The following is a 46386-nucleotide window of genomic DNA, read 5'->3' on the forward strand; positions in this document are numbered from 1 at the left end:
TTGTAAAAACGCAGGTTGGGCGGGTTTGCTGTTTCTAAGAATAAACTTCATAGATTTTGCTTCTACTTTGATGTCCAGATCAATCCATGATTTTCCAAAGCTTGTTTTAGTTCCATGTTTAAAAGCATTTTCAAGGAAATTGATCAGCAGTAATGGAGCTATCTTTTTTTGAGTGGGATTACCCTGTACATTGACTGTTACTTGACAGCGGTCGCTGCGGTGTCTTAATTTTTCGAGTTCAATATAGCTATTGGTGAAGAGAAATTCATTTTCTAAAGGAACCTGATCTTCTTTACATTCATAAAGCATATAATGCAGCAAGGATTCCAGTCTTTCTATAATCACCGCAGTTTGTTCTGACTTCTTTAAACTTAGTGCATAAATATTGTTTAAAGTATTGAATAAGAAATGCGGGTTGACTTGTGACTTTAAAAAAGTACTTTCCAATCTTATTTTTTCGGTCTTAAACTTTTCCAGATTTTGAAGCTCTTTCTGGCGATCATTAATATCTACGAAATAACAGAATGCGATGAAAAAGCCGAATAAAAAAAAGAAGTAATAGAATTGACCCAGGATAAGATGTAACCAGGTATTTTCCGGTCGGAACGCCAATTGCGGGAAATGATTGGTTTCAATCTTGAGCAGGATAATGAAGATGGTATACCAACAGGAAAGAAGAACCAGCAGACTAATCCAGAATGTCTTCTTTTGTTTGCCCAGTGGCATGATAAAATATAAAAATGAATACGATAATCCAAACCCAATACCTAATCTAAGGATGTAAAAAAACCGCAGATAAGCAATGGGGTGGATGTTTGTACTAGAGGTGGACTTTGCTGTGTAAAGATAATAAAAAGCCCAGGCGGCAATCCCCCAAAAAAGTACATGAAGCAAGCCTCTGTAATTTCTAAAATGATTGTAAAATTGTTCGCTTCGGCCAGGTACTTCTTTTATCATTAAAATGGAGATCGTATATTCGTGAATGGCCATAAAGATATTGAAATAGGAAATACTATTCTAATTTTTATGACCATTCCGAAGGCCGGCTGAAAGCAAGGAGTGCTAACTGATCAGTGATCTTAACTGAGGCTCCGCTTCCTGATATCTTTTTAGCAAAGTAATTTGATTCTCAGCACGTATAAAATTATGACCTTCATATTTAGCTCCGTAATAAACATCGTTTTCCAGATAATCGGCAAGAAAACGGATGGCCTGCATATAAATAAGGAATTTACCTGAATAAATGAAATAGCTCTTTTCTGTTTCTGTGAGTACACTGCCCATTTCCAGCATATAACCGTCGTAAATAGCCTTAAAAAAGTCTGTTCGGATGTTGATCTTGGAGAAATCAGTTTCTTCTTCGTTTGCTGCAGAAAGATAAGTCCTCATCATATCCCCAACATCACTAATAAAATATCCTGGCATCACGGTATCCAGATCAATTACGCATATACCTTTGCCGTCCCGATCAAAAAGGACGTTATTGATCTTTGTGTCGTGATGGATGACTCTTAAAGGAATTTCTTGATTTGAAATGATCTGGTTGTAGGTTTCAACGATACTGTAATTGTCTTCTATGAATGAAATCAATTCTTTAGAACGTTCTTTTCTTTCCGGAGATGCGTGTAAAACCGCATTTTTGAATTGGGCATACCGCAAAGTCAAATTATGAAAATCTGGAAGTGTAATGTAGAGTTGATCAACATCAAATTCATTCAGGAGCATAGAAAATCTTCCAAACTGTCTGGCGGCTTCATAGGCCTCTTCCTTTTTGCTAAGTACATTTAGAGAATGTGAATCCTCTACAAAAGGAAAGAGCCTGAAATATCCTTCTGAAGTTTCCATCAGTGATTTTCCTGTTGTGCCAGTAATAGGGCTTACAAATAAATATTCCGGATGTTTCTGATTTAAAAAGGCTTTGAGCCTGGATATATTTTGGTCGATGTCCTGCGGTTTTTTAAATACAGCCTGGTTCACCTTCTGGAGGATGTATCCAGCGTTTTCTGTGGTGATTTTCCAGGTATGATTGATTAAACCATCTCCAAATAATTGTATGTTGCTTTTAACAGGCAGGATTCCGTATAATGGTAAAATCTGATTGAGCATAGCACTAGGCGAGTTTTTTTAGTTTTGGTAGATTCAAACCTAAACAATTTCGCCTTGAGTTTATTGCGCAAACGGTTGTGTTTATTTATTTGTCAGTGCCTATGATCAATTCAGATTCTACAACAATATTAAAATAAGCTTGTTCTGCAGCAGATTCGCTTTTAGGCTTACTCAACAGGTCTAGTAAAATATTGGCTGCTTTCTTACCTTGCTTATAAGGGAATTGTTCTACGGAAGCAATTGGGGTATGGTCCATGTAGTTAATGATGGGCAGGTTTGCATAACTTACAAAATCAAGGTCTTCGTTTATCTTTAATCCTAAATTACGTGCGTAACGCATTGCAAATAAGGCTACATAGTCATTAAATGTCACAATTGCCGTTGGCTTGCGCTTATGGTTAAGTAAAGTTTCCATAGCCTCTATTGTTCCGGATTCAGAAAGATCACAGCTCATCACCAGTGAGGGATCAAACTTAAGGCGTTGGGAAGTCATTGCCCTGACATAACCATTTTTTCTTTCTGCACAGGCTATAAGTGTTGTCGGACCATTAATCATACCAATGGTGCGATGACCTTTTTTGAGTAAAAAGTTTACGGCCTCAAATGTACCGGTCTCCAGATTAGAACCTACAAAATGTATGTTTTTAATAGGAGGGATGCGATCAAAAAAAACAATAGGAATATTCAGCTTTCTTAGCGCTTCAAAATGCTCATATGTACTGGTGGTTTTAGCTACCGAAATGAGTAAACCATCCACACGCTGGGTTTTCATTTTTTCTACAAGTAACTTTTCCCGTTCCGCGTCATCGTGAGACTGGGCGAGAAGTACCGTGTAATTTCTTTTGTAGGCGATGTCTTCAATTCCAGTAATTGCTGCTGAAAAAAAGGATTCGGAAAGTTCAGGTAAAATAACACCTATAGTATGTGATTTTCCCTGAAGAAATTGAATAGCTCTTTGATTAGGTTCGTAATTGAGTTCCTGGGCAAGTTTTTTTACCCGCATTTTAGTGATCAGACCAATGCTGGAATGGTCGTTTAAAGCTCTCGAAACGGTAGAAACCGAGATGTTGAGAAGCTTCGCTATTTCTTTTATAGTAGTTGGTTTATCAGACATCGGGATCAAAGATTATAATTATCTTTTAATATTAGGCAATTATTGTGATTATATATAAAAAAAGCCCCGATTATATTATCGAGGCCTTTAAAATAGATCCTTAAACTAAGGAAGGGCATTAAAATCTACCACGGGTGCTTTATTCTGGTTCGCCGGCCGGCTAAAGGAGGTTCGCAAAGGTGTGAATTCATTAAAAAAACCTCCGTTTTTAAGAAAGAAACCAGTGTTTTTAACGCCGCCACTAAAATCTTTTCTATAGTTTCTGTTGGCTATATCATCTCCTGTAAATTTCATTTCTGTGATTTCAGTCCAGCTGCCTTTGGCATTGGCCACCCATTGATTTCCGTAATTCGCAGTACGGGATAAATTACCCATCTCCGGTTGGAAGTTTTCCAGAAAAGAGTGCAGGTGTTTAAGGTTCGAATTGGTATTAGGTCGTTCAAAACTGGCAATAAGCATCCAATTGCCGTGTTCAGGTTTAAACCACGACGTGAAAATAGTTTTATTACTTGTGGAATTAGGCTGGGCACGAGTTAAAAAAGCATATGTTTTTCCAGCCGTCCAGGGGTAGATCAGATAACTTTGGCCACCTGATCCCTCAGATCCAAATTCTCCCGTTTTTACACCATTACCTTTTTTCAGAAGTCTGATCTTTTGGTCCTCAGGAATGCTGGCAGGGTTGTCTGTTTGAAAAGGGCTCCAGACAGAGAATAAGATGCGGCGTTCTTTTGGACCGTTTACCTGCATTCCAAAATACCCCTGTTCAAATCCATTTGACATAAAATAGGAACCTATGGGATCCATATCTGTTGGAACTGTAACTTCATTGTAAAACCATTCTACCTGATCTTTTATGTTCTCCGGAACTGTATATGCCAGATGGACAGAGGGGCCTCGTCGACCCCAGTAATACCGGTTGTCCTGATTGTCTTTAACATAGCTTAAAGTGGCTGCAGGAGTACCTTCAACAATTAGACTGTTCACTTTTCCAAAATCATATCCTGTTTTAGATAAGCCCTGGATCTTTACCTGCTGGTAGCCCTTTTCAGTAACTTTGAAATCACCGATCAAAAGTGTATCTGTTGTTGTTCCGGTGGTTGTTTTGGTAACAGATTGATTTCCGAGTATAACTTTAAAAGTGCTCTTTTCTGATGGCGGTGTCATCACCAGTGAAAGTTTTAATATGCCGGGTTGTTCAACACGAAAGTAAATACTGGTCACCGTCTGGGAATCTTTCCAGTCCGTTAAACCATTCTTTGAGATTTTTTCTGAATTTTCTGCTGACCTGTGCGTTATCCAGGCGTTACCAGCCAGTGCTACAGAGGCCTGTTGTGCAGAGGTTTCAAAGGTTGCGAACAACAGGAGCAAAGCGGGAAATAGGGTCTTCGTCATGAATTATTAGGTTTAGATTGGTTAAAATATTCGTTTGATGTTAAGCTTCATTGAATGTAGGGCTCAAATGATATCTGAAGTGGGCAAGTTTGGCATTAAAACCACACAAACGTTTGATCTCTTTTGTTAAGATTGTATTGATTAATGGCTGAAATACATCAAAAAAAGTTCATTTGGATAGGATTTTAATGTGATCGAAGCGTATACCTTAATCGAGGCAGATAAATGCCTCTTCTTTTTTCTTGAATACCTGTTTTCCTGGAGAAAACCGTACAAAACCAGATATACTAAAAATAAAACAAACGTTTGCTTTTATAATTATCAAACGTTTGCGTGATTATTCTTGAATCTGGCTTCCCATCTTGCCTGTGTATTGCCTAATTTGGAATCACTAAATCCAAGCGAACCAAAACTTCATGCAAAGAAGAGACATCTTTAATATTCTTTTTAAAGGCAGTCCGCCCAGCGAACTGGATACTTCAGAATCGGAGCCGGTTATCGAAACACCAGCCTATTTGATTAACGAAGGTACACTTCCGTTTTTCAAGGCCTGGAAATCACTGCCTGAAGTTGTTGAGGCAGGTATATTACCTCAATTGACCAAATATGAGTTTTCCCTTAAATTCGGTGCAGGTAATTTGGAAACACCAGAGGGATTGAGCGGAATCAGTTTCCGTCTTGGTGTTAAAGATGCCGGATTACCCGTATTAAATGAAATTACCTTAGGCGTAAACGCAGCAGGTTACCTGTTTATTGGTGATCTGCAATCAAAGAGTAAAATCCATTATGATAAGCTGATTGCGAACCTTCAGTTTATTCTTGAAGTTAAACCTCAGCCTTATGGAAAAAGTTACGCTAAGCTCAAATTGGTTGATCAGAGTGGACTCACCCTTGCTGTTTTGAAATCAGAACAATTTTCGCAAGAAAATTGGGTAGGGGTGTTCAGTTTAGATCTAGGTCAATTTCACTTTTTGCAACTTGAAGGAAGGTTTGCTTCGGAAGGAAACCAATTGCTAACCACAAATATATCTGAATATTAAAACAACCAGAACACAATTATGAACAGACGTGAATTTGTAAGAACGACCAGTTTGACGGCAGCTGCCCTGACCGTCCTTCCGGAAAAAACTCTTTTTGCCAATTATGCTGGCGAAAAACTTAAAATAGCCATGATGGGTGTTGGCTTGCGTGGCCAGAATCATCTTGCGCTTATCTTAAAAAGAGATGATGTCGAACTGGTCGCCATTTGTGATGTCGAACCTAGGATGCTGGAGATGGCAAAAGCCATGATTACCAAAAGTGGCAAACCTATGCCAAAGATATATACAGGCGATAACTATGCCTGGAAGAAAATGCTTCAGCAAACCAAAGATCTTAAATCTGTATTGATCGCAACCCCATGGGAGTGGCATAAACCAATGATCATTGGTTCACTTGAAGCTGGCGTTAAATATGTGGCCACAGAGGTGATGCTGGGTATTACCCTTCAGGATCATTGGGATGTGGTTCAGGCTGCCGAAAAACACGATGCGCAAGTCATGATGCTGGAGAATGTTTGTTACAGGAGAGACGTTCTTGCTGTTTTGAATATGGTAAGACAAGGTCTTTTTGGCGAAATCACGCACCTTCAGGGTGGATATCAGCACGATCTGCGGGAAGTAAAATTCAATGATGGTGTAAAACCTTATGGTGGGGGTGTTGAATTCAATGAAAAAGGATTTTCTGAAGCGAAATGGAGAACAAATCATTCCGTACATCGTAATGGTGATCTTTATCCTACCCATGGTATTGGTCCTGTAGCTCAATGTGTCAATATCAACCGCGGTAACAGATTCTTGAAATTGAGTTCATTTGCTACACAATCTCGTGGTCTGCATAAATATATCGTAGATCATGGTGGTGAAAACCATCCAAATGCGAAAGTTAAATTCAGACTTGGAGATATTGTTACCACTACTATTCAATGTGCTAATGGAGAGACCATTATCCTTCAGCATGATACGAATTCACCAAGACCTTATTCCCTGGGCTTCAGAGTACAAGGAACAGATGGCCTTTGGATGGACGTAAATAACAGTATTTATGTAGAGGGTAAGAGCAAGCCACATCAGTGGGATGATGCAAAAGAATGGCTGGATAAATATGATCACCCACTTTGGAAGAAATATGGCAATGACGCAACAGGAGCAGGGCATGGCGGTATGGATTTCTTTGTGATCCATGCTTTTATCGAATCTGCAAAACGCGGCACACCAACGCCGCTTGATGTTTATGATGCCGCCGCCTGGAGTGCAATTACTCCGTTGAGTGAGCAGTCTATTGAACTGGGCAATGAGACTATTGATTTTCCAGATTTCACCAGTGGAAAATGGATGAACAGAAATGCAGTTTTTGCCTTGAATGACGATTATTAAAAATTAATACTATACTGTTTCCTTTTAAAGCCTCCGATTATTGGAGGCTTTTTTGTTTCAAAACAAAATTACTTCGTTAATTTAGGACTTTATCTAAAACAAGAATATATGAGTTATATCCCTGCAGAAGACCGGTATGAGAAAATGCAGTACCGTCGCTGTGGCCATAGCGGGTTAAAGCTCCCGGCTTTATCCCTTGGTTTATGGCATAATTTCGGACATGTAGATGTCCTGGAGAATTCCAGAAGTATATTGAAACTTGCCTTTGATCATGGAATTACACATTTTGACCTGGCGAATAATTACGGCCCGCCTCCGGGATCTGCAGAAGAAAATTTTGGCAAGATCTTAAAGGAAGATTTTAAAGGTTTCAGGGATGAGATGGTGATCTCGACCAAAGCCGGTTATACCATGTGGGCAGGCCCCTACGGAGACTGGGGATCGAAGAAATACCTGGTATCGAGTCTTGACCAGAGCCTCAAAAGAATGGATCTGGATTATGTAGATATTTTTTATCACCATCGCCCGGATCCGGAAACGCCTTTAGAGGAAACGATGATGGCTCTGGATCTTCTGGTGCGCCAGGGGAAAGCTTTGTATGTCGGGATCTCCAATTATAAAGCCGAAGAAGCCGAAAAAGCGATCCGGATTCTAAAGCAGCTGGGTACACCCTGTGTAATCCATCAGCCTAAATACTCAATGTTTGAACGCTGGGTGGAAGGTGGTCTCCTGGATGTACTTCAAAAAGAAGGCGTAGGTTGTATTCCTTTTTCTCCTTTGGCTCAAGGCATGTTGACAGATAAATACCTTGGCGGAATTCCGGCAGATTCCAGAGCGGCCAAGTCACATGGATTTCTTCAAAGCAGCCAGATTACCGAAGGTAAATTGCAGCAAATAAATGAACTGAATGCAATTGCTGCAGAACGTGGACAAAAGTTGGCGCATATGGCGTTATCCTGGCTTCTAAAAGATCCAAGGGTTACCTCTGTACTTGTGGGTGCGAGTAAACCTGAACAATTGGCTGATTCTCTGAAATGCCTGGACAATATTCTTTTTACGGAAGATGAACTTCAGCGCATAGAGAAAATTTTAAACCGGGTGGATTAATTCCCGGTTTAAGTGATACGGAGTACTGTCCTTTCCAATGTTCTTGTATGGAGCAGGATAAACTGATCTTTAAATTCAAAACGGCCCAGAACCACATCAATGGTCATCTGGGCCATTATTGTGCCTATGATACCTGGTACGGTGCCTAAAACACCATTTTCGGAACAGGAGGGAACATCTTCGGGGTTTGGGGGTTCAGGAAATAAATCTCTCAGGTTTTTTGAACCTTCTATATTAAAACCTGCCAATTGCCCCATATAGCCTAATATACTTCCATAAACCAATGGTTTGCCAAGGGAAACGCAAGCATCATTTACTGCATAACGGGTCGCGAAATTGTCACAACCGTCCACAACAAAATCATAATTTTCCAGCAATTGCAAAGCATTGTCTTCAGTAACCACATGGTCATGGGTGGTAAAAATGGTATTGGGGTTCTGTTCCGATAGTCTTTTATAAGCAGCCTGAACTTTTTTAAAGCCAATGTCCGCTTGTCCGTATAAAATCTGCCGGTGCAGATTCGATTCCTCTACCACGTCAAAATCAATGATGCCCAAATGCCCAATGCCCGCGGCGCAAAGGTACTGTAAAACCGGACAGCCTAATCCACCAGCTCCAATTACCGCTACTTTAGCTTCCTTTAATTTGTTTTGGCCATAAAGGCCGATATCGTCCAGCAGGATTTGCTTGAGATATCTTTGAAATTCTTCTTTAGCCAGCATATTAATGTCCAAAAGTTTTATCCCAGTCTTTCCATACGGGTTCGTAACCCTGCGCTCTGATCATAGAGGCAATTTCGGCTGAACTTCTCTCGTCAGAGATTTCGAATTGCTCCAGAGATTCTGGTTCTACAATATAACCTCCCGGGTTCGTTTTAGAACCTGCACTGATACTGGTGATGCCCAACTGGATTAAATGGTTCCTAAAATGTTCTTCTTCGCGCGTGGAAATGGAAATCTCCAGTTCCGTGTTGAACAATCGCCAGGCGCAGATCAGTTGTACCAGTTCCCGGTCGCTCATGTAGTTGTTGTATTCTTTGAGTACAGTCTCTTCGGATCCTGCAAGTTCTATGGGTCTTAGCCTGGGAAAAGAAACAGAGTATTTTGTTTGCCAATAGGTTTTCTCCAGGTAATCTAAATGGAGGGCTGTAAAGAAACAATCTGTCCGCCAATCTTCCAGGCCAATGAGTGTGCCCAAACCAATTTTATGGATGTTGGCCTGGCCAAGCCGGTCTGGTGTTTCCAGCCGGTAATTGAAATTGGACTTTTTCCCTTTTGGGTGGTACAGTTTGTAGTTTTCCTTGTGATAGGTTTCCTGATACACCAGAACCGTGCTTAGGCCTTCTTCAATAAGTTCTTGATAGTCATTGGTGTCAAGTGGCTGTACTTCCAGTGATACATGAGTGAAATGAGGCTTGATGAGCCGGATGGCATTTTGGAGATAGGGCACACCAACGGTCAGATTGGCTTCGCCAGTCACCAGCAGTACATGGTCGTAACCCATCTTTTTGAGTACAGCTATTTCCTGTAATATCTCCGCGTCACTCAGTGTTTTTCGTCTGATCTTATTGTCCAGACTAAAGGCGCAGTACGTACAGATGTTTTGACACTCATTGCTAAGGTAAAGCGGAATATACATCTGAATGGTTTTTCCAAAACGTTTTCTGGTGAGCTCCTGGCTAATTAAAGCCATCTGTTCGAGGTAAGGTGAGGCTGCGGGGGAGATCAGTGCTTTAAAGTCCTCTAAATTGCGTCTGTTTTTGTTTAAGGCTTCGGTAACATCCTGTTCCGTCTTGGAAAGTATACTTTGTTTAACCTCTTCCCAATCAAATTCGTCAAATAGTTGTGTAAACATGATCTAAAAATTTAAAAAGGAGGTAAGTGGACTACTGGCCTGTGCCTGTTGCCGGGTTGTTGCCAGCTGTGCCTCAAAGGCAGTTCTTCCAGCTTCTACAGCCAGCTTGAAAGCATGGGCCATTGCTACCGGATTTCTGGAGCTGGCAATGGCCGTATTTACCAATACCGCATCTGCACCAAGTTCCATCGCTTTTGCTGCATCTGAGGGTGCTCCAATGCCTGCATCGATCACGACTGGTACTTTGCTTTGTTCTATAATAATCTCCAGAAAATCCTGTGTCCTTAACCCCTTGTTTGTGCCTATTGGAGAGCCTAATGGCATTACAGCAGCTGTGCCCGCGTCCTCCAGTTGCTTGCAAAGTACCGGATCTGCGTGGATGTAAGGAAGTACAATGAATCCGAGCTTGGCAAGCTCTTCCGTCGCCTTTAAGGTTTCAACTGCGTCTGGGAGCAGATATTTAGGATCTGGATGAATCTCCAGTTTAAGCCAGTTGGTTTCCAGTGCTTCCCGGGCCAGCTGTGCAGCAAATATAGCCTCTTTTGCATTTCTTGCTCCAGATGTATTTGGTAATATATTGATATGTTTATGTTTAAGTGAGTTAATTAAAGTGTCTGTTTCGGTGTTGAGGTCTACTCTTTTTAACGCTACTGTAACCAATTCACTTTGAGAAGCCAGTACTGCCGCTTCCATTTCTTCAGTTGAACCAAATTTCCCTGTTCCAAGAAATAACCTGGATTTGAATTCTTTACCTGCTATATTCAAGTGTTTCATTTGTTTTTTTTCTAAGGATGTTCATTAATTCTATTGGTTTTGGATGATGGTTGAGCAGGCCTGAAAATGCGATTCCATAGACGCCAGTGTGCATTAGGTCTTCGATGTCTTCCGGCTGGATGCCACCAATGGCGTAAACGGGAGGGTGCTCGACATTCAGCTCTTTGAGCCGGATGAACAGCTTCTGATAGCCAGTCAGTCCGAGAATAGGACTGAGTTTTTCTTTAGTGGATGTATATCTGTACGGGCCCAGACCTATATAGTCGCAGCCTTCAGCAATGCGCTGCAGTAAGTCATCAACTGTGTTTGCTGTGCCACCAATAATTTTATGCGCTCCTAACAAAGCCCGGGCTTCTTTAACAGGGCTGTCCGTTAGTCCAAGGTGTACGCCATGGGCATCGGTAAGGAGGGCAACTCTGGGGTGGTCGTTAATGATCAGTGTTACTTCCGGATAGCTGGAAATTATTTTCCTGGTCTGTTCAGCGAGTTGCAATACTTCTGATTCCGTTCTGTTTTTATACCTGATCTGTATCCAGTTGCAGCCAGAATCTAAAGCTTTACTGACGTTGAGTAATTGTGTCTCCTGATTTTCTCCATCGGAAATGTACATGAGTTTTTTAAGCATGGTAGGCTAGTAAATTAAGGTTGCTGTTTAGTGCTTTTTCAATGTAATTTTTTGCTTCAGAACATGCCTGGTAAAGATCTAATTTACAGGATGTATTAGCAGCTATTGCTGAAGATAGTATACAGCCTGATCCATGTTTCTGAGGTAAGTCTTGCTTTGCTGAATAAAGCGGGATAATATCTTTTAAAGTATACAGCAGGTCAGTCCCCCGGTGGATCATGGAGTGTCCGCCTTTAAGCAGGACATTACAGTGCTTGCTCAATTGGACCGCAGCTTTCTGTTCATCGGTAATTCCGGTTAGAAACCGTGCTTCAGTTGTATTTGGGCATAGTAGGTATATTTGACTAAGAACCTCTTGGAGCAGAACGTCATTAGGGCTGTCCATAAAAGAAAATCCGCTGGATGCTGATGCAACGGGATCCCAGATCAGTTTAACGTTTGGTAACTGTAATCTCAGCCAGTTAACCAGGTTACGAAGAAGTATGAGGTCTTTTATGATTCCGATTTTGATCACTTCGATCTTATACTGCTCCAGTAGTGGCATGATTTGTTCTTGTATCTGAACCAGGGGTATCCAATTCATTCCGACAAACCTGTTCTCCGTCTGATAGGTCAGGGCAGAAGCTACCCCAAAGCCAAGGCACTTGTGCTGTTCAAAGGTCTTTATATCTGCCAGGATTCCCGCTCCTCCGGAAGGGTCGAGGCCCGCAATGCTCATGACTATTGGTCTGCTGTATTCCATTCTTTTTTTAATAATTGATAAGCGGCTAGCGGATCCTCCTGCTGCCATAAATAACCCATTATTGCGGCCCCGTAAAAGCCATATTCCTGTGTTTTTAACCCATTACCTGGAGTTATACCGCCGATTCCGTATATTTTAATTACATTATTATTCAGTTGTTTAGGGTGGTTTCTGTGATTCATTGCTTTATATTCGGTTTTGCTGATGCTATCGAATACAGGTCCCATCAATAGATAGTCGAAACAAGATAGATCCTGGGCAAAATCTTTAAGGTAATGAACGGAAGTGGAGTAGATCTGTCCTTTTAATTTAGGCTGGATAACACTTTCTGTTCTCTGTTTTTCCGGGTAGTGAAACCTGTAGATTCCAAACTCATCAGCAACTGAATGATGCTGGTGCAAGGCAATTTTTTGATGGTGTTCCGGTTTGATTTCTTTTAGCAATTTTCTGTATTCTATTTCTGTGTATTCTGGTTTTCGTAAATGAAGTACCAGAAGCCCCTCATCAAAAAGCTCATTTAAAATTTCCGGTTCCCTTTTAAAAGGAACCGGATTGGAAACCACAATCATTTCCATTAGGAATAGATTTGGCTGCCTTGCATTTTAAACTCCTCGGCTTTTTCAAACAGTCCGCTGGCCGCAGAATCCCTGATTTCCTGGGTAATCTTCATCGAACAGAATTTGGGCCCGCACATGGAGCAAAAGTGTGCAATCTTTGCACCTTCAGCGGGTAGTGTTTCATCATGAAACTCACGTGCAGTATCCGGATCCAGGGAAAGATTAAACTGGTCTTCCCAGCGGAACTCAAATCTGGCCTTACTTAAGGCATTGTCTCTGTACTGGGCACCTGGATGGCCTTTTGCGAGGTCTGCGGCATGTGCAGCCAGTTTATAGGTGATCACCCCATCTTTAACATCCTTTTTATTGGGTAAACCCAGGTGTTCTTTTGGTGTTACATAACACAACATGGCTGTACCAAACCAGCCAATCATTGCTGCCCCGATTGCTGAAGTGATGTGGTCATATCCGGGTGCGATATCTGTAGTTAGAGGGCCTAAAGTATAGAATGGTGCTTCATGACATTCTTTGAGTTGTTTGTCCATGTTTTCTTTGATCAGGTGCATTGGTACATGCCCTGGACCTTCTACCATCACCTGTACATCATACTTCCAGGCTATTTTTGTCAATTCGCCAAGGGTTTCCAATTCTGCAAACTGAGCAGCATCATTAGCATCCGCTATAGAGCCCGGACGAAGACCATCACCTAATGAAAAGGCAACATCATATTGCTGCATGATCTTGCAGATGTCTTCAAAGTGTGTATACAAGAAATTTTCTTTGTGGTGTGCCAGGCACCATTTGGCCATAATACTTCCTCCACGGGAAACAATACCTGTAACGCGTTTGGCGGTCAATGGAATGTATCTGAGGAGTACACCTGCGTGGATGGTGAAATAGGATACCCCTTGTTCTGCTTGTTCAATCAAGGTATCTCTGAAGAGTTCCCAGGTCAGATCTTCGGCTTTACCATTTACCTTTTCCAGCGCCTGATAGATAGGTACGGTGCCAATTGGGACAGGAGAGTTTCGGATGATCCACTCGCGGGTTTCATGGATGTTTTTACCTGTGGAAAGGTCCATGATGGTATCTGCACCCCATCTGCAGGCCCAAACTGCTTTATCTACTTCCTCATCAATAGTAGAGGTTACGGCACTGTTTCCAATGTTAGCATTGATTTTTACCAGGAAGTTGCGGCCAATAATCATAGGTTCGCTTTCCGGGTGGTTGATATTGTTTGGAATGATGGCCCGTCCGGCTGCAACTTCGTCCCTTACAAATTCAGGTGTTATGAAGCCTTTGGGTGTATTGGCACCGAAACTGTGTCCTGGATGTTGGGTGCTGAGCATTTCGGTGCTTTCTGCAAACTGTCCTTCCATTTCGTTGATCAGCTGATTCTCCCTGATGGCAATGTATTCCATTTCCGGGGTAATAATACCCTGCTTTGCATAATGAAGTTGTGTAACATTACAGCCTTCTTTAGCACGCATGGGTTTTTGTATATGCTCAAATCTCAGATGGTCAAGCTCTGGGTTTTCTTTTCTTTCTTTCCCATAAACCGAACTTACAGCGCCAAGTTGTTCTACATCATTTCTTTGCAGGATCCATGCTTCTCTTAAACGGGGAAGCCCTTTTTTGATGTCAATCTCGATTTCATCATCAGTATAGGCACCGCTCGTATCGTAAACAGTAACCGGTGCATTTAATTCTATACCGCCGTTGTGAAGTTTTGTTTCCGAAAGGGAAATCTGGCGCATGGCCACTTTAATGTCGTGGTGCTGCCCACTAACATAGATTTTCTTAGAATTGTTCATCTTTTAACCTCCTTGTGTTGCTTTAATGATCAGAATGTCGTCGTTTGCTTTGAGCTGATAGCTTTCGTACAGCGATTTTTGGATCACGGAGTTGTTCACCGCGACGGCTGTACCGTTTTGTTTATCGCCGAGATGGCTGAAAACAATGTTTTGCAAAGTAGTATGCTCTGCAATTTCTTTTTCCTGGTTGTTGATTTTTATTTTCATTCCTGTTCAGATTACTACTTTAGGAATGAAATAGATGTGTTTGATTAAACACATGCAGATCCATTTTACTTTTCCCTTCGGCGGTACTAACCGCATCAGGTTCAAAGGGTATTTCTCAGCACTAAGGCACCCCTAAAGTTTCGGGGGCCAATATAAGAAAAAATGTTAAGCTTGTTGGAAAAAATCAAATTACTCGTCGAGGACTGGACTCCTTGCCTCGCTGCGCTCTTGTGGCAAGGCGCCCTGAGGTCCTCTCGGAGTAATATTGATTTTTTATATGGCGCTTAGCAAAGGGGGGCAGTCCGGGCATGGCGCAGATGAGTTTATTGGATAGTGTTTATTTTTTACTCGATAGGAGATGAGTGAGAATTATAAACCTAGATCTGCACTATGTATGGACTTAACTCTTTGCTCGGATCACCTCTTTCCTCTGCAATTTGCTACGAAAAATTCTCGTACGCTGCGGAAAGACCTCAGAGATCTGCGGCTTCTTCAGCCGCCTGATATCGTTAGTCTTGAAGCAGCTGTACAGAATTTTTCGAACAATTCACCCACCTTCCTTTATTTATAAAAAAGGCCAGATCACGATTAGTGATCCAGCCTTTTACAGATTGTTATTAAACTTCTATTTATTGATGTTAGGATTGGTATTCAATTCAGATTGAGGGATATTAAATAAATAGTAAGGGCTATTTGGTTTAAATGCTGTTCCATCCGGGAATTTAAGTGTCGTGTGCTGTTTAGCTGCTACGGTTTTGGTACTGCCGTCTGGAGTAGTCACTACAACCTGTATAGGATTACCACTGGCATCGTTGTAAGGAAGTCTTACCAATGCAGATTGAGTCCTTAAGATATCAGACAAGGCAAAGCCTTCGCCCCACAATTCCTTTCTTCTTTCCACCAGGATCGCTGCAATCACATCTTCCTTGGTTTTTGTGCCCAAAACAAATAAATCGGCATTTCTTGCACTTCTAAGCTCATTCAAGTACTGTACAGCACCTTGCAAATCGGAATTCCTGGCCAGGCCCTCTGCCTGAATAAGGGTCATTTCAGAAGAGCGCATCAGCACAATATCCCCAGTTTGATCAGCACGGAACTTAAATTTAGCATAACGGAGATAGCCCTCCCGGCTTGGCAAACCATCCCACGAAAATAATTTAGTTCTAATGTCATTTTGATCAAACAAAGATTTGAAGTTAGGATCAGCCATAAAACTATAATAATAAGAAGAAGAGGAGCTTACATCTAAAAAGTTAAAAGTGTAGCTCTCTGTGCTCTGGTCGGGTTTTTGACCATGCCCCCAAATCCATTCGTCATTTGTTAAGTCGTTAAAGCCATTGTAATACGCCGCTGCCGTCATATAGGAATAGTTTTTTCTCGCAGCAGCCGCTTTTTCAGCAGCCAGCGCCCAATTACCCATGTTCAAATAAGTCCGGGCCTGCAATCCATGCACTACATCAATATTGATTTTGTATTTTACCGGTCTGGAATAGTTGGCCAGTAAAGTTTCTGCCTGGTTCAGGTCTGCGGTGATCAATTTATAAACCTCTTCTAAAGTAGATTTAGGTTTACCTTGGGTATTGGCTTCTGTTGGCGTAGTATAAATCGGTACAGCTTTTGCCTGAGGGTCTTTAAGATAGGAGAACTGGTAATAGGTAGCCAGGTTTAAATAGCTGTTTGCTCTGAGTGCCAGCGCCTGTCCTTTTACCTGTGCCTTTTTCTCTGCTGATCCACTTGCTGCATCTATTTTAGTAATGATGTTGTTGCAATTGTCAATAACCTTGTACATAATGGTCCAGATCGCATTTAAACGGGTCTGGTTTGTAGACAATGTAAACTGATAGGCGTCTCTGTAGCCGTATTTATTGGTAATGATCGCCACGTCCCCGCCCATCGCATCACTGGTTCTCAGAATGGTACTGTAACCAGGATTGGCATAGGTGAAATAGGTATCGTTCATATAGGCCCAGGTACCGTTCAAAACCGTTTCAATATTGTCTACATCACCGTAGATCAAGCTTGCAGAAACAGCATTGGTAGGTGTAGTGGTGAGTTCCTTCTTGCAACTGCTAACGCCGACTAGAAGAGCGGAGAGCAATAAAGGGGTAAGTATGTTGAGTTTCATTTTATAAAAATTAAGATCCATTAAAAAGTTAAGTTCACACCGGCAGAGTAGGTACGAATGGCTGGGTAGCGGTAATAAGTAGCGCCCTGAATGGTCTGTTCCGGATCCATGCCTTTATGCCCGTAGAAAGTAAGCAGGTTCTCTCCGGTCAGGAAAAATTTTAGGTTGTCGATACCGATTTTATTGGAAACCGATTTAGGTAGCTTATAACTCAGGTTTACATTTTTTAAACGCGCGTAAGTGGCACTGTATAGGAAACGTGTGGATGCCTGTGTCCATCCAAGATTATCTGTGGTTAAGCGGGGCACGTTCGTGTTGGGGTTTTCAGGCGTCCAGTGATTGAGCATTTCTACAGACCATGCTGCTCCAGGATTGCTTCCGTTTTGCATTAGAGAAACATAATCATTGTCTAGGATCTTGCCGCCAATACTGTAAGACAATAAGGCCGAAAGTTCAAATTGCTTGTAGGTAAATGTATTTGTAAAACCACCGGTAAGTGTTGGCAGTGAGCTGTCCTGTATATATTGGGTCGCTTTACTGTAATCATTGGTGGTTACTTTCTGGCCATTACTATTTGTCGTGTACCAGAGTGGATTTCCATTGGCCGGATCAACGCCAGCCCATTCCCGAAGATAAAAATCATATATTGAACCTCCGATACGCAGCATTTTGTTTCCGGAAATAATGTTGTTTTGTGGAAGATCGGTAATGGTATTTTTATAATGTGTAGCGTTTAAACTCACTGCCCATCTGAAATTTGGTGTAATTACTGGGATGGCATTGATCTGTACTTCGATACCTGTGTTTTTTAAGGCTCCAATATTGGCATCTATAGAGGTGAAACCTGTTGAGGTCGCCATAGGTTTGCTAAACAGTAAATCCTTAGACCTTCTGTTAAAATATTCTACAGTACCACTAATGCGATCTCTAAAGATCCCAAAATCCAGACCTACATTTAGATTCAAATTGGTTTCCCATTTCAAATCCGGGGTAGCCAGACGTTTGGTTACCAATCCGTTTTCGCCAAGGTTGTTCCTGATGTCATATAAAGGATCATAGGCGTAATAAACACCAATATTGTCATTACCCTGTGCACCATAACTGGTTCTTAAAGTTAAGTTACTCAACCACGGTGTGTCTTTAAGAAAATCTTCTTTAGAAGCTCTCCATGAACCACCAAAAGACCAAAATGTACCCCATCTGCTTTGTGGTGAGAACCTGGAAGAACCGTCGCTTCTGATAGATGCAGACAACAGGTATTTGTTTTGATAATCGTATTCAGCCCTTCCAAGGAAACTCAGTAGGGTATAATCCAGTGCATAGCCACCAAAGCTGTTCAGTTGGGAGGCTGCATCTGGTTCATATAAGCCTGGCAGTACGAAACCTTGTCTGCTGCCGGACATTATTTTTGAGTTGTACTTATAAATCTCCTGGCCAGCCAGCAAGCTCAAATGGTGATCCTGATCAAAGGTTTTTTCATAGGTCAGGATGTTGTTCCAGGTATAAGAGTAGGTCCTGGTAACCGTTCTGTCTACAGAACCCTTGATCTCTGCGCTCTCACCCAGCAATGGGTTAGCATAATAGTTCTCATTTGTATTGGTATAATCTCCGCTGTAGGTGGTTTTGAATTTCAGCTCAGGGAGAATAGTGGCTTCAAGAAAAGTTCTGGCAGACACATTGTCTTTGAAGATCTGATTCTTGTCCAAATCTACGGTTGCGGCCAGATTGCTTCTTGGAATGGCTGCATTTGGGCGGTAAGCACCAAAATCAAAGACTTTATTACCTGCACCATCTAATTTGTAAGATCCGTCGTCATTGCGCTGATATACGGGGTAGAAACTTGGAATTGACCTGGCAAAATTGATCACATTGGCCGTATTGCTGTCTTCAGACATTGGATAGTCTTGCTTGGAATTTGAAGCAGAAATGTTCAAACCTGCTTTAAGCCATTTTTTTGCCTGTGTAGTCAGGTTGACTCTTGCATTGTAACGCTTGAATCCTGATCCTAATGCAATTCCTTTATCATTTAAGTACCCACCAGAGATGTAATATTGGCTTTTTTCATTCCCACCACTAAAGCTCAGGTCGCCCTGCGTTCTCAAAGCGGTTTGCTGCATGGCTTTTTGCCAGCTGTCATTCCATAAAGGAACAGCACCCGGTACTATTTTGCCATCAAGACCTACTGGATTAGGATAATTTGAACCGTAAGGATTAATACCAAGATCCGTTAGGATATTTTTACTGGCTGTTGTACGTGCCTGAGCATCTGTTAAGCCATTGGTGATTTGTTTGTTTTTAAGTGCCAGCCAATAACTTTCAAAATATTGGTCTGTGTTCATTTGCTCATAATCCTTGACCGCTCTGTTGGATAGTCCCTCGGTGAAATTTGCGCTGATCTGTGGCTCTGCAGAATTCTTTCCGGATTTAGTGGTGATGATGATTACACCGTTTGCACCTCTTGATCCATATAAAGCACTGGAAGCTGCATCTTTAAGAATACTGACCGAAGAGATGTCATTCACATTGATAGAGCCAATGTCGCCTGAAAACGGATTACCATCTACAACATATAGCGGATCGCTGGAAGCATTAATAGATCCGATACCCCTGATCCTGATGGTGGCAGTTGTGCCAGGCTGCCCACTTTGAGAGGTGGCCTGCACACCCGGAGCGATTCCCTGAAGGGCGCTGCTGATGTTGCTGACCTGACGGTTTTCCAGTTGTTCACTTTTAATTTGTGATACTGAACCGACATAATTGGCCCGTTTAGCAGTTCCGTAAGCCACCACCACCACTTCATTCAAGGAGTTAGGAGAATTGGCCAGGCTCACGTTCAGCGCGTTTCCTTCGGCCAGAAGTTCTTTGGTTTCGTAGCCCAGATATGAGAATACCAGAGTTTTCTGACCTTCAGGAAGATTCAGATGATAGGCCCCAGACTGGTCTGTCGTTGTTCCTTGTTTAGTTCCTTTAATATAAATGCTAACACCGGGCAGGGGAAGGCCGGTTCCGTTTTCAGTTACTTTTCCGGATATGCCAGTACTTTGCTGAGCATAACTGAACTGAAAACTAAGCAGTAATAAGAATACTGATAAGCTGATTTTCATTGTGATAATTGTTTTTAATGTTGATGAAGCGATCATGTGTTATCCATGATGGGTCCATTGAATTGAATGTTAAAAATTTGGACAATAGAATTCCTTTGGCATATCAATATGCTGTAAGGCAATAATTAAGAAATACTTAGTTGAAGAATTATGTTAGCTATAACAGCTTTGCATACAACAATTCGAATTGGTCTTCTTGTTGGCCAGAGGAGAAACAGTGTTCGGCATCATAGAAAGTAGAATCAAATACATAAAGTCAGTTTTAATAAAATAATAAGCCATGAAAGGTTTAACACTTCCATGGCGCAAAGGTAATTAAATACTACTAAATCTATAGATTATTATAGTTTATGTTTAAAATCTGACAAAAGGAAGAGATTTGGGCTAGTGCCATTCCATTTCTCCGGTATTAACTTTAGCACCCAATTCCAAAGACATGATGGATTTGGCAGCGGGATATAATTTTTTCATAGCAGAAATTAGTCCGGCAGAAGTTTTTTCTTTAGCCAGTTCTTTTTCATACGCCAGGATGTAATTTTTGGTATAGGTAACCGAAGTTGAGTTGAGTGCCGCCCCAGGGCCAAAATGTGAAGGAATTACGATGTTGGGTTTCAGACTGCTGATTTTATCCAGAACAGCCACCCATGCTGCTCTTTTTGCTGCAGTAGCATCATCCGCCAGCCAAACATGAATATTATTTCCAAACACATTGATTCCACCTGCAACGGTCCTTATTGAGGGTATCCACACAAAAGAACGTTCAGGAGATGCTGTTGTATGTAGAATTTCCAGTTTTTTACCCTCAAGTTCTAAATAGTTTGTTTTAAGTGCTTCCGGAAATATAATGGTTGTTGGTGCGGCTGATTTTAACTGAGGTCCCCAAACAGCAAGTTTACCTTTAGCTGTGGCTTTAATGTGTGCTAAGGTTTGTGCAGTCGCATATACAGGAACTTTTGGATAATATTTTCTAAAAACTTCTAAACCAAAGTAGAAATCGGGATCTCCATGACTGATAAAGATAGCTTTGAGTTTTTTGCCGGTTTTCTTCAGTTCAGCAGCAACTTTTTCCGCATCGGGAAGGGTAAACTGTGCGTCGATCAGAATAGCATCCTTCTGGCCACTTACGATAACAGAGCTAAAATCCATGCTGTTTTCAGGTCCATTATATACGGTCAGTCTTAAGGGCTTGGAGTCAATAACCTGGATGTTTTGTGCCTGGCTTTTTCCAAATAAAGCAGTAACAATAGTTAATGCAAATAGAATTGATTTTAATTTCATGGCTTATTGTTTTTTAAAGATTATGAATTTGTTTTGTGGTTTGAAATCAGGGAATTTATCTTTTCCTTCACCTCATTCAGCTCGGAATATCCTTGTTCTATTAAATGGAGATGATTGTCGTCATTTACCAGCAGTGATGGATAGGAGGAGGCATACTGAATGGCGTTATGAAAAGATTCCTGAGTTTTTAAATGCATTTTTTCACTATGGAAAACCTCAAGAAACGCTTGCCGGTCTATTTTAAGCTGGTCGCAAATATTAAGGTAGGTCTCTTCCAGGTTCAGGTCTTTTCCATATAAATACCTGGCTTGTTGCACTGCATACATGAAAGGCACATTATAAGCTTTCCAGCTTTCCTGGACAGTGATGATGGCCCGGGAAGGAATTTCACTGTCGAGCTTAATTTCCTGATGGCCTATGAAGTCAAAGTAGGCCTCTCCAAATGTGGTTCCGGTTAGGCGGGCAATCTGGAGGTCATGTTTCTGGAAATAACTGGCCATTTGCGGAGATTGGATTCTGGAATTCTGTCCGGCCCACATTCCTGCGGGGATAATTTCAAAATCAAACTGGGGGTATGTTTCAAATAAAGCCATTGTGTTGTTGCCGTTTCCGTAACACCAGCCACAGAGTGGATCCATAATATATAAGAGTTTCATACGCTTTGTATTAAATTATAGATACAAAGGTAGATGTCGGATCATTTGGAAAACTTGAACTAGTTCAAGAAATGAAAATCATCTTTTTTTGGCAATCTTTTTCTTGATTTTGCTCATGAATTCCGGAGAGATGCCCAGATAGCCAGCCAGATTTTGCTGAGAAAGCCTTTGTTCCATAAAAGGATATTTACCTATAAATTCCAGGTAGCGTTCATCTGCTGTTTTGCTGATGCTGGAAATCATGCGCCGTTGCAATGCGGTATGGGTTTTCTGAGTCATGATGCGATAGAGTTTTTCAACTTTGGGCAACTCCTCATAAAGCGCATTTTTATAAGGATAGGTAATCAACAGGACTTCACTGTCTTCGAGTGCCTCAATATTCAGTATAGAAGCTGTCTGGTTGGTAAAACTGTCAATGTCTGTGATCCACCATCCTTCGATGGCAAAGTATAATACACTCTCCAGTCCTTTTTCATCAAGATAGTAAATGCGGAAACAACCTTTATTTACGAAACCTTCAAATTTGCAGACCTCACCTGCACGAAGCAGCATTTGTTTCTTCTTTACTTGTTGGAGGTAAAAAGGTGCGCAGAACTGCTCAAATTCGGCATCTGTAAGATGAATATGCTTTTCAATACTTTCCCGAAACAAACTGTACATATGCAGCGCAGATAGATGAAAACAAATATAGCTAAACCGTGTCTAAAACATTCGTTTTTTGTACGGAATTGCTGGCCAGTACAGCCGCTGCATGTTCGTCAAGGTATTTAGACGTATACCGCTGATCGTTTACATTGACAAAGAGTACGGTTTTACCTTCTATAGCATGAATGATAGCAGGAGCAAGATCTGCAGGAACGGCAGGGCATCCCTGGCTTCGTCCAAGTCTTCCAAGGGCATCAATTGTTTCCTGACTAACATAGTCTGCACCGTGGACAACAATGTCTCTTTTGCGTGCATTAGAATTAAAACCTTCATCCATGCCATCAAGTTTTAAAGAAATACCATGTTTGCCATGATACATTTCTCCTGTGACATAAAACCCAATGCTACTTTCCAGAGATTCGCTGCGGTTAGAAAAATGTATGGCCTGGTCAGCTCCGCTACGCTCACCATGTGCTACCCAGGTGTTTAACAGAAGTGTCTTTTTGTTCAGGTCTACAATCCATAGTCTCTTTTTTGTAGAGCTCTGGTCAAAATCAGCGATGCTTAAAATAGATTTTTCACCAGATAGCTTACCTGCGTTTTTAAGATTATAGAAACCTGTGACGGCTTTTTCAAAGACACTCAGTGGTAAGCCGCTTTGTGCCAGTTGTGCGGTCTGGTAAAGATCCTGAATATAAGTACTATATAAAGTGTCGTTTGGTTCACTGTTTGCAGTATAGTGCTTTTTGGTGGTTGCTGGTGTCCAGCTGATCAAAATAAACGCGAATAAAATTAAGATGAATCCGGCTTGTTCTAAAAAGTATTTTCTCATAGGTATCCTCACATTTTCTGCTATGAATCTAAATGTTATTTTTTAAGTAAGCGTGTCTTCAGATGGTCGTGTTTTAAGTTTGTTTAATTTAAGCTATTCTGCAATGGTACAAAAAAAATCTTTTAGAAGTAATTAGTATTTAATGTATTACCTTTCTGTGACTTGGTGGTTCCGGATCAAATTGGCCACTAATGCGGTCCAGCCGGTTTGATGGGAAGCCCCCAATCCTTTGCCGCAGTCTCCGTGAAAATATTCATTAAACAATAGATAATCTTTAAAATAAGGGTCAGTCTGGAATTTTTCATTATCTCCAAAGCAAGCACGCCTGCCTTGATCATCCGATTTAAAAATATGGATTAATCTTTCGCCAAGTTTCATGGCGATCTCCTGCAGGGAAAGTGAATTGCCCGAGCCCGTTGGGTATTCTATTTTAAAATCGTCACTGTAATAATCATGAAAGCGGAGTAAGCTCTGGATGATGAGGTAATTGACTGGCATCCATATTGGACCTCGCCAATTGCTGTTGCCGCCAAACATGCCGCTGTCACTTTCGCCCGGAACATATTTTACAATGAATTGTTCCTTGCCGGCCTGAAAGACATAAGGATTTTCTTCGTAACTTTTAGACAAACTGCGAATCCCAAATTCACTTAGAAATTCAGTTTCATTCAGCATCCGGTACAGGATTCGCTTCATTCTGTGCCCTCTGAGTAAGCTTAACAAGTGTTTGTCGTCGGTACCTTTTTCTGTCCACCGGGAAACCAGGGAAGCCAGTTCAGGCCGATGTTCGAGGAACCACTGCATCCTGGCAGCAAAACCAGGTAGCTTTTTTAAGGTATCGTCTTTGATCACTTCTACAGCAAACAATGGGATCAGGCCAACCATACTCCTCAGTTTCAATTTTACAGATCTTTGGCTGTCCAGAGATAATTCATCATAGAAAAATTCATCTTCCTGATCCCATAAACCCGTATCATCCGGTCCCATGATGTTCATAATGGCTCCAGCGATGTAAAGAAAATGCTCAAAGAACTTGGTCGCCATATCTTCATATACCCGGTTATACAGCGCCAGCTCAAGCGAGATATGCATCATATTCAGAGCATACATGGCCATCCAGCTGGTACCATCTGCCTGTTCAATCTGCATTCCCGAAGGTAGTTTCATACTGCGGTCAAAAATGCCGATGTTGTCCAGCCCAAGAAATCCTCCGGAAAAGATATTGCTTCCATTATGATCCTTGCGGTTAACCCACCAGGTAAAATTGATCAGGAGCTTTTGGAAAACAGCTTCCAGAAAGGGAATATCGGCTTTGCCCTCATTTTTTTGCTGGTCTATTTTATATACCTCCCAGGTAGCCCAGGCATGTACAGGAGGGTTAGTGTCATCAAAATTCCATTCATAGGCTGGTAGCTGCCCGTTAGGATGCATATACCATTCCTTGGTCAGCATCAACAATTGTTGCTTGGCAAAATCTGTATCAACCAGCGCAATGCTTACACAGTGAAAAGCCAGGTCCCAGGAGGCATACCATGGAAATTCCCATTTGTCTGGCATGGAAATCACATCGGCATTGTTCACATGTTTCCAGTTCAGATTACGCGAAGTACTGTGTCCGGAAGGGGGTGCAGGTTCTGCCGGATCTCCTTTGAGCCACTTATTGACGTTATAATCGTAGAACTGTTTGTTCCAGAGCAGCCCGGCAAAAGCCTGTCGTTGAATCAGTTTTTCATCAGCTGAAGGAACCTTGCTTTGAAGAGATTGGTAAAATTGGTCAGTTTCTTGAATGCGCTGTTCGAAAATCTCCTGGAAATCTTGAAAGGGCTTTGCATTTGAATCTTTGCAAAACCGCAGTTGTATTGTTGCAGATCCACCTGCTTCAATTTCAAACTTATAGCAAGCTGCCGCCTTTGTACCTTTGTTCTGCGGATTGACGCAATCTATTTGTCCATTAACAATATATTCATTGATGGCGTCTTTATAGTATTTTTTTCCATCATCGAAATCATACAATCTTACCGTATTGTTCTCGTTTTCTGTAAACAACCATTCAGCTGTACTTTCTGTGTAGAGTGTATACCGGCCCAGAGTTTCCTCCTGAATCTGTAATGCAGAATCATTTACTTTAGAAATAGAGGCCTGTTTGTCGTGGTAACCCCATGACCAGCGGTTTCTGAACCAAAGGGTAGGAAGGATGGACAGAGGGGCGGAAAGCTGGCCTCTGTTATGTGCAGTAATCCTAATCAATATATCCTCTTCCGAAGATTTAGCGTACTCGATAAAAATATCGAAATAATCATTGTTATCGAAAACACCGGTATCTATTAATTCATACTCAACGTCAAATTTGGTTCTGCGGGCATTCTCTTCCAGCAACTCTTCATAAGGAAAAGCCTGTTGCGGATATTTGTACAGCATCTTCATGTATGAATGCGTAGGAGAGGAATCCAAATAGTAAAAAAGTTCCTTTACGTCTTCTCCATGATTGCCCTGGGTGTTGGTTAATCCAAAGAATATCTCTTTAAGGATTTTATCCTTTCCGTTCCAGAAGGCAGGGGCAAAGCATAAAAACTGTTTATTGTCCGAAATCCCTCCAATGCCTTCTTCTCCCCAGCGCCAGGCTTTGCTTCTGGCCATGTCGAAAGTTGTAGCTTGCCAGGCTTCTCCATCTTCGCTATAGTCTTCCCTTACAGTTCCCCATTGTCGATTGGATACATACGGTCCCCATTTTTTCCAGTCTGGCTGGGTTAAGCGTTTTGCTTCCTCCTTCATTGATAGATTAGATTGATGGCTTAAAGGTAAAAAATACTGGGTCAAAGTAAATGAATTGTTATCGTGACAATTATAAAAAAAACAATTAACTTGCATGCTTAATAGATCAAACATAAACCCCTGATATCCTAAATTCAATGAAACATAGTTTTTTTACTTTACTTTTATTTTTATTTTTTGCTTCCGGTGCTCATGCACAAACCAAGCATTCCTTTAAAATTGCAGATGGCCACTTCATTTTAGATGGCAAGCCTGTTCAGATTCACAGCGGTGAAATGCATTATGCCCGTATTCCAAAGCCTTATTGGCGCCATCGTCTAAAAATGATGAAAGCTATGGGCTTAAACGCAGTAGCAACCTATGTGTTTTGGAACTACCATGAAACTGCACCAGGTATATGGGATTTTAAAACCGGGAACCGGGATGTTGCTGAATATATTAAAATTGCACAGGAAGAAGGGCTTTTTGTCATTCTTCGCCCTGGACCATATGTGTGTGCAGAATGGGAATTTGGAGGTTATCCCTGGTTTTTAGAGAAGACACCAGGGATGGTGATCAGGGGAAATAATCCGCAATACCTTGCGGCAACAAAAGCTTATTTTACGGCGCTTTATGGACAGCTAAAGAATCTTTTGGTCACCAATGGCGGTCCGATTGTTATGGTGCAGGGTGAAAATGAATTTGGATCCTATGTATCACAGCGCAAGGATATCTCTTTGGAGGATCATAAAAAATACAGTGCAGCCGTATTTCAGCAGTTAAAAGATGTTGGATTTAATGTGCCTTTCTTTACATCAGACGGTAGCTGGTTGTTTGAAGGCGGTGCTTTGTCAGGTGCTCTTCCAATGGCTAACGGGGAAGATGATGTAGCGAAATTGAAAGAGGTTGTGAATAAATACCATGACGGTAAGGGGCCTTATATGGTAGCAGAATTTTATCCGGGATGGCTAGACCATTGGGCAGAGCCTTTTCCAAAGGTAAAAACTGAAAGTGTGGTAAAACAAACCCAAAAATACCTGGATGGAGAGGTGTCGTTTAACTATTATATGGTTCATGGAGGTACTAATTTTGGCTTTACCTCAGGTGCAAATTATGATAATAAGCACGATATCCAACCCGATCTGACCAGTTATGACTATGATGCTCCAATTAGTGAGGCGGGTTGGGCAACAGATAAATACAATGCATTGAGGGCTTTGCTGAAGAAACCAGAAACACCTGCGGTTCCTGCTCAGATCCCTGTTATTTCCATCCCCGAGATCCGCTTAAGCAAAGCTACAGACCTGGAGGATTTTAAAAATAAGATCAGCCCGGTGAATAACGATACACCTTTAACTTTTGAAGAGCTAAATCAGGGACACGGTTATGTTTTGTACAGCAGAAAGTTTAATCAGCCCATTAGCGGTAAGCTGGAATTGGCCGGACTCAGAGATTATGCATTGGTTTATGTAAATGGTGTTAAAGTAGCAGAACTGAACAGTTATTATAAAAAATATGATTGTGATATAGAGATTCCATTTAATGCAACATTAGATATCCTGGTGGAGAATATGGGTAGGATTAATTATGGTGCAAAGATTATTAACAGTACAAAAGGTATTATTTCTCCAGTTGTGATCAACGGACAAAATATTACAGGTAACTGGGATATGTATAAATTACCTATGGATGTGGCACCAGACCTGGCTAAGTTTAAAAATAGTGCTTCCGCTGGTAAACCTGCCATTTACCAGGGAACTTTTGACCTCAATAAAACAGGAGATACTTTTCTTGATATGCGGGAGTGGGGCAAAGGAATTGTATTTGTGAACGGTATTAATCTGGGCAGATACTGGAGTGTTGGACCACAACAAACCTTATATCTACCAGGATGCTGGCTCAAACAGGGAAAAAATGAAGTCGTGATCTTCGAACAGAAAAATGACGTGATGCATACTGTTTTAAAATCTACTGAAACACCCATTCTGGAAGAGTTAAAGCCAGAGAATGGTTTACCTAAATAAGGTATAAGAATTTCATATGAAAAGATTTTTGTACATCTTTTTGTTCATGTTATGTTATAAATCTGCTTTTTCACAGCATGTATTCCTTTTGGAGAAACCTGCTGATGAAAAAGCAGATTTGTCTTTTAAGAGACCCGAGCCTAGCTTGGTTTTCTTTGGAGAAGATGATGGCAGTCCCGGATTTAAAAAACACAACCAGAATGCCATGAAAATAAATGCATATTTTGGGAGTGCATTTTCAGATTTTACCATATTTAATATAAATACGGGTAAACTTGTCGAATATCACAATACCAGCGGGTGGTTCTTTTTCTATAAACCCCATATAAAAAAAGCTTATGGAATGATTCTCTCTAATGGAAAAGAAGAACCCATTATCATTAGTGATCCTGATTTGTACCTAAAAATAGTAACAGATTATTTGAACATCGGTAACACAGATGCTAAAGTTGGCAAAGCTTCAGATACGGAGAATAATGTAACTGTAAGGGAGGAAATGGCACAGATCATGAAATCGACATTTGTGCCAGATCAGAATTATGCGAAACGACTGATAACAAATGTCAATATTATTCAATATAAGAAGGATTATAAAAGAGAAGAAGAATTTCAGTGTTCCTGCCGAGAAAGACAAATCACAATGTTTAGAGACAGCTTATTAAAGGAAAAGCTACCCGAAAGCACTCAAAACGTATATGATAACCAGCACCAACTCCTGGAAACGAAGAATTTTAAAAACGGGGAAGTTGCTTCGAGTCATAAATACATTCGAAACAAGAACGGTCTGATTGAAAAAATACAGAATGATCTTGGAAACTCCATCAGCTTAACCCAGTTTTTTTATGAGAAAGACAGGTTCCATACTGTTAATATTGAAAATGCAGAAGCCATAAGTTTTGAAACTTTTTATCTAAATGGCCAAATGCAGTGCATACGCAGGCTTTCCAAAAAATCAGATGGTACTGTCGTTTGGGATATTTACTATATCTATGACCAATTTGGGCGGTTGATTCGGGAAAGTCAGGCAGATTGTGAGTCTTTTTATCAATATGATAACAATCAGGATGATGCATATTCCAGTTTTAAGTTTTATACACTTGAGCCAAAAATGCTGAAGTTCAGTGCCAAGATGAGTTGGGATGGGAACAAACAGACCATTGTTGGATTAAACGGGTTTTCAGAGCAAACTTACAGGAGTGTTTCTATAAGAGAAAAGAACTGTAACATCAGAACGTATCAATACGATGGAGATAATAAATTGACCTCTGTTAGTATAACTTCCTGCAAGAACTAATTTCCTAATAATAAATATATCTGGTACTTGTTACCTTTATTTCCTTGCGACCGGGCGTAAAGCCATCCATTCTGGGGATTTCTTTAAAAGGATAGCTGAAGTTTGCAGAACTCGGTTCTGGATCAGGCTTTTCGTCATCGTCGCAATGGTCATAAGTGGTAGATACTTTTACTGTTTTTGTAGAGAAATTGATGTCACACTCGTGATCCGGGCCGCAGTTCATCGAATCATTATAAGTGGAACCAATCAGGAACCAGTCTTCGTTCTGATACCGAAAAATATTCTTCCATATACTGAAATGCTTAGCATTGTGATTAAAAGTCTGTTTAATCCTTAAGGTATTGTTTCTGATCTCCATTTCTAAGGGAACGCCTTCATTTGCAAAGAAACCACAGTCTTCACTATTCCAAAGGACAGAGGAATTCACCTTCCATAGTTTGAGTTTCCCCTGTATGTTTTTGCAAATGTATAATACTCTTTGATAACCCGAATCTTTGGTTTTATGTGTGGTATTGTAAGCATAAACCACTTCCTCTGTGCCGTCCTTGTCCAGATCTCCGTGGGTTTCTGCGATATGGGTATAGCCCTTTCCTGGATGAAAGTCAGGTAGCTCTTGTGCATAGCTCCTAAAGCCTGAAAGAGTTAAAGAAAAAGAACATGCAAGTGTAAGAAATATATATATCTTTGTTTTTATGATAGCAATCATTTTAAGAGGGGTTAATTAGCTTGGATCTGTCCTGTTAACAACCGCAATGGCCATTCCATCATGTTCCTTTACACCAACAGTTTGTATAATGGTGGCTGTTACCTTCTTGTTGGACTGGAGTAATTTATTGAAGCGCTGAACGCCTTTCACTTTTTCATCACTGGTGTTTTCATCTAATATCTTTCCTTCACGGATCACATTGTCGCAGATAATGACAGTTCCAGGTCTGGAGAGACTTAAAGCGTATTCAAAATATTCTGCATAGGGTGGTTTATCCGCATCTATAAAAATAAGATCAAATGGACCTTCTCCGTTTTCGATCAATTGCGGTAAAATCTCCATTGCCTTTCCAACACGGAAATCTACTTTGTCGGATAACCCGGCTTTTTCAATGTTTTTCTTCGCCAGATCTGAATGACGTTGTTCAACTTCCAATGTGATTAATTTTCCATGAGCAGGCAAAGCCCTGGCCAACCAAATGGTGCTATAACCAGCCAATGTACCCAATTCTAATATTTTCTTCGCGTTGGAGAGAACAGCCATTACCTGTAAAAATTTCCCAAGGTTTGCCGTTACGCTAATTTGCGGAAATCCTTCTTCATCAAGGGATTTGATTGTGTCTTTTAGGGCCTGGTCTTCTGGGGCAAGTAAATTGCTGATGTACTGGTCAACTTTTCCAAATATCTGTTCGTTCATTTTCTAAGGCTTAATTTTATCCCAATAAAGTTAGAAATAAATAGAATTGTTTTGATGGTAACGTCTATGTTGTGTTTCCAGCTGGGCCATGCTTTCCAGATTCAGTCTTTTTAGATATTATTTTTACCTTTGTGAAAAATCACAGAAAAAAGCAATGTAGGATTCCCTTCTTTCAGATAAAATAAATCGTCCCGCTGCTTCAAGGCGGACAACAATTATTTACACTTAAAAGAAGGAAAATGCTTAATCTTCATAATATAACCTATACCCATCCTGATGGGGATGTATTATTTTCAGGTTTAAATTTTATTGTTAATAAACAGGATAAGGTTGCTTTAATTGGTAGCAATGGCACGGGAAAATCTACTCTTTTAAACATTCTTGCCAGAAACCTTCAGCCGGCATCTGGTTTAGTAAAGGCAGAAGGAGGTATTTATCATGTACCACAGCTTTTCGGTCAGTTTAACAATTTAAGCATTGCTCAGGCATTGCAGGTACAGGATAAATTGTACGCGTTTAAAGAAATTCTTGATGGTCGGGCAACAGAAGAGCACATGGCTTTGTTGGACGACGATTGGGGTATAGAAGACCGCTGTAAACAGGCACTTGCCCACTGGAATCTTGAAAATCTGGAGCTCAGCCAAAAAATGGCGGCGCTCAGTGGTGGTCAAAAAGCGAAGATATTTCTTGCTGGAATCGATATATGTAAACCTGAAATTGTCCTTTTGGACGAGCCAAGTAATCACTTGGACCTGGTCAGCAGAACTATGCTGTACGACTATATTATGCTGGCGAAGCAGACTCTAATTGTAGTTAGCCACGACAGGATCTTGTTAAACCTTTTAAACAAGATGTATGAATTGAGCCATTCCGGTGTACGGATTTATGGCGGAAATTACGATTTCTACACAGCCCAGAAAAAGATAGAGAATGAAGCGCTGGCTCATGATCTGCACAGCAAAGAAAAAGCCCTTAGAAAAGCCAAAGAAACAGAACGTGCTTCTTTGGAACGGCAGCAAAAACTGGATGCACGGGGGAAAAAGAAACAGGAAAAGGCCGGTATGCCTAAAATTTTGTTAAATACATTTAAAAATAAGGCGGAGAAAAGTACTTCACAGATGAAAGAAATCCACGCGGAAAAAACTGGTTTGATTTCGAGAGAGATTGTTCAGCTGCGGGAAGCTTTACCTGATACTGGCCGAATGAAAATAGATTTAGACCATTCTGCTCTTCATAAGGGGAAAGTACTGGTGGATGCAAAATCTGTTAATTTTACTTATCATGAAAGCCCGCTCTGGAAACAGGTATTGAACTTTCAGGTGGTGAGTGGCGACAGGATCGCGCTAAAAGGGGCCAATGGATCGGGGAAAACGAGCCTTATAAAATTGATTCTTGGTGATCTCCAGCCTCATACCGGGGTGATGAGTACGGTAGTAACGAGAACAGTTTACATCGATCAGGAGTATTCTCTTATTGACGCAGGCCTCAGTGTTTATGAGCAGGCACAATGGTATAATTCCGATAGACTTCAAGAGCATGAAGTGAAAATTCGTTTAAACCGGTTCCTGTTTTCCAGAGACGATTGGGATAAAAAATGTGGTACATTGAGCGGAGGCGAGAAGATGCGTCTGATGCTTTGCATACTGGTACTAAACCATAGGGCACCTGATATGATTATATTAGACGAACCAACCAACAACCTGGATATACAAAACATGGAGATTCTGACAGAGGCAATCAATGAATACCAGGGAACGCTTCTGGTGGTATCCCATGATGAGTATTTCCTGAAGCAGATCAATGTAGAAAATTCAATTACACTGAGTTAATATTTTGTTATAACTCCATCAGTTTCAGAGAACATAATGGCGCAATTGACAAGCACTGTTTTCCTATTTTAATAAAAATGTATTTTATACACCCAATTAGTCTTTTTTTTAAAATAAAATTTAGAAGTTCGCCTTTTTAATAAATAGAAATGAGCAAGAAAAAAGGATTTACGACCACTACTCTTCATTCAGACCGTCTTTTAAAACCGGAATTCGGAGCGATACACCAACCCGTTCATAATGCAGTAACCTGGGGATACGATGACGTACAAGGTCTGGTTAATGTTTTTCAAAATAAGACCAAGGGCTATGCCTATTCGCGTCAAGGCAATCCAACCACCACTGCTCTTGAGCATAAGGTATCGCAAATGGAACAGGGGATTGCTACAGTTTCTTTTTCAACGGGAATGGCTGCTATTTCTTCTACCATACTAGCTTTAATGAAAGCTTCAGACCATATTATAGCAAGTTCATATCTTTTTGGTAATACAAGGAGTGTGATGCAAACTTATATCGATTTAGGTCTTCAGATTTCTTTTGTAGATACAACAGATGTTGAGCAGGTAAAGAACGCTTATACGGAAAATACCAAAATGGTATTTGTAGAAACGATTGCAAATCCGGCAACACAAGTTTCCGATCTGGCTGCTATTGGTGACTTTTGTGCAGAAAAGAAGCTCATTTATATGGTAGATAATACGATGACATCTCCTTATTTGTTTCGCCCGGCAGAAGTAAAAGCAAGTTTGGTCATCAATTCATTGACCAAATACATCGGCGGCCATGGGAATGCATTGGGTGGTAGTGTTACAGATACAGGCTTATTTGACTGGCTTGGTTTTCCAAACATTGCACCAATTATACGCGAACAAATCCGTCCTGAAATGCAGGGGATTACACAAATCAGAAAAAGAGGTTTGCGGGACGGGGGAGGAACACTTTCTCCTGAGGCGGCTCATAGCATCTCCGTAGGCTCAGAAACACTTGCATTAAGATTGGAAAGAGCCTGTAATAATGCTGCTGTATTGGCAGAATTTCTAAACAATCACCCTATGGTGAGCCAGGTATATTATCCTGGGTTGAAAAGCCATCCGGAGCATGAGCGTGCTTCAGCTTTGTTTCATCGCTATGGTGGATTAATGAGTTTCACGCTTGCAGATGGCATTGATTGTCTGTCTTTCCTGAACGAGTTGAAACTGGTGATTAAGTCCAGCAATCTGGGGGATACACGTACGCTGGCCATTCCAGTGGCACATACTATATTCTTTGAATTAGGTAAAGAAAGAAGAGATGAAATGGGTATACCGGATTCCATGATCCGCCTTTCTGTGGGTATTGAGGATATTGAAGATCTTCTGGAAGACTTTGGCAACGCCTTTGCTTCTTTCCAGTAACCTTCAAAAAACAATATTTGGACCAGGGAAGCATGCTTAATGCTTCCCTGATTTAGTTTAGGACTATTTTTATTTCTGACCAGACATCATCACATAAGAACTTTTTACCCATTCTCCATTTTCATTGATGATTTCATCAGTTATTTTTTTTGCTGTAATATTTGTAAAACCAGTTCTCTGAAATATTTTTTGCACTTCTTTAACATCATAAAAGGTAAAATCGAGCTGAGTCCATGGAAGATTTTCTGCAAAGTTCTTTTCCGTAAAACTGAGGGTGAATTTGCCACCTGATTTTAAAACACGCTTAATTTCCATAAAATATGGTATCGGATTTTTCCAGAAGTAAAGGGTGTTTTCTGTAAAACAATGGTCAAAGAAATCATTTTTAAAATCTAGTATCCCATCTCCTTTGGCTTTGACAAATCGTGCATTGCCTTGTTTTATTTTCAATGTATTGGCCAATATTACCTTTTTTACCATGTCTTCTGAGGTATCGGTGCCATAATAGTGAATTCTTTCAGCTCTCTCAAAAAGAACAGGAAGGTGCTTGCCCTCACCAAAGCCGATTTCTAATAGTTGAAGATTTGCTGTTTGCTCAAGCGTATCTAAAATCTGGAGAATTAAAGTATTATTGTCTTGCGAATGTTCTTGTTTGGCTGCTTCTTCAAAATCTTTTTGCTCATTCATTTTTTTTGGTATTGGATCTTGCTCCTCGGAAATTATTTAGGAATTCGGGCAAAAATGAGGGGATTGCCTGTCATAGTTTTTACACAAAACGGATTTTCTTTTATATAAAACAGATTTTTTTAATCGATGTAATGTCGTTTCATTTTTTTTTATCATAATTGCCGCAATGGGGATCAATATTGGTAAGGATTACGGAACCTGGAAAGAGGTAGGGGGGCGGTTTGAGCAGTTTCCAATGAAGGAGCAGTTGGTAACGGAGAGAAGAGAGAAATGTAGTTTCTCTTTTAGTGATGCCGAATTGGTACAGATCACAACTCCCGATATTTATATTGTATATGGTGACATTTTATTTAAACAGCACTTGTTGTATTTTCGCCCAACTTATGATGTGCCGGATATGGTAAAATTACGTTTCACTTTGTCGGGAAATGGAACGATATATAATTATGTAAATAACAAGAAATATCTTTTTAATTCCAATCGGCAAAATATTATCTATATGCCGGAACTCGACGGTACAGGTGAATATGATACTGGGTGCAATTACCGTTTTTTTGAAGTTCATTTTGCTAAAGAAAAGTTTCTGCAGCTGTCCGAGCATTCGTGCAGATCACTCCAGATTTTAGCCGATCATTTGGATAGGGGGCATTATGCACAAATTGCAGAGCAAAATCTTCCGATCTCGCTGGCCATGCACGACTGTATACGCAGTATTCTTAATTGTAAATATACAGATGGATTAAAGCTGATGTTTCTGGAGTCTAAATGTATAGAGTTGCTTGTTCTTCAGGTAGAGGCCTTTGAAGCAGCGCTAACGAAGAAGCAAAGTTTACCTTTACAGTCTGCATATGATAAAGAATGTATTTATAATGCCAGGGATTTTTTGATTCAAAATATCCAACAACCGCCTTCGGTTGCCCAGCTTGCAAAAGTTTGTGGTATTAATGAATTTAAACTTAGGCAGGGCTTTAAGGGGCTGTTTGACAATAGTATATTTGGGTATTTAACCGACTACAAACTAAACTATGCGAGGGAATTGCTGCTGGAAGGCAAATCTATAAAATTTGTTGCATTCGAACTCGGTTATTCTTCTGTTCAGCATTTCAGCACCGCATTCAGAAAGAAGTTTGCCATATCACCAGGTAAATTGAAGATCTAAAATTTGATCACTGATCGGGTTTTGACTACAATATTTCCGGATCAGCATACAACTGTTTTTTACGAAAACAGCATATTTGTCAATATTGATTATTTTAGAATATGGTTAATCCTCAAATTCAACGTATAAAATCCATTAAGGAATATCATCAGCTTAGAGGTCTTCCAAGACCTGAACATCCGCTGGTTAGTCTGGTGGACTATTCAACGATTAAACATTCACCCGACAACAATAAGAAGAGTTGGGTATTTGATTTTTATTTGATTGCATTGAAGAAGAACATGATTGGAAAATTCAAATATGGTCAGCAGGAATATGATTTTGATGAAGGAACCATGTTTTTTATTTCACCTGGTCAGGTTTTTAGGATTGAAGTGAACCAGGATGCATCAGATAAATCAGGATGGATGTTATTGATTCATCCTGATTTTTTATGGGATATGCCGCTGGCAAAAGTAATAAAGAAGTATGAATACTTCGGTTATTCAGTTAATGAGGCTTTGTTTCTCTCTGAAAAGGAAGAGGATATCATTACCGGTATCCTACAAAACATTCAACAGGAATATCATGAAAACATTGATAAATTCAGTCAGCAGATTATTGTTTCCCAAATTGAAGTTTTGCTGGGTTATGCAGACAGATTTTATAATCGCCAGTTTATTACCCGAAAAATTGCCAATCACCAGGTGCTTGATCGGCTGGAAGTATTACTTCATGAACATTTCAATGATAATGCCAATTGGAAAGGGTTGCCAACGGTTCAGCATGTAGCTATGCAGTTGAACTTTTCCCCTGATTATTTAAGTACCTTATTGAAGGTAACAACCGGGCTAAATACACAACAGCACATTCATGAAAAACTGATAGAGAAGGCCAAGGAAAAACTAGCAACCACATCCTTGTCTGCAAGTGAGATAGCTTATGAACTAGGGTTTGAACATCCTCAATCATTTAGTAAACTGTTTAAATCCAAGACAAATCTCTCGCCGTTAGCGTTTAGGCAATCATTTAGTTAGCAAATATCCATGGATATAAACAATTTGTTATGTTCTTTTTTTATAGACTCTCATAGCAAAAATATAAGCTACAAGTGTAATTCCAATGCACCAGGCCAAAGCGACCCATATTTCGTTACCTACTGGTTGGTTTGAAAGTAGAGAGCGTATGGCTTCAACAATTGAGGTCACTGGTTGATTTTCGGCAAAGGCGCGAACACCTGAGGGCATAGATTTAGTTGGTACAAAGGCCGAGCTGATTAATGGAAGGAAATGAATCGGATAGGCAATTGCAATTGCACCATCTACTGATTTTGCCGACAATCCGGCTATGGCTGCAATCCAGGTAAGTGCCAACGTAAACAATAGGAGTATACCGGCCACGGCAAACCACGACAGTATGCCTGCGGATGAGCGGAAGCCCATAAGAAGTGCTACAAGAATAACTACGGTAACAGAAATTGCATTTGATATCAGTGAGGTAAGCACATGACCCCACAATGCCGCTGAACGTGCAATCGGCATAGAGTGGAAACGTTCAAATATTCCTCGTTGTACATCGTTAAAAAGGCGGTAACAAGTGTAACCTACACTGTTTGCAATTGCAATGAGCAATATGCCTGGTAACAGGTAGTTTACGTAGTGGTCCGTGCCGATTTGAATTGCACCACCTAATACATAGACAAATAATAACATAAGCGCAATCGGCATAATGGTGACCGTTACAATGGTGTCCATGCTCCGAAAAATATGGCGCATCGAGCGTCCAAGCATAACACTCATATCCATGAAAAAATAATTCTTTGTTGTTTCCATTTAGTTTTCCTCCTTTTTGCCAACAATTGCAAGGAATATCTCTTCTAGTGTTGGCTGTTTTTCAATATATTCAACTTTTGCTGGTGGGAACAGTTTTTTTAACTCTGCGAGTGTGCCGTTTGCGATAATTCTGCCCTCATGTAGAATAGCAATTCTATCAGCAAGCTGTTCCGCCTCATCTAAATACTGTGTGGTCAGAAATACCGTTGTGCCGCCGTTAGCAAGCTCTTTGAGAATCTGCCAGAACTCGATACGCACTTCGGGATCAAGCCCGGTGGTTGGTTCGTCGAGAAAGATAAGTTGTGGATTTCCTACAAGGCTCATGGCGATGTCGAGCCTGCGGCGCATACCGCCTGAATAGGTAGAGACCCTGCGGTTGGCCGCATCGGTCAGGCCGAAACGTTTCAATAATTCGTCGGCCATCTGACTTGTATTTTTGAGGTGCCGGAGCTTAGCGATCATCACCAGGTTTTCCCGCCCGGTTAGTATTTCATCTACGGCAACAAATTGTCCGGTCAGGCTAATTGACTGCCGTACACTATCTGGTTCTGACGAAACATCGAATCCATTTACGGTTGCATTTCCACTGTCTTGTTTCAACAGTGTGGTCAGGATTTTGACGATCGTTGTCTTGCCCGTACCGTTAGGGCCGAGCAGGGCAAAAATGCTGCCCGTTTTTACTTCAAAATCTACCCCGGTTAATACAGGGACGTTTTTATAGGATTTTTTCAACCCTTGCACCGAAATGGCAATTTCATTTTGAGACATGGTTTATTCCTCCTTTTATGATGCTAATAATTTGATGCCGGTTACATCTGCTTTTCCGCTTTTCAAAAACTCATAAGTAATCCGGTCTGCTTGACAGTCTATAAACTGAAGCCCTTTCAAACCCCTGCTTTTAAAAAGTGAATTGTTCTTAAAGAAAGTATTGGTCAAGGTTGAATTCTGAAATGTTACCCTTTTAAAGGTGCAGTTTTCAAAATATGAATCCTCTAAAATTCCGTTAAAAACGACATCGTCAATTTGCATTCCTATAAAAGAGGTGCGGTTCCATACTGCATTTGCCATTGTATTATTTACAAAAGCTCCTGATTTAAACCTCACACCGGTAAAATCAGCATCCGAGAAATCGCAACCATTTATATGGCTTTCTGAAAATTCAGTTTCTTCTAGTGAACAGTTCTTGAATATATTGTTGGCAAAGCTAGACCCTTGAATGTGGCTGTTGGTGATGTCAGAGCTTGAAAAGTCACAACTTTCAACATAATTACTTTTTTTGAAGTCTGCTCCTGTAAAATTGGAACCGGAAAAATCGCAATCTTTAATATGGCTTTTTGAAAATCCAGTTTCTTTTAGTAAACAGTTCCTGAATATATTATTAGCTAAGTTAGAAGTCTGAATTTGGCTGCTACTGATATCCGAATTCGAAAAGTCACAACTGTCAACGTTATTGGTTTTTAGAAGAAGACCCGACAGATTTGAACCAATAAACTTGCAGCGTTGCATGTTGGAAGAACTGAATTTTTCGTGCAGATTTTTCAATCCGGAAAAGTCTGCATCCACCCAGTTTCCAAGTGACATATCCCAGCTGGGTCTTTTTTCCGCTTTTTTGAACAACAGCTCATCGGATTGTTTAATCAAAGGATCTGGTGAGGCCAGCTCAGTAGCTTGTGTTTGAATGTGCTCTGAAAAATAGTTAAGGTCAACACCCAGAATTTCAGCAAGACGGTTAAAAGTAGTAATATCTGGCATTGATTCCCCGCGTTCCCATTTACCGACTGCCTGGGGGCTGATGAATAGACGCTCAGCAAGCTGTGCCTGAGATAGATTTGTTTTCTTTCGCGCTTCGGCAATTCTATTACCAATCATTTTAGTGTTTAACATAGGTATTTTCTTTATTTGTTTTTTGACAAGACAAAGGTATTCGGATGGATTGCCGAAATCAAAGAAATACAGAAACTTATAGTTGTATTTACACTACTTATAGTTGTAAATGGCAACCAGGAGTAGTGTCGGTTGCTATAGGCGTTAAAAGATTACTCGTTTACAGTTAAAAATAGCGGATGTGTTTTTCCTTTTTCTTTGGAAACCTACCTTTGTATAGTAAATAAACAGCGAATAGAACCAGACCAACTGCCAAAGCTAAATAGGATAATATCTCTGTACTTGCGGTTATAAAAAAGAGATAAAGTAATACCCCGGCAATGCAAAAGATAAGTGCACTAATGATGTAGAGGAGAGCTGATTTAGAATTCATGATCTGCGTTTTTTTTATAAACGAGCATTGTATCATTATCGCTACAGACGTATTCGTTTTTGACCAAAATATCGGTAGTGATAGTGATTATTGAAGATTAATACTTTTAAATAAAGCGTAAAGGAAGCTGATTTGATTTGGTGTAAAGTTCTCCCGTTCTGCCTTTTTTAGTATTCTTTTCTCTTTTTCAACCTGTTTTCTCTTTCTTTCTTTCGGTTCATAGGCAGCCATATATTCTTCCATGCTTTGTTTTAACTTTTCTTTTAAGCAAGAGCCTGGATTTGTCATGTAGTAGTTTGTAAAGCTGGCCATATGGCTGTAAAAGAGTTCTTCTACAGTTGTAGTAAAGAACTGCATTGTTAAATCTCCAGAACTGGCGCATACTTTTTCTAATTCAAGAACAGAGGAGGTCTCAAACTTCCCATGAATGAGTTTGAATGCAACACTATCAGCTTTTTCTTTAATACTTAGTTCTTTTTTTGTGCGATTTTTTTTATTTGAATCAATTACTAAAACAAAATCCGATTTGTTGTCAGAATCTCCATGATCAATCTCAGGTTGTTCATATTCTTCATTTTCCGATCTGGACTTCGTATTTGTAATCAATTCCAGCTTTGCAATAATCTCCTCGTAAAATCGCCTTGAAATTCTTCTTTGTTCAGTGGTATCCAACACAGCTTTTCTATACCAGGTTCCATTTCTAAAAACAGACCTAAGCGCAATTGTAGTCGACATTTTACTCTGGTTGTCTTCCATTGGTATATAAGAGAAGAAGTACATCTCTTCAGGTTGTTTTTTAATGTATAATACCTCCGGTTCTTTTACGCCTCCGGCATCTCTTTCCCAATATTCTGAGTCATATCGCCACTTCTCTGGAATTTCATTTTCAGGGTTTGTATTTCGAAGGCTGTCTATGGCTAACTTTAACTTATCTTTCGGTACAGGAAAAGTAATAGAAGCCCAGCCTCCCAAACTGCCTTTACCTGGGTAATTGCAGGAAAACAACAATACAGACATTAAAAGATAAAGAAGGAATTTGAGCATAGAGATGATTTCAATGCCCTTAATCTACTATTATTTCTGAAAAAGACAGCTAAACTTCTATCGGCTTTATGCGTTTTAGAATCAGAGACAGCACTGATACATAGGCGACATAGGCTATAAAAATATAATAGCCGGGTTGCAAGGAGGAATTATTTTGTGTTACCGTAGAAAGCAATTCCTCCTTGATATTTAAATCTGAGAGCTGACTTTGTAAAATCCCGTTTAGGCCAATATAGGTCATTGCAATACCTACAACCATGACATCCGCCATATCCCATTTGCCAAGATCCAAGGCTAGAAACCTGACCAGTTTATTTTCAGCATATTTCTCTCTGCCCCATATAAGAATACCTTTGCCCATCATACGGAGTACCGGAAGGACAATCACAAAGAGCAGGATCAGTATGCCCACCAGAACCGCGTCGGGTTTTGGCTGTCCAACTAACGACTTAATTATACCAGTTATACTTTTACTTTGAAAAAATAACACCTGGTTTTTGAAGGCTAATTTTTCGCCGAGCAGCGTAAAATTTAGTGACTGAATTCGCGCATCAACTTCTATGATTGTAGAGGTGATACCTACTAATAAGAGGACAAATGCAAATAAAAGAGAAAGGATGTATAGCACAGTATGAAGGCGTACCTGTTTTTTAAGCAGCAACCATAGACATAGGGCCAGCAGAACACATCCAATCATTCCAAATGTGTATATATACATTAGTTTTCGAATGTTGCTGAGTTGTACATTGATCGTCTTCTCAAAAGCTGCCGTACTGGCAACATGGTATTTTTTGTAGATATGTCTTTTTACGGTAACACTGGCTGGCTCGGTATTATCGAAAGTTTCCTTCTTTAGTTGATCAATTTTGGTGTTGACAATACCCTTGAGTCTTTTCTTACTTGCCGGTCTATTAATCTTGTCAACTATAGTAGCCGCAAAATTGGGCACTTCTGCCTTGATTTCTTCAGGATCAACGACTGCGTTGAAAGCAAGCTTTTTTAGTTTCCCGCCAATGCTTTTCTGCGGCTTATTAACCTCAGCCACCGCTTTATCAACAAGGGTGTTCAATTGCTTTGCTACCTTTTTCTGCAACTCTTTTTTCTGCCAGGCCGTCATGTTAAACTGATTGACTTTTTCATCTACTACAGCTGCCATTTTCTCCCGCCACTGGTCTACAGACAATATTCCAAAGGTGATATTGTTAGAAACACTATAGTCTGTTTTTATTTCCTGTTGCTGGCTAGAAAGTGTAGATATACGATAACCAAACCAGGCTTCCCCACAAAGCAGCAGGCTCAGACCTAAAGTGAGCAAGATGTTGGGCATGATTGTTTTTCTAGTGGCCTTCATGTGGAGAAATGAATTTTAGTATAGTTGACAGAATAAGCCCGTAAAGTACAAAGCTGATGAATATGATATATCCAGGCTGAAGTGCAGTATTGTTGGTCGTTATGACATTTAAGTCATCACTTTTTATATTCAAGCTCCTCAATTGGCTATCTAATAATCCGTTTAAACCGATATAGACCATCAATATTGCAATAACGATGACATCAGCCATGCTCCACTTACCGGATTGAAAGGCAAAATATCTGATGATTCTGTTCCTGGCAATTTTTCTTTTACTCAGCAGGTGGATACCGGTGGCGCTAAGCTTCATGACAGGGAAGAGTATGCTGAAAACCAATATCAAAATCCCTACCAACACCGCATCCATTCCTGGCTGTCCGATTAATACTTTCACCACGTCCAGAATACTCTTGCTTTGAAAAAACAATACCTGATTCTCAAAAATCACATGCTCGCCCAAAACCATAAAATCCAGCGTTTTGATCCGTGCATCCACTTCTATCATAGAGGCCGTTAAACCTATAAAAAGAAGAATGAACGCAAACATTAACGACATGATAAAAAGGGTAGCGTGGAGGTCAACCCGCTTTCTTAATATCCACCATAACGATAAAACGATGGCGATGCAACCCAACATGGCAAACGAATAATTGTAGGTTAATGTTCTGATCTGTGAAAGTGAGGAAGTCAGTTTGTTGTTTAATTCCTCATTGGAAGTTGCCTGATATTTCTTGTAAATTTTATCAGTTTCAGCCTTTGTCGCAGCTACAGTGCTATCAAGGTATTCGGCACGTTCCAGTGCATCAAACTTAGACATTGCCATATTGCTCAACTGTTTTTTATTTTTAGGATTATAAACTTTGGCAATGATGTCTTTTGCTAGGGAAGGAGCCTTTTCTCGGAAGTCATCAGTATTTACAAAATTTTTGACTATAAACTTCTTGATCTTTCCATCTATCGTTTTTTTTGGTTTATTAATTAGTGCCTCGGCCTTATCAATAAGTGCAATGATGATCTGTTCAACTTCTTTCTGAAGATCTTTCTTTTGTTTTGGACTAAGGGTGAAATCACGGATCTGGTGACTTACAATCCCGGAGACCTTGTCGCGCCATTGGTCCACAGAGAACAATCCTGAGCTAATGTTATTAACGTTGGAATAATCTTTTTTTATTTCTTCCTGCTGCTCAGAAAGCTGATGTAAATGGTAACCAAAATAACCTTCAGCACACAATAAAATTGCGAGTCCGAAAATTAGCAGGAGTTTTAAAACGACTGGCTTTTTACTGGAAATATGGGTTTCATGCATTGGCAATAGTAATGATCCTGATGAACAATGCCAGATGGGGAATTGTTTTAACTTTATCGGCCTGCTGCATTACCATAAGCTGTAGCAAAGTCTTTGGCGAAGTCTTTCAGTTTCATTTTGCCTAATGACGGTTTGTGCTGATTATAATCTTCGTAAAGTGTTCCATTACCCTGGCTTTCCTGCAGCTCTACAAAACCCCTAGCTACCTGCTCATTAAAACCAATGCTTAACCAGTTGTCCAGAAGCTGTTCACTAGGAATCACTGTCCATTTCAAGTCCGGTTTACCAATAACCTTCCCTAGAACTTCAGCAATTTCATTGGGCGAAACTTCATCGCTTGCGACATAGCGTATTGTTTTACCTCCAAATTGTTTGTCGACTTCTTCAGCAATGACAGCAGCAATATCTTTTGGCGAAACCCAGGGCTCTTTGACGTCACCGCCATAATTGGAAATGATTGCCCCTTTGGATTTGATAACATGAATAAAAGAAAATAGGTTGATGTAGAAGCTGACTGGACGTATGAACTTGATAAATACATCAACTGGTAGTTGTCTAAGAGTGGTTTCAACATGGTGGTGGAAACGGATGATGCCAGTCCCTTTATTTGTATGAGCGCCGATGCTACTGAGGTGTATAACCTTCTTTACGCCCGAGCGTTCTACAGCTTCTTTGTAATTTTCGCCTATTTTAGTAATATCACCAATAAAGTCAACTGATTTATCAAACATATCACCAGCTGCTTCCATTGTTTCCATAAGGTAAACGATATCCGCACCTTTGAAGGTTTCCGTTAAGAAATCTACATCCTGTAATTTGCCAATGGCAGCTTTCGCACCAAGGAGTTCAATGTTTTTCTGGCGTTCAGCATTGCTGCTGATAACAGTAACCGCATGGCCATTGTTTACCAATGTTTCTGTGAGTGGCTGGCCGATGTTTCCAAGCGAGCCTGTAAGTACGATATTCATAATAATGTTTTTTTGTTGACTCAAAGGTCAGAATCATGAACAAGACGGATGTAGCCAAAAGTCGCAATGTTGTATCCAAAATCTTGAATTACAACTATTATATTTATTTTTATATCATACCTAGAAATACCGTATGATAGATGTTTTACTACAAACGATTGAAAAAGTAGTGTTTATTAGTCAGGATGAAAGAGAACTAATCGCCAGACTATTCCGGAAAAAAAAATATAATAAAGGCGAATACTTTCTGAAAGAAGATGAAGTTTGCCGGCAAGTTGGATTTATTATAAGTGGCGTAATGCGATATTATATTAATAACGATGGGGAAGAAAAAACCTATGGCTTTGCTAAAGAATTAGATTTTGTATGCAATAATGAAAGCTTTATCCCACAAAAACCTTCCAGGCAGCTTATTCAAGCTTTGGAAGATAGCCAGTTGTTGGTGATTTCCTATACTGATCTCCAAACTTTTTATACTACTCTAAAGAATGGCGAACGTTATGGACGAATGGTCATAGAGCAAGTTTTCGTTCAAACGCTTCAGGGACTTAATTCTTTTTATACCGACTCCCCAGAGCTTAGGTATGAAAAATTCGTAAAAGATTATCCTGATATGCTACAGAGAATTCCTCAATATTATATTGCGTCTTTCGTCGGTGTAAAGCCCCAGTCTCTTAGTCGTATACGAAAGAGGAATATCCGGGGGAGGGGTTGATTTATTAACTCAGGTGCATGAAACGCAAAAAACTGTAAAATACCTTTGTTGTCAAATAAAAGAAAAAATTATGACAACAAGAATTTGCTATCTGATTTCATTATTAACAGGGATAGGTTTACTATTTATTGGAACAAGATTTTTGGTATCACCGATAAAGGCCGAATTTGATTACGGCATTTTTACCAATACAAATGGTGATTTTTCCTTTCATTACATTAAAGGGCTTCGGGATTTCTTTTCTGGTTTGCTGCTGATACTCTTAGTTATTACAAAAGAAAAAAAGGCATTGGCCATCACACTCCTGGCAGCTACCATTGTCCCATTGGGAGATATGATAATTGTGCTTGGAAAACAGGGGAGCGACTGGCAACACGCTATTGCTCATCTTATTGCTGTAATAATCTGTATCACTACCGGGCCAGTGCTCCTAATGCAAAAAAGAAAAAATATTGTTTCCACTCCACAGGTATCATTCAAGATGTTGCAATCCGCTGTAACCGGAGGCGCAACAATATCTGAATGTGATCTGTTCCCAGGTGCAAAAACGCCATGGCACTACCATACTTTATTTTCGGAGAAATTCGAATTGTTGGAGGGGAAGTTGGAAGTGGGAAGAAATGGAAAAATCTATCAACTCAATGAAGGCGATGAAATTACAATCCGGCAAAACGAAACACACTTTTTTAACAACAGGTTTAGTGAAAAATGTAGAGTGAGAACTATACTTAATCCAGGAAATATCCAATTTGAACAAGCTTCTCTAATCTTAATGGGTCTGACAAAAGATGGCCTGACAAGCACCACCGGCGTACCTAAAAGGCTGTCCGACCTGGCGTTGTTTCTTTATTTGAACAACTCAAAAATGACTGGGTTTCTGAAAATTTTTGAACCTGTTTTTAATGCCATTGCGAAAAGATCGATAAAAAGTGGGAGATTGAAAACCCTGATTTCAAGGTATTGTCAGAATTTGGGTCAAACTGATGTAGGTGTTTAGGAGGTGTCTTGTTGATTTTGTTGAGAGTTTATATAGGTGATTAACCAAAAA

At 40.3% G+C, this 46386-nt stretch carries 40 protein-coding genes and 1 riboswitch (1 of these 41 cut by a window edge); of the genes, 11 read left to right on the forward strand and 29 right to left on the reverse strand.

Annotated elements, in window-relative coordinates:
- The 4 genes from R2S08_RS16555 to R2S08_RS16570 all read right to left on the reverse strand — a co-directional run.
- On the reverse strand, positions 1 to 990 hold the 5' portion of the coding sequence (locus R2S08_RS16555) for a sensor histidine kinase (RefSeq protein WP_316836191.1). Its footprint begins 138 nt before the window's first position; only the first 990 of its 1128 coding nucleotides appear in the window; its start codon is at positions 988 to 990; its stop codon lies off the left edge, out of view.
- Between the two features lie 72 nt (positions 991 to 1062).
- A complete protein-coding gene (locus tag R2S08_RS16560) occupies positions 1063 to 2106 on the reverse strand; it encodes an aminoglycoside phosphotransferase family protein (protein WP_316836192.1) in 1044 nt (347 codons plus the stop codon).
- Positions 2107 to 2191: 85 nt separating this feature from the next.
- Positions 2192 to 3220: a LacI family DNA-binding transcriptional regulator gene (locus R2S08_RS16565; RefSeq protein ID WP_316836193.1), complete on the reverse strand. Its 1029-nt coding sequence runs from the start codon at positions 3218 to 3220 to the stop codon at positions 2192 to 2194.
- A 105-nt stretch (positions 3221 to 3325) separates the two neighbouring features.
- Positions 3326 to 4612, reverse strand: a complete 1287-nt coding sequence (locus tag R2S08_RS16570) for a DUF3472 domain-containing protein (protein ID WP_316836194.1) — start codon at positions 4610 to 4612, stop codon at positions 3326 to 3328.
- Positions 4613 to 5028: 416 nt separating this feature from the next.
- Between R2S08_RS16570 and R2S08_RS16575 the strand changes: the two genes are divergently transcribed.
- The 3 genes from R2S08_RS16575 to mgrA all read left to right on the forward strand — a co-directional run bounded on the left by R2S08_RS16575 (position 5029) and on the right by mgrA (position 8133).
- A complete protein-coding gene (locus R2S08_RS16575) occupies positions 5029 to 5652 on the forward strand; it encodes a hypothetical protein (RefSeq protein ID WP_133779469.1) in 624 nt (207 codons plus the stop codon).
- A gap of 18 nt (positions 5653 to 5670) precedes the next feature.
- Complete coding sequence (locus tag R2S08_RS16580) at positions 5671 to 7026, forward strand: Gfo/Idh/MocA family protein (RefSeq protein ID WP_316836195.1); 1356 nt, start codon at positions 5671 to 5673, stop codon at positions 7024 to 7026.
- Positions 7027 to 7134: 108 nt separating this feature from the next.
- Positions 7135 to 8133, forward strand: a complete 999-nt coding sequence (gene mgrA / locus R2S08_RS16585) for an L-glyceraldehyde 3-phosphate reductase (protein ID WP_316836196.1) — start codon at positions 7135 to 7137, stop codon at positions 8131 to 8133.
- A gap of 8 nt (positions 8134 to 8141) precedes the next feature.
- On the opposite strand, the gene R2S08_RS16590 is transcribed toward mgrA, so the two are convergent.
- From R2S08_RS16590 to R2S08_RS16660, 15 genes are all read right to left on the reverse strand, one after another.
- Positions 8142 to 8855, reverse strand: coding sequence for a HesA/MoeB/ThiF family protein (locus R2S08_RS16590; protein ID WP_316836197.1), 714 nt, complete (start codon positions 8853 to 8855; stop codon positions 8142 to 8144).
- A 1-nt stretch (position 8856) separates the two neighbouring features.
- Positions 8857 to 9987, reverse strand: a complete 1131-nt coding sequence (thiH, locus tag R2S08_RS16595) for a 2-iminoacetate synthase ThiH (protein WP_316836198.1) — start codon at positions 9985 to 9987, stop codon at positions 8857 to 8859.
- Between the two features lie 3 nt (positions 9988 to 9990).
- Complete coding sequence (locus R2S08_RS16600; RefSeq protein WP_316836199.1) at positions 9991 to 10761, reverse strand: thiazole synthase; 771 nt, start codon at positions 10759 to 10761, stop codon at positions 9991 to 9993.
- On the reverse strand, positions 10736 to 11386 hold the full coding sequence (locus R2S08_RS16605) for a thiamine phosphate synthase (RefSeq protein WP_316836200.1): 651 nt from the start codon (positions 11384 to 11386) through the stop codon (positions 10736 to 10738). The genes R2S08_RS16600 and R2S08_RS16605 overlap by 26 nt, the downstream gene beginning before the upstream one ends.
- Positions 11379 to 12128 carry a hydroxymethylpyrimidine/phosphomethylpyrimidine kinase gene (locus R2S08_RS16610; protein ID WP_316836201.1) on the reverse strand — a complete coding sequence of 250 codons (750 nt, stop codon included), beginning with the start codon at positions 12126 to 12128 and terminating at the stop codon, positions 11379 to 11381. The genes R2S08_RS16605 and R2S08_RS16610 overlap by 8 nt, the downstream gene beginning before the upstream one ends.
- On the reverse strand, positions 12107 to 12703 hold the full coding sequence (locus R2S08_RS16615) for a thiamine phosphate synthase (RefSeq protein ID WP_316836202.1): 597 nt from the start codon (positions 12701 to 12703) through the stop codon (positions 12107 to 12109). Before R2S08_RS16615 ends, R2S08_RS16610 begins: the two co-directional genes overlap by 22 nt.
- On the reverse strand, positions 12703 to 14499 hold the full coding sequence (thiC, locus tag R2S08_RS16620; protein WP_316836203.1) for a phosphomethylpyrimidine synthase ThiC: 1797 nt from the start codon (positions 14497 to 14499) through the stop codon (positions 12703 to 12705). The genes R2S08_RS16615 and thiC overlap by 1 nt, the downstream gene beginning before the upstream one ends.
- A gap of 3 nt (positions 14500 to 14502) precedes the next feature.
- Entirely contained in the window at positions 14503 to 14706 is a 204-nt protein-coding gene (gene thiS / locus R2S08_RS16625) for a sulfur carrier protein ThiS (protein WP_133779459.1), read from the reverse strand.
- A 55-nt stretch (positions 14707 to 14761) separates the two neighbouring features.
- Positions 14762 to 14850, reverse strand: a riboswitch (TPP riboswitch).
- A 481-nt stretch (positions 14851 to 15331) separates the two neighbouring features.
- On the reverse strand, positions 15332 to 16831 hold the full coding sequence (locus R2S08_RS16630) for a RagB/SusD family nutrient uptake outer membrane protein (protein ID WP_316836204.1): 1500 nt from the start codon (positions 16829 to 16831) through the stop codon (positions 15332 to 15334).
- Between the two features lie 20 nt (positions 16832 to 16851).
- Positions 16852 to 19935 carry a TonB-dependent receptor gene (locus R2S08_RS16635; protein ID WP_316836205.1) on the reverse strand — a complete coding sequence of 1028 codons (3084 nt, stop codon included), beginning with the start codon at positions 19933 to 19935 and terminating at the stop codon, positions 16852 to 16854.
- 384 nt (positions 19936 to 20319) lie between these two features.
- Complete coding sequence (locus R2S08_RS16640) at positions 20320 to 21213, reverse strand: MBL fold metallo-hydrolase (RefSeq protein ID WP_316836206.1); 894 nt, start codon at positions 21211 to 21213, stop codon at positions 20320 to 20322.
- Positions 21214 to 21233: 20 nt separating this feature from the next.
- Entirely contained in the window at positions 21234 to 21869 is a 636-nt protein-coding gene (locus tag R2S08_RS16645) for a DsbA family protein (protein WP_316836207.1), read from the reverse strand.
- Positions 21870 to 21947: 78 nt separating this feature from the next.
- The gene (locus R2S08_RS16650; RefSeq protein ID WP_316836208.1) at positions 21948 to 22529 is read right to left on the reverse strand and encodes a Crp/Fnr family transcriptional regulator; all 582 of its coding nucleotides are present in this window, start codon (positions 22527 to 22529) and stop codon (positions 21948 to 21950) included.
- A gap of 31 nt (positions 22530 to 22560) precedes the next feature.
- Positions 22561 to 23346 carry a murein L,D-transpeptidase catalytic domain family protein gene (locus tag R2S08_RS16655; protein WP_316836209.1) on the reverse strand — a complete coding sequence of 262 codons (786 nt, stop codon included), beginning with the start codon at positions 23344 to 23346 and terminating at the stop codon, positions 22561 to 22563.
- A 147-nt stretch (positions 23347 to 23493) separates the two neighbouring features.
- A complete protein-coding gene (locus tag R2S08_RS16660; protein ID WP_316836210.1) occupies positions 23494 to 26118 on the reverse strand; it encodes an MGH1-like glycoside hydrolase domain-containing protein in 2625 nt (874 codons plus the stop codon).
- A gap of 137 nt (positions 26119 to 26255) precedes the next feature.
- Between R2S08_RS16660 and R2S08_RS16665 the strand changes: the two genes are divergently transcribed.
- Together R2S08_RS16665 and R2S08_RS16670 are read left to right on the forward strand one after the other, a co-directional pair.
- On the forward strand, positions 26256 to 28121 hold the full coding sequence (locus R2S08_RS16665) for a beta-galactosidase (RefSeq protein WP_133778065.1): 1866 nt from the start codon (positions 26256 to 26258) through the stop codon (positions 28119 to 28121).
- A gap of 16 nt (positions 28122 to 28137) precedes the next feature.
- Entirely contained in the window at positions 28138 to 29415 is a 1278-nt protein-coding gene (locus tag R2S08_RS16670; RefSeq protein WP_316836211.1) for a hypothetical protein, read from the forward strand.
- Between the two features lie 4 nt (positions 29416 to 29419).
- Here the strand turns inward: R2S08_RS16670 and R2S08_RS16675 are convergent, their stop codons facing one another.
- Together R2S08_RS16675 and R2S08_RS16680 are read right to left on the reverse strand one after the other, a co-directional pair.
- Entirely contained in the window at positions 29420 to 30121 is a 702-nt protein-coding gene (locus R2S08_RS16675) for a hypothetical protein (protein ID WP_316836212.1), read from the reverse strand.
- Positions 30122 to 30136: 15 nt separating this feature from the next.
- Positions 30137 to 30817, reverse strand: a complete 681-nt coding sequence (locus tag R2S08_RS16680) for an O-methyltransferase (protein WP_316836213.1) — start codon at positions 30815 to 30817, stop codon at positions 30137 to 30139.
- Between the two features lie 239 nt (positions 30818 to 31056).
- On the opposite strand from R2S08_RS16680, the gene R2S08_RS16685 reads away from it, so the two are divergent.
- Together R2S08_RS16685 and R2S08_RS16690 are read left to right on the forward strand one after the other, a co-directional pair.
- The gene (locus R2S08_RS16685) at positions 31057 to 32646 is read left to right on the forward strand and encodes an ABC-F family ATP-binding cassette domain-containing protein (protein ID WP_316836214.1); all 1590 of its coding nucleotides are present in this window, start codon (positions 31057 to 31059) and stop codon (positions 32644 to 32646) included.
- Positions 32647 to 32795: 149 nt separating this feature from the next.
- On the forward strand, positions 32796 to 34040 hold the full coding sequence (locus tag R2S08_RS16690) for a cystathionine gamma-synthase family protein (RefSeq protein WP_316836215.1): 1245 nt from the start codon (positions 32796 to 32798) through the stop codon (positions 34038 to 34040).
- Between the two features lie 69 nt (positions 34041 to 34109).
- Here R2S08_RS16690 and R2S08_RS16695 read toward each other — a convergent pair whose 3' ends face one another.
- Positions 34110 to 34727, reverse strand: coding sequence for a class I SAM-dependent methyltransferase (locus R2S08_RS16695; protein WP_316836216.1), 618 nt, complete (start codon positions 34725 to 34727; stop codon positions 34110 to 34112).
- A 166-nt stretch (positions 34728 to 34893) separates the two neighbouring features.
- Between R2S08_RS16695 and R2S08_RS16700 the strand changes: the two genes are divergently transcribed.
- Together R2S08_RS16700 and R2S08_RS16705 are read left to right on the forward strand one after the other, a co-directional pair.
- Positions 34894 to 35886, forward strand: coding sequence for an AraC family transcriptional regulator (locus R2S08_RS16700; RefSeq protein ID WP_316836217.1), 993 nt, complete (start codon positions 34894 to 34896; stop codon positions 35884 to 35886).
- Between the two features lie 101 nt (positions 35887 to 35987).
- Positions 35988 to 36902 carry an AraC family transcriptional regulator gene (locus R2S08_RS16705; RefSeq protein ID WP_316836218.1) on the forward strand — a complete coding sequence of 305 codons (915 nt, stop codon included), beginning with the start codon at positions 35988 to 35990 and terminating at the stop codon, positions 36900 to 36902.
- Positions 36903 to 36929: 27 nt separating this feature from the next.
- Here the strand turns inward: R2S08_RS16705 and R2S08_RS16710 are convergent, their stop codons facing one another.
- The 7 genes from R2S08_RS16710 to R2S08_RS16740 form a co-directional block, all read right to left on the reverse strand.
- Positions 36930 to 37697, reverse strand: a complete 768-nt coding sequence (locus tag R2S08_RS16710) for an ABC transporter permease (protein WP_316836219.1) — start codon at positions 37695 to 37697, stop codon at positions 36930 to 36932.
- A complete protein-coding gene (locus R2S08_RS16715) occupies positions 37698 to 38465 on the reverse strand; it encodes an ABC transporter ATP-binding protein (RefSeq protein ID WP_316836220.1) in 768 nt (255 codons plus the stop codon). It lies immediately after the preceding gene.
- Positions 38466 to 38480: 15 nt separating this feature from the next.
- A complete protein-coding gene (locus R2S08_RS16720) occupies positions 38481 to 39581 on the reverse strand; it encodes a pentapeptide repeat-containing protein (RefSeq protein WP_316836221.1) in 1101 nt (366 codons plus the stop codon).
- 460 nt (positions 39582 to 40041) lie between these two features.
- Entirely contained in the window at positions 40042 to 40926 is an 885-nt protein-coding gene (locus tag R2S08_RS16725) for a hypothetical protein (protein WP_316836222.1), read from the reverse strand.
- 121 nt (positions 40927 to 41047) lie between these two features.
- Positions 41048 to 42325 (reverse strand): paraquat-inducible protein A, encoded by a 1278-nt coding sequence (locus tag R2S08_RS16730; protein ID WP_316836223.1) that lies wholly within the window; start codon positions 42323 to 42325, stop codon positions 41048 to 41050.
- Positions 42326 to 42335: 10 nt separating this feature from the next.
- On the reverse strand, positions 42336 to 43655 hold the full coding sequence (locus R2S08_RS16735) for a paraquat-inducible protein A (protein ID WP_316836224.1): 1320 nt from the start codon (positions 43653 to 43655) through the stop codon (positions 42336 to 42338).
- 53 nt (positions 43656 to 43708) lie between these two features.
- A complete protein-coding gene (locus tag R2S08_RS16740) occupies positions 43709 to 44623 on the reverse strand; it encodes an NAD(P)H-binding protein (RefSeq protein ID WP_316836225.1) in 915 nt (304 codons plus the stop codon).
- 133 nt (positions 44624 to 44756) lie between these two features.
- On the opposite strand from R2S08_RS16740, the gene R2S08_RS16745 reads away from it, so the two are divergent.
- Both R2S08_RS16745 and R2S08_RS16750 read left to right on the forward strand, forming a co-directional pair.
- Positions 44757 to 45338 carry a Crp/Fnr family transcriptional regulator gene (locus tag R2S08_RS16745; protein ID WP_316836226.1) on the forward strand — a complete coding sequence of 194 codons (582 nt, stop codon included), beginning with the start codon at positions 44757 to 44759 and terminating at the stop codon, positions 45336 to 45338.
- Positions 45339 to 45408: 70 nt separating this feature from the next.
- Positions 45409 to 46335 (forward strand): DUF4267 domain-containing protein, encoded by a 927-nt coding sequence (locus tag R2S08_RS16750; RefSeq protein WP_316836227.1) that lies wholly within the window; start codon positions 45409 to 45411, stop codon positions 46333 to 46335.
- Positions 46336 to 46386 lie beyond the last annotated feature (51 nt).

Origin of the sequence: Pedobacter nutrimenti (assembly GCF_032678445.1) — a bacterium.
Lineage (GTDB): Bacteria > Bacteroidota > Bacteroidia > Sphingobacteriales > Sphingobacteriaceae > Pedobacter > Pedobacter nutrimenti_A.

What these genes read in the sequence shown, in the direction of transcription:
- R2S08_RS16560 (WP_316836192.1), bottom strand. Translation starts at nt 2,106, where the DNA reads ATGCTCAATCAGATTTTACCATTATACGGAATCCTGCCTGTTAAAAGC.
- R2S08_RS16565 (WP_316836193.1), bottom strand. Translation starts at nt 3,220, where the DNA reads ATGTCTGATAAACCAACTACTATAAAAGAAATAGCGAAGCTTCTCAAC.
- R2S08_RS16570 (WP_316836194.1), bottom strand. Translation starts at nt 4,612, where the DNA reads ATGACGAAGACCCTATTTCCCGCTTTGCTCCTGTTGTTCGCAACCTTT.
- R2S08_RS16575 (WP_133779469.1), top strand. Translation starts at nt 5,029, where the DNA reads ATGCAAAGAAGAGACATCTTTAATATTCTTTTTAAAGGCAGTCCGCCC.
- R2S08_RS16580 (WP_316836195.1), top strand. Translation starts at nt 5,671, where the DNA reads ATGAACAGACGTGAATTTGTAAGAACGACCAGTTTGACGGCAGCTGCC.
- mgrA (WP_316836196.1), top strand. Translation starts at nt 7,135, where the DNA reads ATGAGTTATATCCCTGCAGAAGACCGGTATGAGAAAATGCAGTACCGT.
- R2S08_RS16590 (WP_316836197.1), bottom strand. Translation starts at nt 8,855, where the DNA reads ATGCTGGCTAAAGAAGAATTTCAAAGATATCTCAAGCAAATCCTGCTG.
- thiH (WP_316836198.1), bottom strand. Translation starts at nt 9,987, where the DNA reads ATGTTTACACAACTATTTGACGAATTTGATTGGGAAGAGGTTAAACAA.
- R2S08_RS16600 (WP_316836199.1), bottom strand. Translation starts at nt 10,761, where the DNA reads ATGAAACACTTGAATATAGCAGGTAAAGAATTCAAATCCAGGTTATTT.
- R2S08_RS16605 (WP_316836200.1), bottom strand. Translation starts at nt 11,386, where the DNA reads ATGCTTAAAAAACTCATGTACATTTCCGATGGAGAAAATCAGGAGACA.
- R2S08_RS16610 (WP_316836201.1), bottom strand. Translation starts at nt 12,128, where the DNA reads ATGGAATACAGCAGACCAATAGTCATGAGCATTGCGGGCCTCGACCCT.
- R2S08_RS16615 (WP_316836202.1), bottom strand. Translation starts at nt 12,703, where the DNA reads ATGGAAATGATTGTGGTTTCCAATCCGGTTCCTTTTAAAAGGGAACCG.
- thiC (WP_316836203.1), bottom strand. Translation starts at nt 14,499, where the DNA reads ATGAACAATTCTAAGAAAATCTATGTTAGTGGGCAGCACCACGACATT.
- thiS (WP_133779459.1), bottom strand. Translation starts at nt 14,706, where the DNA reads ATGAAAATAAAAATCAACAACCAGGAAAAAGAAATTGCAGAGCATACT.
- R2S08_RS16630 (WP_316836204.1), bottom strand. Translation starts at nt 16,831, where the DNA reads ATGAAACTCAACATACTTACCCCTTTATTGCTCTCCGCTCTTCTAGTC.
- R2S08_RS16635 (WP_316836205.1), bottom strand. Translation starts at nt 19,935, where the DNA reads ATGAAAATCAGCTTATCAGTATTCTTATTACTGCTTAGTTTTCAGTTC.
- R2S08_RS16640 (WP_316836206.1), bottom strand. Translation starts at nt 21,213, where the DNA reads ATGAAATTAAAATCAATTCTATTTGCATTAACTATTGTTACTGCTTTA.
- R2S08_RS16645 (WP_316836207.1), bottom strand. Translation starts at nt 21,869, where the DNA reads ATGAAACTCTTATATATTATGGATCCACTCTGTGGCTGGTGTTACGGA.
- R2S08_RS16650 (WP_316836208.1), bottom strand. Translation starts at nt 22,529, where the DNA reads ATGTACAGTTTGTTTCGGGAAAGTATTGAAAAGCATATTCATCTTACA.
- R2S08_RS16655 (WP_316836209.1), bottom strand. Translation starts at nt 23,346, where the DNA reads ATGAGAAAATACTTTTTAGAACAAGCCGGATTCATCTTAATTTTATTC.
- R2S08_RS16660 (WP_316836210.1), bottom strand. Translation starts at nt 26,118, where the DNA reads ATGAAGGAGGAAGCAAAACGCTTAACCCAGCCAGACTGGAAAAAATGG.
- R2S08_RS16665 (WP_133778065.1), top strand. Translation starts at nt 26,256, where the DNA reads ATGAAACATAGTTTTTTTACTTTACTTTTATTTTTATTTTTTGCTTCC.
- R2S08_RS16670 (WP_316836211.1), top strand. Translation starts at nt 28,138, where the DNA reads ATGAAAAGATTTTTGTACATCTTTTTGTTCATGTTATGTTATAAATCT.
- R2S08_RS16675 (WP_316836212.1), bottom strand. Translation starts at nt 30,121, where the DNA reads ATGATTGCTATCATAAAAACAAAGATATATATATTTCTTACACTTGCA.
- R2S08_RS16680 (WP_316836213.1), bottom strand. Translation starts at nt 30,817, where the DNA reads ATGAACGAACAGATATTTGGAAAAGTTGACCAGTACATCAGCAATTTA.
- R2S08_RS16685 (WP_316836214.1), top strand. Translation starts at nt 31,057, where the DNA reads ATGCTTAATCTTCATAATATAACCTATACCCATCCTGATGGGGATGTA.
- R2S08_RS16690 (WP_316836215.1), top strand. Translation starts at nt 32,796, where the DNA reads ATGAGCAAGAAAAAAGGATTTACGACCACTACTCTTCATTCAGACCGT.
- R2S08_RS16695 (WP_316836216.1), bottom strand. Translation starts at nt 34,727, where the DNA reads ATGAATGAGCAAAAAGATTTTGAAGAAGCAGCCAAACAAGAACATTCG.
- R2S08_RS16700 (WP_316836217.1), top strand. Translation starts at nt 34,894, where the DNA reads ATGGGGATCAATATTGGTAAGGATTACGGAACCTGGAAAGAGGTAGGG.
- R2S08_RS16705 (WP_316836218.1), top strand. Translation starts at nt 35,988, where the DNA reads ATGGTTAATCCTCAAATTCAACGTATAAAATCCATTAAGGAATATCAT.
- R2S08_RS16710 (WP_316836219.1), bottom strand. Translation starts at nt 37,697, where the DNA reads ATGGAAACAACAAAGAATTATTTTTTCATGGATATGAGTGTTATGCTT.
- R2S08_RS16715 (WP_316836220.1), bottom strand. Translation starts at nt 38,465, where the DNA reads ATGTCTCAAAATGAAATTGCCATTTCGGTGCAAGGGTTGAAAAAATCC.
- R2S08_RS16720 (WP_316836221.1), bottom strand. Translation starts at nt 39,581, where the DNA reads ATGTTAAACACTAAAATGATTGGTAATAGAATTGCCGAAGCGCGAAAG.
- R2S08_RS16730 (WP_316836223.1), bottom strand. Translation starts at nt 42,325, where the DNA reads ATGCCCAACATCTTGCTCACTTTAGGTCTGAGCCTGCTGCTTTGTGGG.
- R2S08_RS16735 (WP_316836224.1), bottom strand. Translation starts at nt 43,655, where the DNA reads ATGCATGAAACCCATATTTCCAGTAAAAAGCCAGTCGTTTTAAAACTC.
- R2S08_RS16740 (WP_316836225.1), bottom strand. Translation starts at nt 44,623, where the DNA reads ATGAATATCGTACTTACAGGCTCGCTTGGAAACATCGGCCAGCCACTC.
- R2S08_RS16745 (WP_316836226.1), top strand. Translation starts at nt 44,757, where the DNA reads ATGATAGATGTTTTACTACAAACGATTGAAAAAGTAGTGTTTATTAGT.
- R2S08_RS16750 (WP_316836227.1), top strand. Translation starts at nt 45,409, where the DNA reads ATGACAACAAGAATTTGCTATCTGATTTCATTATTAACAGGGATAGGT.